Below are 56018 nucleotides of genomic sequence, written 5' to 3' on the forward strand. Positions count from 1 at the left end.
ACCCCCCGTTTTCCCGATCCCGCCCCGGCGTGGCGTCCCCCCGCGCGGGGGGGTTCGGGGGGGGCCCCTTGTTAACGCTGGGCGTTAACAAGGGGCCCCTCCTTACGCGAGGCCGAGGCGGTCCAGCGTCCACGCGTTGACGAACGCCTCCTCGCGCCAGGAGTCGTACCGGCCGCTGGGCCCGCCGTGGCCGGCGCCCATCTCGGTCTTGAGCAGGTAGTCGCCCTGCGGGGCGAGCGCGCGCAGCCGGGCGATCCACTTGGCCGGCTCGTGGTACAGCACCCGGGTGTCGTTGAGGCTGGTCACCGCCAGGATCGCCGGGTAGTCGGCCGAGGTCACGTTCTCGTACGGGGTGTACGACTTCATGTACGCGTAGACCTCGGGGTCGTCCAGCGGGTTGCCCCACTCCTCCCACTCGGTGACCGTCAGCGGCAGCGACGGGTCGAGGATCGAGGAGAGCGCGTCCACGAACGGCACCTGCGCGACGATCCCGGCGAACGCGTCCGGGGCCAGGTTGGCCACCGCGCCCATCAGCAGGCCGCCGGCCGAGGCGCCCCGGGCGACCAGCCGGTCGCTGGCCGTCCAGCCGGCCTTGACCAGGTGCCGGGCGCAGGCCACGAAGTCGGTGAACGTGTTCTTCTTGGCCAGCAGCTTGCCCTCGTCGTACCAGCGACGGCCCAGCTCGCCGCCGCCGCGGATGTGCGCGACCGCGAAGATGACGCCGCGGTCGAGCAGGCTCAGCCGGGGGATCGAGAACCACGGGTCCATGCTGGCCTCGTACGAGCCGTAGCCGTAGATGACCGCCGGCGCGGAACCGTCGCGCGGGGTGTCCCGGCGGCAGACCAGGGAGATCGGCACCCGGGTGCCGTCGTCGGCCAGCGCCCAGTCCCGGTGCTGCTCGTAGTCGGCCGGGTCGTACGCCCGCCCGTCCGGGCCGGGGCGTACCGGCTTGCGTCGCAGCAGCGTCAGCTCGCGGCCGGTCAGGTCGTAGTCGTAGATCGACTCGGGCGTGACCAGCGAGGCGTAGCGCAGTCGGATCGCGCCGGTGCGGTATTCCGGGTTCGCGTCCAGCCCGACGCTGTAGATCGGCTCGGGGAAGTCGATGTCCCAGCTGTCGTCGCTGCCGACCGGCACCACCCGCAGCCCGGTGAGCCCGTTGCTGCGCAGCGAGACCACGAGATGGTTCTCGAACGCGTCGACCGACTCCAGCCGGGTGCCCGGCGTGTGCGGGATCAACGGCGTCCAGTCGCCCGGCGCGTCGGCCGAGGTGTACGCCAGCGCGAAGTCCTCCGCGCCGTCGTTGTGCAGGATCAGGAAGCGGTGGCCGTGGTGTTCGACCGCGTACTCGACGCCCTGCCGCCGCGGGGCCACGATCGCCGGCTCGCCGGTGGGGTTGGCCGCCGGGATGACCCGGACCTCGCTGGTGATCTTGCTGTGGATGTCGATGACCACGAAGCGCTCGGAGCGGGTCAGTTCGACGCCCACCCAGAACCGCTCGTCGTCCTCCTGGTGGACCACCACGTCCTCGCCCGGGCCGGTGCCGACGGTGTGCCGCCACACCCGGTTCGGCCGCCACGCGTCGTCCACGGTGACGTAGAACAGCGTGGAGGCGTCGCCGGACCACGCCGTGCCGTAGAACGTGTCGGGCACCTCGTCGGGCAGCAGCTCACCGGTGGACAGGTCCTTGATCCGCAGCGTGAACCGCTCGTCGCCGGAGAAGTCGGTGGAGTAGGCCAGCCAGCGACCGTCCGGGCTCACGTCGAACGCGCCGAGCGAGAAGAAGTCGTGCCCCTCGGCGAGCTGGTTGCCGTCGAGCAGCACCTCCTCGCCGTCGAGCGGGGCGCCGTCCGCGCTGACCGGGGGCGTGGTCTCACCGGGGCGGACGGCGCGCCGGCAGCGCACGCCGTACTGCTGCCCCTCGACCGTGCGGGTGTAGTACCAGTGGCCGTCCTTGCGGGTCGGCACCGACAGGTCGGTCTCCTGGGTGCGTCGGCGCGTCTCCTCGAACAGCTCGGCCCGCAGCTCGGCCAGGTGCGCGGTGCGCGCCTCGGTGTAGGCGTTCTCGGCCTCCAGGTAGGCGATCGTCTCCGGGTCGTCCTTGGCGGCGAGCCAGGCGTACTCGTCGACGACGGTGTCACCGTGGTGGGTCCGCTCGGCCGGAACGCGCTTCGCCGTGGGCTGTGGGGTCGTGGTCACGGCGTCACGTTACCGGTCGGCGGACCACCGCCGGGCTCCGCGCCGCGCGAAGCCCGCGACGCGCCGCCAGCATTTCGAACATGTGTACGATTGCCGCCATGGCGGCTGCTGCGCGTTCCACCGACCGACCCGGAGCCCTTGAGATCACCCGGAAGCTGGCCGAGATCTGCGGCCGTCCGTTCGCCCGTTTCGCCGGCCCGGCCGACGAGGTGGCCGGCCGCACCGCCCGCTGGGTGGCCGTGCCGGGCGGCCCGCGTGCCGCTGCCGAGGTGCTCCGGCTGGCGGCGGCGCACGACCTGACCGTGGTGCCGCGCGGCGCCGGCACGAAGATCGACTGGGGTGCCGCCCCGGGCCGGGTCGACATCATGCTCGACACCGGCCGGCTGGCCGGCGTCTGGCACGAGCCGAGGGACGCCGCGGTGGCCGAGATCGGCGCCGGCACGCCGCTGCGGGCCGTCCAGGCCACGCTGGGCCGCACCGGCCGGCGGCTCCCGGTCGACGCGCCCTCGCCGGGGGCGACGCTGGGCGGGGTGCTCGCCGCCGACGAGGCCGGCCCGTTGCGCCACCGGCACGGCAGCCCGTGCGCGCAACTCGTCGGCGTGCGTTACCTCGACGCCGACGGCGAGCTGGTCAGCGTCGGCGAGTCCGGCACGGCACGCCTCGAACGCGCGGCCCCGACGGGCGGCTTCGACCTCGGTGGCCTCGTCGCCGTCGGTACGGCCGGTGGTGGCCTCGGTGCCGGCGGCCCGGTTGCCGGTGGTGGTGACGCGGTCCTCGGGTCCGGTGGCCTGCCGGGGCTGGACGTGGCCCGGCTGCTCTGCGGCTCGCAGGGCGGCCTCGGCGTGCTGGTCTCGGCCACCATGCGGGTGCACGCGGCGCCGGCCGGCCGGGTCTGGGTGTCCCGCCCGCTCTGGTCGCCGCTGGAGTTGCCCGACCTGGTCCGCGCGGTGCAGGCCGCCGGGGTCGATCCGGCCGCCGTCGAGCTGGACCTGCCGGTCCCGATTCCCCTGCCCCGCCGCCGGATCCCCGCCAGCCATCCCTCGGTGGTCGGCCGCCCCGACCATCCGGCGGTCACCGGGCGGCCGGCGGTGGGCAGCCTGGTGGTGCTGCTGGAGGGCGGCCCGTCCGACGTGGCGGGACGCGCCGAGCGACTGACCGCCGTGCTCGGCGGTGACGCCGTGGTCAACCACCACGCGCCCGAGTGGTGGGGCCGTTATCCGTTCGCCCCGGGCGACACCGCGCTGCGCATCGACCTGCCCGCCACCGACCTGCACGCCGCGGTCTACGCGTTGCGCGACGCCGCCGGCACCCCGATGCCGGTGCGCGGCTCCGCCGGGATCGGCTCCGCGTACGCCACCCTGCCCGGGTCGCTGGCACCCGAGCGGGTCGCCTCGATCCTCAGCGCGGTCCGCAGCGTGCTGATCGCCCGGCAGGGCCGGTGCGTGGTGGTGGCGGCGCCGGCCCCGGTGCGCCGCAGCGTCGACCTCTGGGGCGAGCTGCCCGCGCTGCCGCGACTGCGCAGCGCCAAGGCGCACCTGGATCCGCACCGTCGGCTGGCCCCCGGCCGCCTCCCCGGCGGCCTCTGACCCGAGCCCGGTGGACGATCAGGGGATGTCGTTGCGGAGCACCAGGACGGCGATGTCGTCGCGCGGCGGCTCGGCGGAGAACGCGATGGTGGCGGCGCGCAGGCGGGCGGCGACCACGTCGGCGGAGTAGCCGGCCAGCGGCGCCGCGGACTCACGCAGCCGCTCGGTGCCGAACAGCTCCCGGCCGCGCCGCCGCTCGGTCACCCCGTCGGTGTAGAAGATGAGCGCGTCGCCCGGCTTGAGCGCCAGCTCGGCCGTCGGGGTGGTGATGGCGTCGAGCAGGCCGAGCGCGGTGCCGCTGGCGCCGACGAACGTCGCGCCGCCACCGCCGTGCAGCAGCACCGGCCGGTCGTGGCCGGCCAGGTGCAGGGCGACGTCGAGCTGGTCGCCGTCGCCGGGCGCGACCGCCGCCAGCGCGAGCGTGCAGTAGCGCCCGCCGCCCCGCTCGACAAGCGTCTCGTTGAGTCGGCCGAGCACCTCCGGCAGCGGCTTGCCGTCGCCCACCAGCACCCGGATCACGTCGCGGACCAGGCCGGTCACGGCAGCGGCCTGCACGCCCTTGCCGGAGACGTCCCCGACCACCACCAGCCAGCGACCGTCCGGCAGCGGCACCACGTCGTAGAAGTCGCCGCCGACCTCGGCGTCGTCGCCGGTCGGGACGTACTCGGCGGCGAAGCCGATGCCCTCGACCACCGGCAGCACCGGCGGCAGCAGCGACTGCTGGAGCGTCTGCGCGACCCGGCGACGCTCGGCGTGGATGCGGGCGTTCTCGATGGCGAGCGCGGCCCGCCGGGCCACGTCCTCCAGCACCGAGACCTCGTCGGGGTCGTGCCGGTGCCGCTGGTGGCGGCCCACGGCGAGCGTGCCGAGCCGCTGCCCGCGGGCGATCAACGGGACGGCGAAGCCTTCCATCGGCCCGCCCAGCGGCACCTGCGTCTGGCTGCGGGACGCCTCGCGCAGCCGGGACTGGATCGAGTCCGGGCCGGTCTCGGCGAGGACCCGGTGCAGATGGGGCAGCATCGCCTCGTCGGCGTGGCTGGACGCGGCGAGGCGCAGCCGCCCCCACTCGTCGGCGGTGTGCACCGCGCACCACTGACCGAGCCGGGGCACCACGAGCTGCGGCACGAGCGCCATGGTCAGCTCGACGTCGAGCGACTGGGCGAGCAGCTCGCTCGCCTCGGCGAGGAAGGTCAGCCAGGCGGACCGGCGGACGTCGGCGCGACGCAGCCGGTCGTTCTCCAGGTGCAGCGACAGCCGCTCGGCGGCCAGCACCGCGAGCGGCCGGGCGTACGCCGAGGGCGCCGCGTCCAGCTCCAGCTCGCCGGCGTACGGGCGGTGCACGGCGAGCGGGACGCGCAGCAACTCGTTGCCCTCCCGGGGGGCCCGGCCGTAGCGGGCGAACACCTGGGTGCCCAGCCCGTCCCCGCGGTCCAGTCGGACCGTGCCGCCGGCCGCGCCGACCATCTCGCCCACCCGGGTCAGCAGCCCGGCGGCGAACTCGGGCAGCGGATCGTCGGCGTACGCGTCGGGGGTGGTCTGCATCAGCTCGCTCATCGCCGCGGCGCTCGGCGTGCCCTGGTCCGGGCGTTCCGTGTCGGCCCGGGCCGGTGCGGCGGACAGCCGGGCGGGCCCGCCCCGACCGGGCCGGTCCAGGCGGAACCAGACGCCCTTGCCGGTCGGGAGGTACGTGGTGCCCCACCGGCTGGCGAAGTGGTCGACGAGCAGCAGGCCACGACCGCGCGCGGCCACCTCGGTGATGTCGGCGGTGGTGTTGCGCACGCCGACGACCAGTTCGTCGACCGGGCCGGAGGCGAAGTCGGTGACGGTGACCGTGAACCCGGCGGGGTCGGCCTCGACCTCGATGTCCAGTTCGGTGCGGGCGTGCTCGACCGCGTTGGTGGTCAGCTCGGTGGTGAGCAGCAGCGCCTCGTTGAGCAGTTCGGGCAGACCGGCTTCGAGGAGCATGGCCCGCACCAGCGCCCGGGCCGCCGCGGGGGTGCGCCGGTCGGCGGGGAGGCGGACGCGGCGGACGTGCTCGTCCGCGCCGCCGCTCAGGGCCGGCCCCGCCTCCGCTGACACCTCCGTATCCTCTACCGCCGCCGCCCCGGGTGCCAAGCGCCCCGGCCGAACCCGGAAACTCGGGCGGATACCGTCCGTGACGCGCCCCCGCCCGCCGTGACCTCGACGGATCGCGCGGCAGAATGATGGGATGGCCGCGTGTCGGCACGAGCCGGTGGGCCCCGAGCTGAGCGAGGAATGATGACCACGGCGAAACAGTCGGTGAGCGCGGATCCGTCCGCCGCCGACCACGAGGTGCTCCTCGGCGAGCTGGTCGAGGCGTTGCAGCGGGTGGCTCGTGGCGACCTCCGGGTCCGCCTGCCGCGGCGGGCGGGGCGCTCCGGCGAGGTGGCCGACGCGTTCAACGACGTGGTGTCGCTCCAGGAACGGCAGCAGCTGGACCTGCGCCGGATCAGCCGGATCGTCGGCCGGGACGGCCGGCTGACCGAGCGCCTCGACGACGAGGGCCTGGAGGGCTCCTGGGCGGAGGGGCAGCGGGCGGTCAACTCGCTGATCGACGACCTGGGCCGGCCGGCCACCGAGATCGCCCGGGTCATCGTGGCGGTGGCCGACGGCGACCTGTCCCAGCACATGGCGTTGGAGATCGACGGGCGCCCGCTGCGCGGTGAGTACCTGCGGATCGGCCGGACCGTGAACACCATGGTCGACCAGCTCTCGTCGTTCGCCGACGAGGTGACGCGGGTGGCCCGTGAGGTGGGCACCGAGGGCAAGCTCGGCGGCCAGGCCGACGTGCGCGGCGTCGCCGGCACCTGGAAGGACCTCACCGACTCGGTGAACACCATGGCGTCGAACCTGACCGGCCAGGTGCGGTCGATCTCCCAGGTGGCGACCGCGGTGGCGAAGGGCGACCTGTCGCAGAAGATCACCGTCGGCGCGCGCGGCGAGGTGGCCGAGCTGGCGGACACCATGAACTCGCTCACCGACACGCTGCGCCTCTTCGCCGAGCAGGTGACCCGGGTGGCGCGTGAGGTGGGCACCGAGGGCAAGCTGGGCGGGCAGGCGCAGGTGCCGGGCGTGGCCGGCACGTGGAAGGACCTGACCGACAACGTCAACTCGATGGCGTCGAACCTGACCTCCCAGGTCCGCAACATCGCCCAGGTCTCCACGGCGGTGGCGAAGGGCGACCTCAGTCAGAAGATCACGGTGGCGGCGCAGGGCGAGATCCTGGAGCTGAAGGACACCGTCAACACGATGGTGGACCAGCTCTCGTCGTTCGCCGACGAGGTGACCCGGGTGGCCCGCGAGGTCGGCATCGAGGGCAAGCTCGGCGGCCAGGCCCAGGTACGCGGCGTCTCCGGCACCTGGCGCGACCTCACCGAGAACGTCAACCAGCTCGCCGGCAACCTGACCAGCCAGGTCCGGAACATCTCCCAGGTGTCGACCGCGGTGGCGAAGGGCGACCTGGGCCAGAAGATCACGGTGGACGCGCAGGGCGAGATCCTGGAGCTGAAGAACACCGTGAACACGATGGTGGACCAGCTCTCGTCGTTCGCCGACGAGGTGACGCGGGTGGCGCGTGAGGTGGGCACCGAGGGCAAGCTGGGTGGTCAGGCGCAGGTGAAGGGCGTCTCCGGCACCTGGCGGGATCTCACCGACAACGTGAACTCGATGGCGTCGAACCTGACCTCCCAGGTCCGCAACATCGCGTCGGTCACCACCGCCGTGGCGAAGGGCGACCTGTCGCAGAAGATCACCGTGGACGCCCGGGGCGAGATCCTGGAGTTGAAGTCCACGGTGAACACGATGGTGGACCAGCTCTCGTCGTTCGCCGACGAGGTGACGCGGGTGGCGCGTGAGGTGGGTACCGAGGGCAAGCTCGGCGGGCAGGCCCAGGTACGCGGCGTGGCCGGCACCTGGCGGGACCTCACCGACAACGTGAACTCGATGGCGTCCAACCTGACCGCCCAGGTGCGGAACATCGCCCAGGTCTCCACCGCGGTCGCCAAGGGCGACCTGTCGCAGAAGATCACCGTGGACGCGCAGGGCGAGATCCTGGAGCTGAAGTCCACGGTGAACACGATGGTGGACCAGCTCTCGTCGTTCGCCGACGAGGTGACGCGGGTGGCCCGTGAGGTGGGCACCGAGGGCAAGCTCGGTGGTCAGGCACAGGTGAAGGGCGTCTCCGGCACCTGGCGCGACCTGACCGACAACGTGAACTCGATGGGGTCGAACCTCACCTCCCAGGTCCGCAACATCGCGTCGGTCACCACGGCGGTGGCGCGGGGCGACCTGGGCCAGAAGATCACGGTGGACGCGCAGGGCGAGATCCTGGAGCTGAAGAACACCGTCAACACGATGGTGGACCAGCTCTCGTCGTTCGCCGACGAGGTGACGCGGGTGGCGCGTGAGGTGGGCACCGAGGGCAAGCTCGGCGGTCAGGCGCAGGTGAAGGGCGTCTCCGGCACCTGGCGCGACCTCACCGAGAACGTCAACCAGCTCGCCTCGACGCTGACCACGCAGCTCCGCGCCATCGCGCAGGTCTCCACGTCGGTGACCCGGGGCGACCTGACCCAGCGGATCAACGTGAAGGCGCAGGGCGAGGTCGCCGAGCTGAAGGACAACATCAACCAGATGATCGTCACCCTCCGGGAGACGACCAAGAAGAACGCCGAGCAGGGCTGGCTCGACTCCAACCTGGCCCGCATCGGTGGCCTGCTCCAGGGTCAGCGGGACCTGGGCGAGGTCTGCCGCATGATCATGATGGAGGTGACCCCGCTGGTCGACGCGCAACTCGGCGCGTTCTTCCTGGCGGACAGCTCCGAGGGCAGCATGCGGCTGCGGCTCACCGCCTCCTACGGCTACGTGGCCCGGGGCCACGACGTCACGTTCGGCCCCGGCGAGGGGCTGGTCGGGCAGGCCGCGTTGTCCCGCCGGACGATCCGGGTCAAGGCGCAGCCGGGCGGCCGGCTGGTGGTCCGCTCCGGGCTGGCCGACACGCCCCCGGCCGACCTGGTGGTGCTGCCGGTGCTGTTCGAGGGGGAGCTGCTCGGCGTGATCGAGTTCGCCGGCGTGACCACCTTCTCCGAGCTGCACCTGTCGTTCCTGGAGCGGCTGGTGCTGACCATCGGCGTCGCGGTCAACACCATTCAGGCCAACCGGCGTACGGAGGAGCTGCTGGCGCAGTCGCAGCGGCTGGCGCACGAGATGCAGGACCAGTCGGCGGAGTTGCAGCGCACCAACGCCGAGTTGGAGGACAAGGCGAAGCTGCTGTCGGAGCAGAAGGCCAACATCGAGACGCAGAACCGGGAGATCGAGCTGGCCCGGCTCGGCCTGGAGGAGAAGGCGCAGCAGCTCACCCGCGCGTCGGCGTACAAGTCGGAGTTCCTGGCCAACATGAGCCACGAGCTGCGGACGCCGCTGAACTCGCTGCTGCTGCTGGCGCGGCTGCTGGCGGAGAACCCGGAGCGGAACCTCAGCGCGAAGCAGATCGAGTTCGCCCGGACCATCCACAGCGCCGGCTCGGACCTGCTCTCGCTGATCGACGACATCCTGGACCTCTCCAAGATCGAGGCGGGCCGGATGGACGTGGAGCCGGCCGAGGTCCACTTCTCCGAGATCCGCGGCTACGTCGAGCAGGCGTTCGCGCCGCAGGCCGAGGAGAAGGGGCTCGACTTCCAGGTGCGGGTCAGCCGGGAGCTGCCGCCGGCCCTGGTCACGGACGCCCAGCGGTTGCAGCAGATCCTGCGCAACCTGCTGTCGAACGCGGTGAAGTTCACCGACAACGGGGCGGTGACGCTGCGCATCGGGCCGGCCGCCGAGAACGCGGTCTTCGACGTGCCGGCGCTGACCAACGCCCAGCGGGTCATCGCGTTCACCGTGATCGACACCGGGATCGGCGTCTCGGACGACAAGCTCTCGCTGATCTTCGAGGCGTTCCAGCAGGCCGACGGCACCACCAGCCGGCGCTACGGCGGCACCGGGCTGGGCCTGTCGATCAGCCGGGACCTGGCCCGCCTGCTCGGTGGCACGATCACCGTGTCGTCCGCGCCCGGCCAGGGCTCGACGTTCACGCTCTTCGTACCGGACGTGCTGGCGCCGGACGCGGTGGTGGCGCCGGCCCCGCCGTCGCCGAGCCGCGCGGGCCTGTCGTCGTCGCTGCTCATGCCGATGGAGCTGCCGCAGCCGCAGGAGACACCGGCGACCCGCCGGCTGGACGGCGTGACCGTCCTGATCATCGATGACGACGTCCGGAACGTGTTCGCGCTGACCTCCGCGTTGGAACTGCACGGGATGACCGTGTTGTACTCGGACAACGGGGTGGACGGGGTGCGCCAGCTCGCCGAGCATCCGGAGGTGGACATCGTGCTGATGGACGCGATGATGCCGGATCAGGACGGCTACGAGACGACCGCGCAGATCCGCCGCAACCACCGGTTCGCGGACCTGCCGGTCGTGTTCCTGACCGCGAAGGCGATGCCCGGCGACCGGGAGTCGGCGCTCGCGGCCGGCGGCAGCGACTACATCACCAAGCCGGTGGATCTGGACGAGCTGATCGGGCTGATGGCGTCCTGGATCGGCCGCAGCAGAGGCGAGGAGACCGCGTGACGCAGACGGCCAAGGCGCTGCTGGTGGACGACCGGCGGGAGAACCTGATGGCGTTGGAGGCCATCCTCCAGGGGCTCCCGGTGCAGTCGGTCGCGGTGGAGAGCGGTGAGGCCGCGCTCAAGCAGTTGCTGGTGGACGACTTCGCGGTGATCCTGCTCGACGCCCAGATGCCGGACATGGACGGCTTCGAGACCGCCACCCACATCAAGCGGCGGGAGCGCACCCGGCACGTACCGATCATCTTCCTCACCGCGGCGGACAAGGACGCCCAGCTCGCGCTGCGCGGCTACGCGGTCGGTGCGGTCGACTACCTGACCAAGCCGTTCGATCCGTGGGTGCTGCGGGCCAAGGTGACCGTCTTCGTCGAGCTGTGGGTGAAGACCCGGCAGCTCGCCGCCCAGTCGGACCTGGTGCGGGAGCGGGACCTCCAGTGGCGGCGCCTCGCCGAGGCGGTGGACGCCGCGACCGCGCTGTTGCGCGCCGACGACGACCCGGCGGCCCGGGAGCGGGCGGCGGATCTGCTGGAGCAGGCCCGCTGGGGCAACACCCGCTGAACGGTCAGCCGCCGGCCGGGCCGCCGTGCCCGGTCGCGGCACGCCGGGCCCGCCACCGGTCGCCGAGCGACTCCACCTCTTCCTGTACGAAGAGGAAGAAGTCCCGCATCTCGGCGACCCGTTCCCCGGCCGGGGTGCTCCGCCCGCGCAACGCGTCGACGCCACCCCCGGCGATGTCGATGAAGTTCTTGTAGAGGTTGGTCTTGGTGATGGTCGCCTCGTACCAGGGGTTGTCGGGCATCCGGTAGCGGTCGCGCCGGGAGCCCTTGACCGGTTCGCGGACCAGCATGGCGAACTGGGTGAGGTAGCGGACCGCGCCGCTCACGGCCGCCGCGCTGACGCCCAGCCGGTCGGCGATCTCGGCGGCGGTCAGCGGGTCGTCGGCGCTCATCACGGTGAACAGGACCCGGGCGGCCATCCGGGGGAAGCCCACGTCGGCGAAGGCCATCGCCATCCGCTCGACGAAGAGGTGGACCTCGTCCTCGTCGTACGCGGGGGGCTGGCTCATGGTCTTCTCCTCGGCGGTCATCCCGGTGATCGTCTCTCACCTCTCACTGTCTTCACAAGTTTCTGAAACGAGCGTAGCTTCCGAAGTATGGAAAACACCATTGAGGTGTCCGGCCTGGTGAAGACGTTCGGCCGGACCCGGGCGCTCGACGGACTCGACCTGAGCGTCCGCACCGGTGAGGTGCACGGCTTCCTGGGCCCCAACGGCTCCGGCAAGTCGACCACCATCCGGGTGCTGCTCGGCCTGCTGCGGGCGGACGCGGGGGCTGTCCGACTGCTCGACGGCGACCCCTGGCGGGACGCGGTGGCCCTGCACCGCCGCCTCGCGTACGTGCCCGGCGACGTCACGCTCTGGCCCAACCTCAGCGGCGGTGAGGTGATCGACCTGCTCGGCCGGATGCGCGGCGGGCTCGACCCGAGGCGCCGCGCCGAGCTGCTGGAGTCGTTCGAGCTGGACCCGCGCAAGAAGGGCCGGACCTACTCCAAGGGCAACCGGCAGAAGGTCGGCCTGGTGGCCGCGCTCGCCTCCGACGTCGAGCTGCTCATCCTCGACGAGCCGACCTCCGGGCTCGACCCGCTGATGGAGGAGGTGTTCCAGCACTGGGTCCGCCGGGCCCGCCACGACGGTCGCACCGTGCTGCTCTCCAGCCACATCCTGGCCGAGGTGGAGGCGCTCTGCGACCGGGTCACCATCATCCGGGCCGGCCGCGCGGTGGAGTCCGGCACGCTCGGCGACCTGCGTCACCTGCACCGCACCGCGATCGACGCCGAGGTCACCGCCCCGCTCGACGGGCTGGCCGACCTGCCCGGCGTGCACGACCTGCGGGTGGACGGGCACCGGGTGCGCTTCGACGTGGACGCCGCCGCGCTGGACGCCGCGCTGCGCCGCCTCACCGAGCTGGGCGTCCGCAGCCTGGTCAGCACCCCGCCGACACTTGAGGAGCTGTTCCTGCGGCACTACGAGACCGCGCCCGAGAAGGTCGCCTCATGAGCGCGCTCACCGGGACCCGTCACCTGGCCCGGCTGATCCTGCGCCGGGACCGCGTCCTGCTGCCGCTCTGGGTGCTGGTCCTCGCCGTGCTGCCGATGTCGTACGCGACCAGCTTCTTCGAGCTGTTCCCCACCGCCGCCGAGCGGGCCGCGTACACCGAGGGGACCGCCCGCAACCCGTCCATCGTCGCGCTGCTCGGCCCGGTCTACGGCGACAGCGTCGGCGCGCTGACCGCCCAGCGCAGCGGGTTCCTGCTGGTGATCGTGGCGCTGGCCAGCCTGCTCACGGTGATCCGGCACACCCGCACCGAGGAGGAGGCCGGCCGGCGGGAGCTGCTCGGCGGCAGCGTGCTCGGCCGGTACGCCGGGCTGACCGCCGCGCTGCTCGTCACGTACGCCGCCGACCTGCTGCTCGGGCTGCTCACCGCCGCCGGGCTCGCCTCGACCGGGCTGCCGGCGGCCGGCTCCTGGGCGTACGGCCTGGCCGCAGCGTCGACCGGGATGGTCTTCGCCACGCTCGGCGGGCTGGCCGCGCAGCTCACCGAGACCGCTGGCGGGGCGCGGGGCATCGGCCTCGCCGGCCTCGGCGCCGCGTTCGGGCTGCGCCTGGTCGGGGACACCGCCGGTAACGACTGGCCGAGCTGGCTGTCGCCGCTGGGCTGGGCGGCCCGGGTGCGGGCGTACGAGGGGGACCGGTGGTGGGTGCTGCTGCTGCCGCTGGCCGCCACGGTGCTGCTGGCCGCGCTCGCGTACCCGGTCTCGGTCCGCCGCGACCTCGGCGCGGGCCTGCTGCCGCCCCGCCTCGGGCCGGCCACCGCCGACCGGGCGCTGTCCGGTCCGTTCGGCCTGGCCTGGCGGCTGCACCGGGGGCAGCTCCTCTGGTGGTCGGTCGGGTTCGGCCTGCTCGGGCTGATCCTGGGCGGCGCCGCCGAGGCGGCCGGCCGCTCGGTGGAGGGGAACCCGCGGCTGGAGGAGATCATGGCCCGGATCGGCGGGGCGTCCGGGCTGGCGGACGCCTACCTGGGCGCCACGCTGAGCCTGGCCGGGCTGGCCGCCGCCGGGTACGGCATCCAGGCGGCGCTGCGGATGCGCGCGGAGGAGTCCGCCGGGCGCGCCGAACCGGTGCTCGCCACCGGTACGCGCCGCTCGACGTGGCTGCTCTCGCACGTGGCGTTCGCGCTGCTCGGCCCGGTGGTGGTGCTCGCGGTGACCGGGCTGGCCACCGGCCTCACGTACGGCTTCAGTGTGGGCGACGTGCCCCGGCAGGTGGGCCGGATGCTCGGCGCGGGGCTGGCCCAGGCGCCGGCGGCCTGGGTGCTGGCCGGGCTGGCCGTGCTGCTGCACGGGCTGCTGCCCCGGTTCGCGTCGGCCGCGTGGGCGGTGCTGGCGCTCTGCGTGCTGCTCGGTCAGCTCGGCGCGGTGCTGAACCTGAACCAGTGGCTGCTGGACCTGTCCCCGTTCACGCACACCCCCCAGGTGCTGCGCGCCACCTGGACCCCCACCCCGCTGCTCCTGCTCACCACCCTGGCCGTAATCCTCACCCTGACCGGCCTGCAAACCTTCCGCCGCCGCGACCTTCCCATCACCTGAGTCGGGTCAGCGGATCATCAGGGCGCTGCGGAGGCCGGTGATGTCGAGGACGCGGAGCAGGAAGTCGCCGACGTTGCTCAGCACCAGCACGCACTGGGCGTGGCTGGCCTTGCGGCTGAGCACCACGAGCGTGCCGAGGCCCTGTGAGTCGCAGAAGGTGACGCCGCCCAGGTCGAGCACGATGCGCGGCGGCGGATCCGCCAGCACCTCGTTGACCACCGTGGAGAGCTGGGCGGCCGTGAGCATGTCGATCTCACCGGCCAGGCGAAGCACGGCTTCGTCACCCGTCCGGTGCACGGTGATGGACAGTTCGGCACGATCCACCCGGTCAGCCTATCGCGATCCCCACCAACGGGCCCGTCGAGCGCTTCCCGCCCCACCCGCCCCACCTCCGGGCGCGGGGGTGAGGCGGGTAACGCCCGGGGCGGGGTGCTGGTCGGGGAGGGGGCGGGCGCTGACACAATGGGGGGCATCGTGACCGAGACCTTTTCCGCCGGATCCGGCCGTTACCCGGCCGACGCTCCGGCCTCCGAGGCCCTGTTCGACCGCGCCAAGGCCCTCGTGCCCGGCGGGGTCAACTCCCCTGTGCGTGCGTTCCGCGCGGTTGGCGGCACCCCACGCTTCATGGTCCGGGGGGAGGGGCCCTGGCTGTTCGACGCCGACGGGCGGCGCTACGTCGACCTGGTCTGCTCCTGGGGCCCGCTGATCCTCGGCCATGCCCACCCCGCCGTGGTGGAGGCGCTGCGCGAGGCCGCCACGCTGGGCACCAGCTTCGGCACCCCGACCCCGGGCGAGGTGGACCTCGCCGAGGAGATCGTCGCGCGGACGCCGGTCGAGCAGGTGCGTCTGGTCAACTCCGGCACCGAGGCGACCATGTCGGCGATCCGGCTGGCCCGCGGCTTCACCGGTCGCGCCAAGATCATCAAGTTCGCCGGCTGCTACCACGGCCACTCCGACGCGCTGCTCGCCGCCGCCGGCTCCGGTGTCGCCACGTTCGGGCTGCCCGACTCGCCCGGCGTGACCGGCGCGGCGGCCGGCGACACCATCGTGCTGCCCTACAACGACCTGGGCGCGGTCGAGGCCGCCTTCGCCGCCGAGGGGCCGCACCTCGCGGCGATCATCACCGAGGCGGCGGCCGGCAACATGGGCGTGATCGCGCCCCGCGACGGCTTCAACGCCGAGCTGGCCCGGATCGCCCACGCGCACGGCGCGCTGCTCATCGTCGACGAGGTGATGACCGGGTTCCGGGTCTCCCGCGCCGGCTGGCACGGCCTCGACGCCTCCGACGCCGACCTGTGGACGTACGGGAAGGTCATGGGTGGCGGCCTGCCCGCGGCGGCGTTCGGCGGGCGCGCGGAGATCATGGCGAAGCTGGCCCCGGCCGGCCCGGTCTACCAGGCCGGCACGCTGTCGGGGAACCCGCTGGCCTGCGCGGCCGGCCTGGCCACGCTGCGGCTCGCCGACGACGCGCTCTACCGGCGCCTCGACGAGACGTCCGCCGCGCTGGGCAAGCTCGCCACCGAGGCGCTCTCCGAGGCCGGCGTGCCGCACCGCCTCTCCACCGCCGGCAACATGTTCTCGATCTTCTTCACCGACGCCGACGTGCGCGACTACGACAGCGCCCGCACCCAGCAGGTGCCGGCGTTCAAGGCGTTCTTCCACGCGATGCTCGCCGGTGGCGTCTACCTTCCGCCGAGCGCGTTCGAGTCGTGGTTCGTCTCGGCGGCGATCGACGACGCCGCGTGGGACCAGATCGCCGCCGCCCTGCCGGTGGCGGCGCGGGCGGCGGCAGCGGCGGGACACGGGGGGTAACTGTGAGCGCGAGGAGTGAGCCGGGTTTGCGAGCCCCGCAGTCGCGAACGAAGGGGGCCTAGCATGGCGGAGACTGTGGTGCACGTGCTGCGGCACGGTGAGGTGTACAACCCGGACGGCATCCTCTACGGCCGGCTGCCCGGTTTCCGCCTCTCCGAGCTGGGCGTGCAGATGGCCAAGGCGGCGGCCCAGGCGCTCGCCGAGCGGACCGTGGTGCACGTGGTGGCCAGCCCGCTGGAACGCGCCCAGCAGACCGCCGAGCCGATCGCGGCGCAGTTCGGCCTCTCCGTCGGCGTCGACGAGCGGCTGATCGAGAGCGCGAACTGGTTCGAGGGCAAGAAGGTCTCCCCGGGGGACGGCTCGTTCCGCGACCCGCGCAACTGGTGGGTGCTGCGCGACCCGGTCACGCCGTCCTGGGGCGAGGCGTACCAGGTGATCGCCGAGCGGATGTTCGCCGCGCTGCACGCCGCCCGCGTCGCCGCCGAGGGTCGCGAGGCGGTGCTCGTCTCGCACCAGCTCCCGATCTGGACGCTGCGCCGGTACGTCGAGCGCAAGCGGCTCTGGCACGACCCGCGCCGCCGGCAGTGCGGCCTGGCCAGCCTCACCTCGTTCCACTTCGACGGCGCCCGGATCGCCGGCATCGGCTACTCCGAGCCGGCGGCCCACCTGATCGCGATCTCGCCGACCGCCCGGACGGCCAAGGGGGCCTGATGCTCACCCGGAGGCTCGCCGCCGCCCTGCTCGCCGCCGTCACCGCCGGTACGGCGCTGGTCGGCTGCTCCTCCGGCAGCCAGGAGAGCCGGTGCGCGGCCGACGGGCTCACCGTGACCTGCGCCCCGGACCAGCGGTCCAAGACCCCGAAGGTGAGCGGTGAGCTGCTCACCGGCGGAAACTACGACGTCGCCCGTGACCGTGGGCAGGTCGTGGTGGTCAACTTCTGGGGCTCCTGGTGCGCGCCCTGCCGGGCCGAGGCGGACGACCTGGAGGCCACCTACCAGGCCACCAAGGGCGCCGGCGTGACGTTCCTCGGCATCAACGTGCAGGACAGCAAGGACAAGGCGATCGCGTTCGAGGAGGGCCGGGTCACCTACCCGAGCATCTTCGACCCGTCCAGCCGGCAGGCGCTCAACTTCGACATCCCGCCGAACAGCACCCCGGCGACGGTGGTGCTCGACCGGGACGGACGCATCGCGGTGGTGATCCGCCGCGCGGTGACCCGGGACGAGCTGCGGCCGATCGTGGAGAAGGTCGCCGCCGAGCGGCCGGCACCGAACGGCTCCCGCTGATGGGCGAGACGTTCCGCCAGCTCGCCGCGTCCGGCCCGTTGCTGCTCGCGGTGGGCGCGGCGGCGCTGGCCGGCCTGGTCAGCTTCCTGTCCCCGTGTGTGCTCCCCCTGATGCCCGGCTACCTGTCGTACGTCACCGGCCTCGCCGGCGCCGACCTGGAGGGTGTAAGGAAGGGCCCCCTGTTAACGCCTGCGGTAGAGCAGGGGCCCCCTCTTAACAGCGCCGGTGGCGGCGTCGGCGTCGTGGAGCGGGCGCCGGCGCGGAGCGCCGCAGCCGTCAAGGGGCGGGTGCTCGCCGGCACGCTGCTGTTCATCGCCGGCTTCACCGCCGTGTTCGTCTCCACCGCCATCCTCTTCTCCGGCGTCGGCAAGCTCTTCTTCCGGTACGAGCGCACGCTGGAGATCGTCATCGGCGCGCTGGTGGTGGTGCTCGGGCTCGGCTACCTCGGGGTGATCCCCGGCATGCAGCGCGAGTTCCGCATCCGCGCGCTGCCCGCCGCCGGCCTGCTCGGGGCGCCGGTCCTCGGCGCGGTCTTCGCGTTGAGCTGGCTGCCCTGCACCGGGCCGACGCTCGGCGCGGTGCTGGGCCTGGCGACCACCGAGGGAAGCGCCGACCGGGCCGTGGTGCTCGCCGTGGCGTACTGCCTCGGGCTGGGGGTACCGTTCGTCGTCTTCGGGCTGGGCTTCCAACGCCTGCTCGGGGTGTTCCGCGCCGTCCGGCGCAACAGCCGCTGGGTCACCCGCGTCGGCGGGGCCCTGCTGATCGTGATCGGTCTGGCGCTTGTCACCGGCGGCTGGACGAACGTGGTGATCTGGTTGCAGACGCACGTGGGCGTGGGTGAGGTGAGCATCTGATGACGTCCGTGGACGACCGACCGGCCACCCCGCCGGCGCAGGCGCCCCGGCGGCGGGTCAACCCGGTGCTGGCCCTGCTGCGCAACTCGTGGCGGCAGCTCACCAGCATGCGTACCGCGCTGATCCTGCTGTTCCTGCTCGCGGTCGCCGCCATCCCCGGCTCGGTGCTGCCGCAGCGCGGGGTCAACCCGGAGAAGGTCGATCAGTGGTTCGTCGACCACCCCGACCTGGCACCCCGGCTCGATCAGATCGGCATGTTCGGCGTCTTCGGCTCGGTCTGGTTCTCCGCGATCTACGTGCTGCTGTTCACCTCGTTGATCGGCTGCATCCTGCCGCGTACCCGTGACCACGTACGGGCGTTGCGGATGCGTCCGCCGGCCGCGCCGAAACGGCTGGAGCGGTTGCCACAGCACGCGGTGCTGGAGGCCCCGGCCGCCGCCGACGCGGCGGCGATCGCGGCGGTGCTGCGCCGCCGCCGGTGGCGGGTCACCGTCCGTGGCAACGAGGTCTCCGCCGAGAAGGGCTACCTCAAGGAGACCGGCAACCTGCTGTTCCACACGTCGCTGATCGCCGTCCTGCTCGGGGTCGCGGTCGGTTCCTGGTACGGCTGGCACGGCAACCGCATCCTGGTCGCCGGCGCGGACAACGCGTTCTGCAACACCCGTCAGCAGTACGCCGAGGCGTCGCTCGGCCCGCGGGTGGACAGCGCCGACCTGCCGCCGTTCTGCCTCACGCTGGAGAAGTTCGAGGCCGACTACCTGGACTCCGGGCAGGCGTCCCGCTTCTGGGCCACGGTCAGCGTGGACTCCCCCGGTGATGCGCCCCGCACCGCCGGCTTCTCGGTCAACTCACCGCTGCGGCTCGACGCGGCGAACGTCTACCTGCTCGGCAACGGCTACGCGCCGGTGCTGAAGTACACCGACCGGTTCGGCACCAGCCAGACCAGCGACGACCCGTTCCTGCGCACCGGTGACCCGAACGCCACCGAGGAGGGCGTGGCCGTCTTCCCGGACGCGAACGTCGACCCGAAGACCGGCACGCGCGCTCCGGACCAGCAGGTCGCCTTCGACGGGCTCTACCTGCCCACCGCCGGGGACCGCGCGCCGTACGTGGCGTCGCAGTTCCCGGCCGAGCGGAACCCGGCGCTGAACCTGACCGCCTACCGGGGCAACCTCGGGCTGGACGCCGGCATCCCCGGCTCGGTCTACCAACTCGACAAGCGGCAGGTCGACAACGGCAAGCTGAAGCAGATCGGCACGAAGCTGCTGCGGCCGGGCGAGACGTGGACCCTGGACGACGGCAGCACGCTGGAGTTCGTCGGCACCCGGCCGTACGTGACGCTGGCGATCCGGCACGCGCCCGGCCAGACGCTGCTGCTGGTGGCCAGTGGCACGCTGCTGCTCGGGCTGATGGGTTCGCTGTTCGCCAGGCGGCGGCGGGTCTGGTTCCGGGTGTCGCCCCCCGACGGTGGATCTCCGACGGGCGGTAGTAGTTTGGTGGAGGCCGGTGGGCTGCCGCGCACCGAGCACCCAGGGTTCGCCGACGAGTTCGCGCAACTCGTCGCCGCGGTGAGCGGCGGCGGGCCGGAGCAGCGGCGGGCGCGAGAAGGAGACGAGTGATGTCCGCACTCTCGGATCAGCTGGTCACGTTCGCGATCCTGACGTACCTGATCGCGATGATCAGCCACGCCGTGGAGTTCGCGCTGGGCAACGCGCGGAAGGTGGCCGTGGCCGCCCCGGCCCGCGAGCTGGTCGGCGCGGGCGTCGGGAGCACCGGGGGGACCGTCGACGCGCCGGTCGCGCCGCCGCGTCCCGACCGCTCGGCCGCGCGGGCCGCGCTCGCCGGGCGGATCGCCGCCTGGCTCACCGCGCTCGCCGCCGCGCTGCACCTGGGCGCGGTGGTCACGCGGGGCATCGCCGCCGAGCGGATGCCCTGGGGCAACATGTACGAGTTCGTGCTGACGGTCACCTGGATCGGGGTGGCCGCGTGGCTCGTGGTGCTCTGGAAGCAGCCGTCGTTGCGCCGGCTCGGGCTGTTCCTGACGCTGGTGTTGGTGCTGCTGCTGGCGTTCGCCGAGCTGAAGCTCTACGTCCAGGTCGTGCCGCTGATGCCGGCGCTCCAGTCGTACTGGTTCATCATCCACGTGTCGACGATCATCTTCGCCTCGGGCATCTTCCTGCTGGGCGTGGTGCCGGCTGCCGCGTACCTGATGCGGGCCGGTTGGGAGCAGGGGCGGCGCAGCTTCCCGTACACCCTGGCCCGCCGGCTGCCGGCGGCGGCCGGGCTGGAGCGGCTGACCTTCACGACGCACGCCTTCGCGTTCCCGATCTTCACGTTCGCAGTCATCGCGGGCGCGATCTGGGCCGAGGCGGCCTGGGGTCGCGCCTGGGGCTGGGACCCGAAGGAGACCTGGGCGTTCATCTCGTGGGTGGTGTACGCCGGTTACCTGCACGCGCGGGCCACGCCGAGCGTGAAGCGCAACGTGGCCACCTGGATCGCCGTGGTGGGCTTCCTGACCATGCTGATGAACCTGTTCGGGGTCAACTTCTTCTTCACCGGCCTGCACTCGTACGCCGGGGTCAACTGACGCTGGGCCGCGGCCTGGCGCGGCGCCGACCGCCGGGAGTCGCCCGACTCCCGGCGGTCGCGTCGTCGCCCGCTCAGCCGATGACGACCGGGGCGGTGTCGTTCGTCGGGTCGTCGTCGGGCCGGGGGTAGCCGTAGGGCAGGGCGACCGTGCCGGGCGCGCCCAGCGGGCCGTCGATCCGCAGGTCGACGTCGACCAGGAAAGTGTCACCGGCCGGGAAGACGGCGTCCGGCACCGTGCAGTACCAGGTGATCGGCGCGCCCGGGTCCTCCTCGTCGCCGTTGCCCGAACAGTGCTCCGGTGCGTTCGTCACCACCGTCCCGGCCGGTGGGGCGAACGTGAAGCGGGCGGCGTCGCCGCCGGAGACGGTGCCGTCCGGCACGCCCGGCCCGTCGTTGCGCAGGCCGACCCGGACCCGCACCGTGTCGCCGGGCACCCCGGCGGCGGTCGCGCCGAGCGCGACCACGTCGAACGCGCCACGGACGGCGCGGAGATAATACTGACCGGAGGCGGACTGCTGATCCGGGCCGAGCACGTCGACCGGGTCGCCGACCGGGCGCAGCCGCAGCGCCGCGTCCGCCGGGCGACGCCGCAGCACCACGCCCTCGGGAAGCGGGCCGGCGGTCGCCTCGGGCGCCACGGTCTGCACGATCCGCTTGTCACCGATGGCGGCGGGGCCGACGGTGGTCGGGAAGCCGCCGGGCACCTGGTAGCGCACGCCCGGCGTCAGCTCGCGGCCGAAGTGGCAGACCACCACGGTGCTGAGCTGGCCACCCGTGCCGTACCGGCAGTTGCGGAACGCCGCCGGCTCCAGCCCGACCGGGAAGCGGAACGTGGCCCGCAGGCCGGTCACCGGTTGGTCGCCGGCGCTGACCAGGGTCACCGGCACGGCCAGCCGGTCGCCGGTGCCGGTGCCTGCCACGTACGCGTCGACCAGGTCGACGGCGTCGGGCCCGGTGCGCACCGTGACGGCCGCCTGCTGGGCCTCGCCGTCGACGCCGTCGGCCAGCGTCGCCCAGCCGATCGTGCCGGCGGCGCCGTCGACCGCACCGGCCACCGTGCGGAGCACGATCGGAACGGTGCCGGTGACACCGCCGAACTCGTCGGTGGTGGGGTCAGCGGGCATCGGGCAGGTCGCCACCGCGCCCACGAGGTCGCAGCCGGCCGGAAACGTGGCGGTGGCGACGCCGTCGAGGCCGCCCACGTCGAAGCGGACGCGCGGATGCACCGCGTCGGCGTCGCTGCTGAGCGAGAAGGCGGCGGTGCGGGCGGGTGCGGCCGGACCGCCGAGGGTGGTGTCGCCGAGCCAGCCGCCGACCCAGCCGGGACCGGGGTCGGCGGTGGCCGGGGCCGGCAGTGCCACGACCACCCCGAGCGTGGCCAGCGCCGCCGCGCCGACCGAAACGCGCAGACGTCTCATCGAACTCCTTGCGAACGGGGACGCCGGCCCGAGCGGCCGGCGTCCGCGATCCTATGAGGAGGGTGTGACGGTGGGTCAGTGGCAGGTGCCGCTGCCGGAGTCGGTGAACGTCGCGCCGGCCACCGGTAGGAACTGCCACGTGTAGGCGTTCGGCGAGAGCGTCAGCTTGAGCACCCCGAACGTGGTCCCGTTCCTGGCCTGGCTGTTCGCCGCCGGCTCGGGGAACGTCTTCATCAGCGGCCGGCCCCCGGTGCCGACCACGAACTCCCGGATGCCCCGGGTCGGGTCGGCGACGCCGGAGGGGTTCTGCGGGGCGAACCGCTCGTACTGGTGGTTGTGGCCGTTGATGACGATCTCGGCGCCCGCGTCGTAGAGCGCCTGGAAGAGTGGGCGGACGGCCGCCGTCGTCCGGCCGCCGGAGCTGAACAGCGGGTGGTGGTACTGGGCCAGCGTGCATTGGTTCGGATGCGCGGCCAGGTCGGCGCGCAGCCATTTCTCCTGGGGCGAGCCGGCCTGGCAGCCGCCGACGTGCGAGCAGTTGGAGTTCAGCACCACGATGTGCCAGCCGGCCTTGTCGAAGGAGTAGTAGCCCTTGCCCGGCGGCAGGACCGCGCCGAAGTAGTTGAACGTGGGGACCGCGCCGGCGGTGAGGTAGTCGTGGTTGCCGAGGATGGGCTTCGTGCGGCTCTTGAACTGTCCCCAGGTCGGGCCGTAGCAGTTGGCGAGCTGTGCCGCCGTACCGCTGTCGGTCAGGTCGCCGCCGGCCATCACGGTGCCGGGCTCGCGGGCGATGATCTGCGCGGTCTGGTTGGCGCCGGTGGTGCTGCACGCGGAGATGTCACCGCCGTTGAGCAGCACGTTGTCCCCGGTCTGCGGCGGCCCGGTGGTGACGATCAGCATCGGCGCGTACGTGCCGGACTCCCGGCTGTCGTAGAACGCGCCGTCCGGGTTGGTGGAGGAGAGCGAGAACGCGACCACGCCGTTGCCGGTGACCGCGCTGGTGACGTCCAGCTCGTACCAGGTGTTGCTCCGGACCGTGCCGAGCGAGCCGAGCGGGGCGCCGACGGACGCCGGCCGGTTGGCGTAGGTCAGCGTGCTCTCCGACCAGGACGTGCCGACCTCCTGCGCGGTGCCGCCGTTGGGGCTGGGGGCGTTGGCGGTGTTCTGCACGTGCAGCCGCAGTCGGGCGGTGGAGACCGGGTCGGTCAGCCGGGTGAGGTTGAACTGGAGGTAGGAGATGCGGACCGGGGCGGCGCCGACCACGAGCGAGTTGGTGTTGTTGAAGTTCGCGTTCGGGCTGGACGAGCTGACGTAGCTGTCCTGGCTCGCGGCGAACGGGACGGTGGTGGTGGCGGCCGAGGCCGGGGGCGCGCCGGCGAGCAGCGCGGCGGTGAGGGCCAACGCGGCCAGCCCGGCCTGGAGAGCGAGCCTTTTCATGGGATCTCCGATTTCCACGGCCGTTCGCCCGTGCCCGTCCGGGCGGACCGGCCGCCTCGTTGCGGGAACCCAGTTGACGTGGGGGCGCGTGACATGACTGTCACCGACGACGAGAGGGCCGTGACGGCGGCGGGTCGGAGGTGAGGACGTCCAGCATGACGGAGGGTGGCCCTTGCCTTGACATCGATAGCTGTCTATGGTTTATCTGAAAGCGCTTTCTAACACAGGGTACACACGCTTGAAAGGTGAAACCGGATGAGACACAAAGTCGCCACTCGGTGGCTGACCGGCGGTGCCGCTGCGGTCGCGGGCGCCGTCGTCGCGCTGGCGTTGCAGGTCCCCAGCGCATCGGCCGCCACGAACCTGAGCCTCGGCGCCGGCGCCGACGGCTCCAGCAAGGCCAGTGGCACCAGCTACGGCAACGTCATCGACGGCAACGCCGGCACCTACTGGTCGCCGAGCGGCTCGACCGGCACGGTCTCGGTGAAGTGGGGCAGCGCCACCACGGTGTCCTCGGCCGTCATCGTGCAGGCCTCGGGCGGCGGCTCGATCAGCGGCTGGCAACTCAAGAACTACGACACGGGCTCCGTCCTGGCCAGCGGCGGCAGCGCCCCGAGCGTCATCAACTTCTCCTCGACGTCGCTGAAGAAGATCTCCTTCGTCATCACCAGCGCGTCCGGCACCCCGCGAATCGCCGAGTTCGAGACGTACTCCAGCGGCGGGTCGACCCCGACCACCAGCCCGACCAGTGGCCCCACCAGCGGTCCGACGTCCGGCCCGACAGGCAACCCGGGCACGCCGACGGGTGCGTGGCCGTCGTCGGCCGGCTCGGTGAACATCTCGAGCACGGTCAACGTCTCCGGCACCTTCGACGGCGGAATGAAGACCTACTGCTGCATGGGTGACGGTGGGCAGGGCGAGTCGCAGGACCCGATGTTCAAGATCGCCAACGGGGGCACGCTCCAGAACGTCATCCTCGGTTCGCCCGCCGGTGACGGCGTGCACTGCGAGGGCACCTGCACGTTGCGCAACGTGTGGTGGAACGACATCGGTGAGGACGCCGCCACCTTCAAGCAGACCAACGGCGGTACGTCCTACGTCATCGGTGGCGGCGCGCGCAGCGGCAGCGACAAGACCTTCCAGCACAACGGCAACGGCACCGTCAGCATCTCCGGCTTCTACCTCAAGGGGTCCGGCAAGCTGTACCGCGCCTGCGGCAACTGCTCCACCTCGTACACCCGCCACGTGCGTGTCGACAACGTCCTCGTCAACGACATCGACATGCTCGCCGGCATCAACAGCAACTGGAACGACACCGCGACGATCACCCGCGTGGTCGTGATCGGCTCGGCGGTCATCTGCGGCAAGTACAAGGGCGTGGCCAAGGGCAGCGAACCCAGCTACCTCGGCGAGGGCTGGAACGACGCCAACTGCAAGGTCAACAGAAGTGACGTCATCTTCCGGTAGTGGTGTTCAGAATGGGGCACCCGGCCTCCGGTCGGGTGCCCCTCTCGCGCTCCGCCGCCACTGAGGTTCACGCGCCGAACCAGCCGGGGACGTCGAGGCGGAACACGTCGGCGGGGACCATCCGGCGCAGGTCGTCCTCGATGGCCGCGACCCGCTCCGCGCCGAGCGTGGCCGCCCAGCGGTCGCGCAGCGCGTCGAAGACGACCGCCGAGCGACGTAGCCCGTCGTGGCCCCGGGCGGTCATCCGGACCAGTTTCCGGCGCGCGTCGGCGGGGTCGTCCACGCGTTCCAGGTAGCCGAGCGCGACCAGCCGGTCGACCGTCTTGCCGGCGGCCTGCTTGGAGACGCCGAGGCGTTGCCCGAGGTCCGAGGCGGTGGTGCCGGCTGGTCCGACGGCCTGGAGGACGAAGCCGTGCGCCGGTCGCAGCTCGGGGTGCCCGTGCCTCGCCAGCTCGGCGTGCAGGTCGTCGACGAGCGTACGGAAGCCGGCCAGCAGGAGCAGCGGCAGCGCGAAGCCGGGGCGGTCAGGCGTTGCCATGTTCGACAACCTGGTTTACGGTTTGGTCAACCACGTTGACTATCTTACGAGAGGGGACCGCGGATGTCCCGCTTCACCGCGTACGAACCCGACACCGCACCGGCCGCCGCCCGCCCGGTCATGGCCGGCGTCCACCGCAAGCTGGGCCACCTGCCCGCCGCCGTCGGCCTGATGGCCGGCTCACCGGAGCTGCTCAAGGGCTTCCTCGCCGCCAACGCCGCCTTCGAGGCCACCGACCTCGACCCGGTCGCCCGGGAGGTGGTCGTGCTGACGGTCGCCACCCGCAACGAATGCCACCTCTGCGTGGCCATGCACACCGCCACGCTCGCCGGGCAGGACGCCGCGCCCGAGCTGATCGACGCGCTGCGGGCCGGCGGCGTGCTGCCCGAGCCCCGGCTGGAGGCGCTGCGCCGGTTCACCGTCGCCGTGCTCGACCACCGGGGCGCGGTCCCCGACGCCGAACTGGGCGCGTTCCTGGCCGCCGGCTGGCAGCCACGGCACGCGCTGGACGTCGTGCTCGGCGTCGGGACCTACACCATCTCGACGTTCGCGAACCGGCTCACCGCCGCGCCGCTCGACGCGCCCCTGCACCGGTACGCCTGGGAGCCGGCCGCCTGAAGCGGGCGGCGGGCGAAAAGGCGGCGGGCGTCAAGCGGGGGCCCCGCCTCTACCGGAGGCGTTAACCGGGGCCCCCTCCTTCGCGTCGGGGGCGGCGCGGGGCGGCCCAGCCGAGGAAGCGCTCGTGCAGCGCGGCGGGCTTCGGCGCGTCCTGCGGGGCGAGCCGGCACAGATCCTCCACGGCGGTGTAGAGCATCCCGGCGAGATAGACGCAGAGAGTGACGCGGCTGTCCCCGTACTCGGCCAGCAGGGTGAGTCGGGCGGTGCCGCACGGCCACGGGCCGCCACAGGCCCGGCAGAGCCACAGTGGCCGGTGCGGGTCGTGCCGTCGTGTCATCGCACGGTCCTCTCCTCGATCGCCGGGCTGGAGGGAGGGGCCGTCCGCCGCCGACGAACCGGACGGCCCCTCCGCGGTTTCGTCCGTCCTTTCGGGTCGGATCCGAACGATTCCGCTGCGCCCAGTTTCGGGACGGCGGGACTACTGGCGGAAGGCGTATGGTCACCCAGTGTGTCGGGCCGGGTGGTCGGTGAGGTCGGTGAGACACCCGGAACGCGGCCGTGAGGAGGGCGTGCGGATGGACGAGCGCTTACAGGTGCTGATCGAGGAGCTGCGGCACATGCGCGCGGCCCGGAAGATGACCCAGGAGGACCTGGCGAAGGCGATCAGCTATTCGCCGTCGACCGTGGCGATGGTCGAGACCGGGGCGCGCAAGCCGCCGCCGGATTTCTGGGAGCGGGCCGACGTGGCGCTCGACACCGGTGGCGCGTTCGGCCGCATGCTGACCCGGTTCGGGTCGCCGCAGTGGATGCGGGCGTGGGAGGCCAACGAGCGGCAGGCCACCGTGCTCCGGTCGTACCAGAGCACGGTGGTGCCGGGGCTGTTGCAGACCTCGGCGTACGCCCGCGCGTTGTTCCGCAGCGTCGGCCTGTTCCAGGAGGCGGAGGTAGAGCAGCGGGTGGAGGCCCGGCTGGCGCGGCAGGCGGTGCTGACCGGGGAGAAGCCGCCGCAGCTCGTCGCGGTGCTGGACGAGCACGTGCTGCGCCGGCCGGTCGGCGGCCCGTTGGTGATGCGCGAGCAGGTGCTGCGGCTGATGAAGCTCGCCACCGAGCGGTCCCGGGTCCGGCTCCAGGTGGTGCCCGCCTCGGTCGGCGCATATCCGGGTGTCGCCGGGGCCTTCGTGCTGGCTACGCTCCCCACCGGGGAGGACGTCGTCTATCTCGACGATCAACTCAAGGGCCAGGTGATCGACCACACCGAGGACGTGCTGGCGGTCCGGTCGTCCTGGGAGTCGATCGAGGGGGAGGCGCTGCCGCCCCGGCAGTCGATGGAGTTGCTAGCGGAGGTGGCGGAGACATGGCGGACCTGACCGGCGCCCGGTGGCGCACCAGCACCCGGAGCAGCACCAACGGCGGTGACTGCGTCGAGGTGGCCGACAACCTGCCGCGCGTGGTCGCCGTCCGCGACAGCAAGGACCGCGCCGGGGCAGTGCTGACGTTCCGTCCGGCCGCCTGGCGCGCGTTCGTCGAGTCGGCCCGCCGGGGCTGACCCGCCCGCCCGTCAACCCTTGAGGAACGGCAGCAGCAGGGCGGTTAGCTTCGCCGGCTGCTCCTCGAACAGCCAGTGGCCGCAGTCCTCGACCACCTCGCCGGTGACCCGGTCGGCGTACCGGCGCACCTGCTCGGCCACCTGGGCGCCGAGGCTGGCCTGCGCGCCGACGGCCAGCACCGGCATCGGCAGCTTCGTGCCCCGGTAGGCCGTGTTGTCCGCGACGTCCTGTCCGAACGCCCGGAAGTAGGCGAAGCTGGCCCGAAGGTGCGCCTCGTCGCTGAGGTGACCGGCGTACTCCTCGATGTCGTCCGGGCCGAGGCTGCCCTTGTTCACCATGATCGAGTCGGTGAACCGGTCGACCCAGAGCGCCTCCCGGCCGGCGACGAGCTGCTCGGGCAGGCCGTTGGGCACGGTGAAGAAGCCGAAGTTCCACACCGCCGGGCCGGCCGCGGTGAGCGCGGGCATGGCATAGACGCTCTCGTCCGGGATCGGCGCCTCGCTGAGCACCAGCCGGGCGACCGAGTCGGGATGGGCGGCGGCATAGGCGTACGCGACCATGGTGCCGAGATCGTGGCCGACCAGCCGGATGTCCCCGGCCAGGTCGAGCGCGGTGAGCAGCCCGTGCAGGTCGGCGGCGACCGTCTTCTTGTCGTACCCGCCGGGCGGGGCGTCGCTGTCGCCGAAGCCGCGCAGGTCGGGGGCGATCACCTCGAAGGAGCGCGCCAGCTCCGGCAGCACGTGCCGCCACATGCGCCAGCACTGCGGGTAGCCGTGCAGCAGTACCAGCGTCGGCCCCTGACCGCCCCGGACGTAGTTGATCTCCACGTCGCCGACCTGAACCCGCTGCTCGCTGAATCCCGCCGGCACCCGTTCGTCGCCCATGCCGCCGACTACCCGCCCGACGGGGCGTTAAAAGGGGGCCCCGCCTCTACCGAATGCGTTAACAAGGGGCCCTTCCTTGCACCTCAGGGGGGTGGGGGAGGATGGAGGCATGGGGCGTGGCTTTCCGTACGACGATCTCAAGGACTTCCTCGCGGCACTGGAGCGCGCCGGTGAGCTGCGGCGGGTCGACGTCCCGGTCGACCCCACGCTGGAGATCAGCGAGGTGGTCACCCGGACCGTCCGCGCCGGTGGGCCGGCGCTGCTGTTCGAGCGGCCCACCCGGGGCGAGATGCCGGTGGCGGTCAACCTGTTCGGCACCGAGAAGCGGATGGCCATGGCGCTCGGCGTCGAGTCGCTGGACGAGATCGGCGCGCGGATCGGCGAGCTGCTCAAGCCGGAACTGCCGCAGGGTTTCACCGGCATGATGGGTGGGCTCGGCAAGGTCATGCAGCTCAAGTCCATGCCGCCGAAGAAGGTCCGGACCGCCCCCTGCCAGCAGGTGGTCTACCGGGGCGACGACGTCGACCTGAACCGGCTGCCCGGGTTGCAGGTGTGGCCGGGCGACGGCGGCATCTTCCACAACTTCGGGCTGACCCACACCAAGCACCCGGAGACCGGCAAGCGCAACCTCGGGTTGTACCGGCTCCAGCAGCACGGTCGGAACACGCTCGGCATGCACTGGCAGATCCACAAGAACTCCACCGCGCACCACGCGGTCGCCGAGCGGCTCGGGCAGCGCCTGCCGGTGGCGGTCGCCATCGGCGCGGACCCGGCGGTCGCGTACGCGGCCAGCGCGCCGCTCCCCGCCGACATCGACGAGTACCTGTTCGCCGGCTTCCTGCGCGGGGAGCGGGTCGAGATGGTCGACTGCCTGAGCGTCCCGTTGCAGGTGCCGGCGCACGCGCAGGTCGTGCTGGAGGGGTACCTCGAACCGGGCGAGCGGCTGCCCGAGGGGCCGTTCGGCGACCACACCGGCTTCTACACGCCGGTGGAGCCGTTCCCGGTGCTGCACATCGAGACCATGACCATGCAGCGCGACCCGGTCTATCACTCGATCGTCACGTCCCAGCCGCCGCAGGAGGACCACGGCCTCGGCAAGGCCACCGAGCGGATCTTCGCGCCGTTGCTGCGGTTCCTGATCCCGGACATCGTCGACTACGACCTGCCCGCCGCCGGCGTGTTCCACAACTGCGCGATCGTGTCGATCCGCAAGCGCTACCCGAAGCACGCGCAGAAGGTGATGAACGCGATCTGGGGCGCGCACATGATGTCGCTGACCAAGCTGATCGTGATCGTCGACGAGGACTGCGACGTGCACGACTACAACGAGGTCGCGTTCCGTGCCTTCGGCAACGTCGACTACGCCCGCGACCTGCTCCTCACCGAGGGCCCGGTGGACCACCTGGACCACGCCTCGTACCAGCAGTTCTGGGGCGGCAAGGCCGGCGTGGACGCCACCCGCAAGCTGCCCACCGAGGGGTACACGCGAGGCTGGCCGGAGGAGATGCGGATGTCCCCCGAGGTGACGTCCCTGGTCGACAAGCGCTGGCAGGAGTACGGAATCTGATGACCGCGGTGGCGGAACGGCCCGGCCGGGTCACGTCCTTCCTGAAGCTCGTCGCGATCGAGCACTCGGTGTTCGCGTTGCCGTTCGCGTACCTGTCGGCGCTGACCGCGATGCGGGTCGACGGCGGACGGGTGCGCTGGCTCGACCTGCTGCTGATCACTGTGGCGATGGTCGGCGCGCGGACGTTCGCGATGGCCGCCAACCGGATCCTGGACCGGCGGATCGACGCGCGGAACCCGCGTACCGCGAACCGGGAACTGGTCACCGGGGCGGTGAGCGTGCGGACGGCCTGGACCGGCGCGGCCGTCGCGCTCGTGGTCTTCCTGGCCGCCGCCGCGCTGCTCAACCCGCTCTGCCTGATGCTCGCGCCGCTGGCCGTGGTGCCGCTGGTGGTCTACCCGTACGGCAAGCGCTTCACCAACTGGCCGCACGCCATCCTCGCGGTCGCCCAGGCGGTCGGCCCGGTCGGCGCGTGGCTGGCGGTCACCGGCACGCTCGACGGGTCCGGCCCGGCCTGGCTGCTCGGCGCCGCGGTCGGGCTCTGGATCGGCGGCTTCGACCTGATCTACGCCTGCCAGGACTCGGAGATCGACCGGGAGATCGGGGTGCACAGCGTCCCCGCCCGGTACGGCCGGCGCTTCGCGCTGCACGCCTCCACGGTCGCGCACGTGGTGACGTTCGCGCTGTTCATCTGGTTCGGCGCGCTTGTCGGCTTCGGCTGGCTGTGGTGGATCGGGCTGGCGCTGACCGCGGTCGCCTTCGCCTACCAGCACCTGGTGGTCAGCCCCACCGACCTGAGCAGGGTCAACCGGGCGTTCTTCACCGCCAACGGGTTCGTCGGCATCGCGTTGTTCGTGCTCGCGCTGCTCGACCTGGTGGTCCGGCTCGGCCTGCGCCCCTGACCTCCCGGGTCACCGGTTCCCGGTCAGCCGGTCAGGGCGTCGCGGCGACCGGGTAGCGGGCGCTCTCCATCGTCCAGTCGACAGTGCCGCGCACGGCGGCGGCCACCCCGTCGAGATGGATGGTGACGGCCTCGTCCAACGCCGGGCCGAACGACGGCACCGCCGCGCGCAGCGCCATGAAGCGGCTCATCTCGGCGCGCCAGTGCGCGGCCACCAGGTCGACCGCGGCCGGCAACGGCACGCCCCGCTCGGCGGCCACCGCGAGCACCAGATTGTGCCCCCCGCCGGTGACCCGGTCCCGCTCCAGCGAGGCGATGTCGTTGAACCAGGAGAGCAGGTCGTTGGCGAGGTCCGCGTGACGGCGCAGCGCGGGATGGTGGTAGACCGCGTCGGGCAGCGGGCGACCGGCGGCGAACTCGATCAGCGGGTACGACACGTACGCCGCCGAGGTGGCCCGGCGCAACCGGACGTACTCCGCGACACCGGGCGTCCGGCCGGCCGACGTGGCAGCCGTCTCCCGCGACACGCCGTCGAGGTGGTCGGCCACCGCGTCGGCGAAGCGCAGCCGCCAGCGCGCCGGCATCCGGTGCCGTGGCTCCCGCCACGCCTGCACGAGCAGCCGGCGCAGCGGACCGGTGAACCCCGGGTGGCGGGCCCGCGGGCCCTCGCGGAGCAGCGCGAGCGCGCCGTCGCGCAGCGCGCGGATCTGCGCCGGGGCCAGCCCGTCCGGCCCGTCACAGGCGTCGTCGACCAGGAAGAACCAGGTGAACAGCGCGGCCAGCACCCGCAGGTCGGGCTCGGTGGCGTCCGGATAGAGCCGGCCGGCGTACCGGGCGAAGCCGGCGCGGGCCAGCCGTCGGCGGGTGCCCGGATCCAGCGGCAGGCCGAGCTGGTCGAGGTGGTCGACGAGCCAGCCCTGCACCTCGTCGGCGTAGGGGGAGAACCGGGGCGCGACGGGGCAGTCCGAACGCAGCGCCCGCAGCACCGCCGCCGTCATCACCGGCCCTTCCATGGAGGTGGATCGCCGAATCAGAGAATCCCATGCGGCGGGAAGCCCCGTCGACCCACCGGACATTTGGCCTGGCAGGCTTACGGCATGCGCGAACCATGGGTGGTGGGCGTCTCCGGTGCCTCCGGGACCCCGTACGCGGCGGCGGTCGTCCGGGGACTGCTGGACGCCGGTGCGGCGGTCGACCTGGTCGTGTCCCGGGCCGCCCGACTGACTGTGCTCGACGAGACCGGCCGGCCCTTCCGGGACGCGCACTGGGCCGCGGACCTGGCCGCGTGGCTCGACCGCGACCTCACCGGCGCGGACCTCCGGTACTGGCCCGCCGGTGACCTGGCCGCCGGCCCGAGCAGCGGCTCCTACCGGGTACGCGGCATGGCGGTCGTGCCGGCCAGCACCGCGGCCTGCGCCGGCATCGCGATCGGTCTCTCCAAGGACCTGCTCCAACGGGCCGCCGAGGTGAACCTCAAGGAGCGCCGCCCGGTCGTGGTGGTGCCCCGGGAGACCCCGGTGACCCGCAGCCACCTGGAACACCTCATCGCGCTGCACGACGCCGGCGCGGTGGTGCTGCCGGCCAGTCCGGGCTTCTACGGCGCCGGCGCGTCGGCCTCCGCGCAGCAGTTGGTCGACTTCGTGGCCGGGAAGGTGCTCGACGCGCTCGGCGTCGAACACACGCTGTTCCGGCGCTGGTCGGGCACGCTCGCCGCGGACCGTCGGGACGTGAAGGGCTGGGACGTGGACCGGGCCTGACCGGCTCACCATCGGAGCGGCCGGCACCGGCGCACACCACCGGCCTGGGCGCGGCCCGCCTCACCGGCCGGACCGCGCCCGCTCGCTCAGTACATGCCGGCGTTTGCCGGGCCGGGGCCGGTCGAAGCGGTCGGGCCCATGTTGCGGGCCTTGCCCATGTCCTCCGCCTCGTCCAGCATGCCCTCCCCCTCAAGCAGGGCTCGCACCTCGGATTCCCGAAACCGGCGATGCCCGCCTGGAGTCCGGATGCTGCCGATCCGGCCGGCCGCTGCCCATCGGGTCACGGTTTTCGGGTCCACCCGAAACAGCGCAGCGACCTCACCCGGTGTCAGCAGGCGATCTCCAGTGTCCACAGCCCCCTCCTCGCGTCGACGAAGCCCCCGGCTGAACACACTGCCCCCGGCCGGTGCGAGCCCAGAGCCGTCATGAGGGACGTATGGCAATTACAGCACCAGGGACCGGGCGTGTCCGCCAAACGCGAAATACGCACACACTGCGAAGTTAGGAAATGGTACCGGCGTAGAACCTCCGTGACGGGACGTTTGTGAATGGCAACGTACCGTCATGTTCAACGGGTGCCGTCCGCCTCCGGTCACGGCCCAGAGGATAGGGTCACTCTCCGTGGACACGATCGACCTGGCCCTCGTGGAGCTGCTACGGGGCAACGCCCGCCTGTCGTACGCCGAGCTGGCCCGGCAGGTCGGCCTCTCCGCCCCGGCCGTGCACGAGCGGGTCGGCAAACTGGAGTCCGGAGGGGTGATCCGGGCGTACCGCGCCGAGGTCGAGCCGGAGGCGATCGGGCTCGGGGTCACCGCGCTGATCGGCATCGTGGAGAACTCCGACGCGGACACCGACGACGTGCTGGAGGCGTTCCGCCAGATCCCCGAGATCGAGTCCTGCTACTTCATGGCCGGCGTCGAATCCTTCCTGCTCAAGGCGCGGGTCGGCACCATCGCCGAGCTGGAACAGCTGATCGTCCGGCTGAACCGGACGCCCGGGGTCGCCTCCACCCGCACCGGGATCGCGCTGTCGACCAAGTGGGAGAACCGTCCCCAGCCGCTCGAACCACCCACCTCCTGACGGACGTCCGCCGGCCTCGCCCGGCGACGTTGGTGCCGTCACGCCGCTACCAACTTGATGGCACGAACGACTCAGGCGCGCCGCCGCCCGTCCCCAGGGCTGCCCACCAGGTTGCCGACCACCGGCCCGACGTCGACCGGGATCTTGGAGGTACGGGCCTGAGCCATCTGTGCCATCAAGTTGGCAGGCGGATCGCGGGGACACCTCTGCCGCCCGTCGGCCTCCAGCTGCGGCGCGGCTCTGCCGCCCCGACGTCGTCCCTGAAGAACCGGGGCATCCCCGCGCCGGCACAGGTCTGGTCCGCGCCCGGTGCGGGCGGATAGCGTGCGGCGATGACGACCTCGGGGCGGGGTGCCGCCGTGGTGACCGGCGCGGCCGGCGGACTGGGCCGCGCGCTCGCCGCCGCGCTGCACGCCGACGGCTGGCGGGTGCTGCTGACCGACGTCGACGCCGAGGCGGTGGGCGCCGTCGCCGGGCCGCTGGGCGGCTGGTCCCGCCCGCTCGACGTCCGCGACGAGGCCGCCTGCGCGGCGGTCGCCGCCGAGGCGGCCGGCGGGCCGGGCGGGCTCGGGCTGTGGGTGAACAACGCCGGCATTTTGGTCACCGGCCCCGCCTGGGAGCAGGACGCCGAAACCCGGCAGCGGGTGATCGAGGTCAACGCGCTCGGCGCGGTCAACGGCACGCTGGCCGCCGTGGCGGTCATGCGGGAGCAGGGCCACGGCCACGTGCTCAACGTCGTCTCGCTGGCCGGGCTGATCGCCGCGCCCGGCGAGACGGTGTACGCGGCCAGCAAGCACGCCCTGCTGGCGTTCAGCCTCGGCACGCTGACCGACCTGCGGATGGCCGGCGTCCGGGGCGTACACGTGTCGTGTCTGTGCCCGGACGGGATCTGGACGCCGATGCTGCACGACAGGCTCGACGACCCCGGGGCGCTGGCGTCCTTCACCGGCTCGCTGCTGACGCCGGAGCGGGTGGCCGCGCGGGCGGTCCGGCTGGCCCGCCGGCCGCGCCCGGTGGTCAGCCTGCCGCGCTGGCGCGGCGCGCAGGTCCGGCTGCTCGACGCGTTCCCCCGGCTCGCGCTGGCGCTCACGCCGGTGGTGCGCGCCGCCGGCCGGGCCGGGCAGCGCCGGCAGGCGCGCCGGGTCCGGACGGACGCGAGCCGGCCTCGCTTGTAACGTTGCCGGCGTGACTCATCTCGACCGGTGTGACGAGGCCGCCCGGCGCTGGCTCACCGAGGCGATCGCCACGGTCGAGGCGGACGCCAATCGGTCCGCCGACACCCACCTCCTGCCGTTCCCGCTGCCCCGGGCGTGGGGGATCGACCTCTACCTCAAGGACGAGTCGGTGCACCCGACCGGCTCGCTCAAGCACCGGCTGGCCCGCTCGCTGTTCCTCTACGGGCTGTGCAACGGCTGGATCCGCCGGGACACCACGATCGTCGAGGCGTCGTCCGGGTCGACGGCGGTCTCCGAGGCGTACTTCGCGCGGATGCTCGGGTTGCCGTTCATCGCGGTCATGCCGGCCTCCACCTCGCCGGAGAAGATCGCCCAGATCGAGTTCCAGGGCGGGCGCTGCCACCTGGTCCGCGACCCGGCCAAGGTGGTGATCGAGGCGCGTTGGCTGGCCGAGGACACCGGCGGTCACTACATGGACCAGTTCACCTACGCCGAGCGGGCCACCGACTGGCGGGGCAACAACAACATCGCCGAGTCGATCTACGCGCAGCTCGCGCTGGAGCGGCACCCGGTGCCGGCCTGGATCGTGGTGGGCGCCGGCACCGGCGGCACCAGCGCCACCATCGGCCGGTACGCCCGCTACCGCCGGCTGCCCACGAAGCTGTGCGTGGTGGACCCGGAGAACTCCGCGTTCTACCCGGCGTGGCAGGCCGGCGACTGGTCGGTCCACACCGGTCGTGGCTCCCGGATCGAGGGCATCGGCCGGCCCGGCGTCGAGCCGTCCTTCCTGCCCAGCGTGGTGGACCGGATGGTGCAGGTGCCGGACGCCGCGTCGCTGGCCGCCATGCGCGCCGGCTCGGCGGTGCTCGGCCGCCGGGTCGGCGGCTCCACCGGCACCAACCTCTGGGGCGCGTTCGGGCTGATCGCCGAGATGCGCGCCGCCGGCCTGACCGGCTCGGTGGTGACGCTGATCTGCGACCCCGGCGACCGCTACGTCGACACGTACTACTCCGACCGGTGGGTGGCCGGGCAGGGCCTCGACCTCGCCCCGTACCTCACCGCCGTCGACCGGTTCCTGGACGACGGCACCTGGCCGGCCTGACCGGCGTCGGTCGTCATCGCAGGTCCGGCGGGTACTCGACAGCGGACCAGGTGCGGGCCCGGTCCCACAGTCGGCCGGCCAGAGCCGGGTCGTTCGCGGGCGCGGCGACCGGGTCGAGGTGCACCCGGTCGTCCGACTTCCGGTTGCCGGGGCCGATGAAGACCCCGCCCCGCGCTCCGGGGGCGGTGGCGGCGAACAGCAGCGGAACCGCCGCGCGTTCGGCCGGCCGGCCGATCAGCGCCTGGAGGACCGCCATCGTCGCGCGCAGGGCCGGGCGGCGGATGTCGTCGTTCAACGCGGTTCTCGCCAGCCCGGGATGGGCGACCAGGCTCTGCACCGGCCGGCCGGCGCGCCGCAACCGGCGGTCGAGTTCCAGGCCGAGGAGCAGGTTCGCGAGCTTGGACGTCACGTACGCCCGCGAGGGCGAGTAGGACCGCTCGGCGGCCGGGTCGTCGAAGGGCGGCGCCACCCGGAAGATCCGGTAGAGGCCGGACCCGACGTGCACGACGCGCCCGCCGTCGCGGATCAGGTCGAGCAGGCGACCGGTGAGCGCGAAGTGGCCGAGGAAGTTGGTGGCGAACTGCATCTCGATGCCCTGCGGGCTGAGCCGGCGGCCCTGGTGGCCGCCGATGCCGGCGTTGTTGACCAGCAGGTCGAGGGACCGCCCCTGTGCGTGCAGGCCGCTGGCGAAGGCGGCGACCGAGTCCAGGTCGGCGACGTCGAGCCGCCGCGCCTCGACCCCGGGCAGGACGCGTGCCGCCTTGTCCACGTCGCGGACCGCCGCGATCACGGTCGCGCCGTGCGCCGTCAACTGCCGCGCGACGACCAGGCCGAGCCCACTGGTCGCGCCGGTCACCACGGCCGTGCGGCCGGTCAGGTCGGGGATGTCGGCGAAGGTCCAGCTCACAGCCATGACAGCTCCTCAACGGATGCGCGATCCGATCGGATCATCTATCCGATCTGTGTCCAGCGTAGCAGGCGAGCGGATGAGTTATCCTTTCGCCATGTCGACAGGCCCGGGCGGACGGCTGCGGGCGGACTCCGCCCGGGTCCGCGAGCAGATGCTCACCGTGGCCGGTGCCCGGCTACGCGGCGGCGACCGCGACCTGCCGCTGAACGCGATCGCCAAGGCCGCCGGCGTCGGCGTGGGCACCGCCTACCGGCACTTCCCCAGCCGGCAGGTGCTGATCGAGGCGCTGGCGGCACAGAGCTTCACCCGGCTGGCGGCGGACGCGCGGGTGAGCGCCGCAGCCGCCGATCCCGTCGCCGGATTCGAGCGGCTGATGTCGACCGGGCTGCGGCTGCTCCGCGAGGAACCGGCGCTGGCCGAGGTGCTGGCCGCCCGCGACGACCTCACCGCCGACGCCGTCGCCCCGGCAGCCGATTTCTTCGACGCGCTCGACCACCTGCTCCACCGGGCCCGGCAGGCCGGCGCCGTCCGATCCGACATCACGACCGACGACCTGCGCAGCCTGATGTGCGGCGTGCAACACGCCGTGGCGATCAGCGACGCGGACGCCGCCGACCGCTACCTCGGCGTCCTGCTGCGCGGACTACGCGCCTGACCGGCCGGCCCGACGGTCAGCGCGGGTCGACCCGCTCCGCGAGCCCGGGATAGCGCACCACGAAGCCCTCCGGGTCGACCTCCAGGTCGGCCGTGAACCCGTCCCCGGCGTACCGCACCCGGCCCGGTCCCAGCGAGGTGTAGACCTGCTCGGCGGGGAGCACCGTCAGGCCGGGCAGCAGCACCCACACCACCGTCACGCTCGTCGCCAGGTCGGCGGGGAGCCGGCCCAGCCCGATCCGGCGGATCGGCAGCGTGTTGGTAAGCGGGGAACCGCCCAGGTCGACGTCGAGCGCCTCGGCCAGCCGGTCCGGGTCATCCGTACCCGGCAGACCCACGGGCGGATGCCCGGCCGCCCGCAGCGCCGCGTCCAGGTCCCCCTCCTCGCCGGTACGCACTCGCCACCCGTCGCCGCCCCGCTCCAGGCGTACGCTCCGCGCCCAGCCGGCGCCGTCCGCGTCGACCTCCAGACGGCTGGTCGACCAGTCCGGCGCGACCGTCAGGCGGTAACGGCAGGTGTACGGGATCGGGTCCACGGCCAGCGCCACGCCCTGCGCGGTCAGCCCCTGGCGGTCGTCGAGCACGACGTGCTCGGATCCGGCGGTGTCGGTCCGGGCCCAGAAGAGCGACTTCGGCATGGACCGGACGTTACGCGACCCGCCGGGTACCGGCAGCGGATGCGCGAACGCCGCCGCCGAGCGGGTGCTCGACGACGGCGTTCGAAGTGATCTCCCGGAGGCTCGGGATCAGTGGGTACGGGCCGGCGGGCGCCCGCCGAAACCGCGCCGGTCGTCGCGCGGCCGGTCGTCCCGGCCCCGGCCCTCGGGACGGAAGCCGCCCCGACGCTCGGCCGGCCGGGCCTCGCCCCGGTCCCCGAAGCGCCGCTCGGTGCTGCCGTCGCGGTCCCCGAAGCGCCGCTCGGTGCCGCCGTCCCGGTCCCCGAAGCGCCGCTGGGCGCTGCCGTCGCGGTCCCCGAAGCGCCGCTCGCCCTGCGGGCGGTCCCCGTGGCGGCGCTCGCCGAAGTCGCGCCCGCCGGTGGGGCGGTCGTCGCGTCCCCGGTCGTCCCGGTCGAAGCCGCGCCCGCCGGTCGGCCGGTGCCGGTCCCCGAACGGCCGGTCGCCGCCGGTCCGGTCGCGCTGCGCCCGCTCGCCGAAGCGCCGGTCGTCGGACTGCCGGCCCTCGAAGCGGTCACCGCGGTCGTCGGACCGCCGGTCGCCGAAGCGCCGGTCGGTCCGGTCGCTACCGAACCGGTCCCCGAAGCCGCGCTCGCCGGTCGGCCGGTCGCCGTAGCGGCGCTCACCGCTGGGTCGGTCGCCGTATCCGCGTCCGCCGGTGGGCCGGTCGCCGAAGCTGCGCTCACCGCTGGGCCGGTCGCCGTAGCGGCGCTCGCCGCTGGGCCGGTCGCCGTAGCGGCGCTCGCCGCTGGGCCGGTCGCCGTAGCGGCGCTCGCCGCTGGGCCGGTCGCCGTATCCGCGTCCGCCGGTGGGCCGGTCGCCGAAGCTGCGTCCGCCGGTGGGCCGGTCGCCGTAGCCGCGTCCGTCCCGGTCGCCGAAGCGGCGGGGGCCGCCGCCACGGCGGGGCTCCGGCTCCTCGCGGACCGGTACGCCGCTGGGCTCGCGCGCGCCGGTCAGCTCGGCCAGCGCCTCGTCGCCGGCGCGGACCCGAGCCTGGGACGGCTCGACGCCCGCCTTCTCCAGCATGGCCAACGTGGTCCGGCGCTGCTTCGGCAGCACCAGGGTCGCCACCGCGCCGGACTCGCCGGCCCGGGCGGTGCGGCCGGCCCGGTGCAGGTAGTCCTTCGGGTCCTTCGGCGGGTCCACGTGCAGCACCAGCGAGACCCCGTCGACATGGATGCCCCGGGCCGCCACGTCGGTGGCGACCAGCACGTTCATCCGGCCCTCGCGGAACTCGGCAAGCGTCCTGGTGCGCATCCGCTGGGTCTTTCCGCCGTGCAGGCCACCGGCCCGTACGCCGACCGCGGTGAGCTGCTCGACCAGCCGGTCGACGCCGAGCTGCGTACGGGCGAAGACCATGGTGCGCCCCTCACGGGCGGCGATGGACGCCGTCACCGCGAACTTGTCGTGCGGCGGGATCAGCAGCATGTGGTGATCCATGGTGGACACCGCCGCGGTGGCCGGCGCGGTCGAGTGGGTGACCGGGTCGGTCATGAACCGCTTGACCAGCGAGTCGACGTCGTTGTCCAGAGTGGCCGAGAAGAGCAGCCGCTGGGCGTCCGCAGGCGTCTTCGCCAGCAGCTCGGTGACCTCGGGCAGGAAGCCCATGTCGGCCATCTGGTCGGCCTCGTCCAGCACGGTGACCTCGACGTCGTCGAGCCGGCAGACACCGCGCGCGATCAGGTCGCCGAGCCGCCCCGGCGTGGCCACCACGATCTCCACGCCCCGGCGGAGCGCGTCGATCTGCCGGTCGTACGGCACGCCGCCGACCGCGGTCTTCAGGAAGATGCCCACCGCCTTGCCGAGCGGCACCAGCGCGTCGTTGACCTGCATGGCCAGCTCGCGGGTGGGAACCAGGACCAGCGCGCGGGGGTGCAGCGGCCGGGCCCGGTTGCGGTCGGCGAGCCGGGCGATCACCGGCAGGCCGAAGGCGAGCGTCTTGCCGGAGCCGGTCTGGCCCCGGCCGAGCACGTCGCGGCCGGCGAGCGCGTCCGGCACGGTGGCCCGCTGGATCTCGAACGGGGTGGTGATGCCCTGCCGGGCGAGCGCGTCGACCACCTGCGCCGGAAGGCCGAGCGAGGCGAAGTCGGGGGCGTCGGTGATCGGGTCGGTGGACGGGGACATGCTGGATTCAGCGAAGGTGGTCAAGAAATACCTTTCGAGCGGGGCGCATCTTCGCGATGGCCTGCCGCGGCACCGTCACGCCGCCGAATCGCCCGCAAGATCGCCCATGGGCGCGCAGTCGGGCGCGCCGGGTCAGTGATCCCGACAAGTGTACGGCGCTTCACCGACACGGCCACCGCATCGCGCGGCCGTAGTGGGCGGGCTCACCCCGTCAGCGCGTCAGCACGGTGCCGGTCAGGCCGCTCAGCGCGTCGTTGGCCAGGAACACCACGAGCAGACTGATGGCGATCAGCGCCGTCAGTGCGACGGCCAACACGATGATGACCTTGGTGTTGCTGGCCCGGCTGGCCGGGGTGTCCTCGGCCCAGCCCTGGGCCAGGATGTGCCCGGTCAGCGAACCGGTGTTCTCCGACGGACTGCTCTGCGGGAGCGCGACCGTGGCGAAGCCCGGGCCCTCCGTGCCGCCGTACGCGGTTCCGGCCAGGTCCTGACTGCCGAGCTGCGGGCGTACCGGAGGGGCGGTTTCGGTCTGCCGTGCGGAAGCGGCCGGCGGCGGCCAGGTCGGCGGCGCCGGCGCCGGGACGGCCGGGGCCGGCGGCGCGGACGTGGGGGGCCAGACCGGCTGCGCTCCGGGCACGCCGGCCATCGCCGGCGGCGGCGGGAACGGGGGCGCGGGCATCGGGCCGGGCGGCGGTGGTGGCGGAGGCACCGCCGGCCCCGGGGGCGGCACGGGTGGCCCGGGCATCGGCGGAACCGGCCCCGGCGGAACCGGCCCCGGCGGATTCGGTCCGGGCGGATTCGGGGACGGAGCCGGCACGGGGGCGGGCACCGGGGGCGTCGGGCGGAGCGGGGGCTCCGGCTCGGGTACGGGCGGAGCCGGTGACGGGGGCGTCGGCCCGGGCACCGGGGTCGGAGCCGGCTCGGGCTCGGGGCCCGGCGGGGACGGCGGCTGCGCCGGCTCCGGCGGCTGGGCGGGCTCCGGCGGTTCCGGGTTGACCGGGGCGGCCCGGTAGAGCTTCGCGGCGGTGGGCGCGGCCGCCACCGACACGGCGACCTCGTCGGCCGAGACCCGGCTCAGGCCGGGTACCGAAGCGCTGGCCCGGGCGGGCGCTGCCGGGGAGTCGGTGCGTGGCGCGGGCGTGACCCGGCCGGCGACCCGGTCGGCCGGCTGCTGCCCGGCGTCGCCGACGGGGCGGGCGTACCGGCTCGCGTCCGGGGACTCCGCGCGCGGCGCGGGCACCTGAGCGGCCCCGGAGACCTGAGCGGCCCCGGAGACCTGGGCAGAGCCGGGCACCTGGGTTGAGCCGGGCACCTGGGCGGAGCCGGAGATCCGGGCGGCGCTGGGGGCCGGGGCGGCACCGGAGGCCGGGGTGGCCGGGGAGTCGCCGTCGGTCGGGCCCGCCGCGGCGTCGTCGGGAGCCGGCCCGGAATGGTCGGCGGCGTCCACGGTCGGAACGGGTGCCGGCGTCGCGGCGGCCGGAAGCGGGGTCGGGGCCGCCGGAGTTGGGGCCGCCGGAGTTGGGGCCGCCGGGGTCGGGGCCGCCGGAGTTGGGGCCGCCGGGGTTGGGGCGGCCGGGATCGGGGCGGCCAGGGCCGGGGCGGCCGGCGATGGCGGGATCGGGGCCACCGGAACCGGCGTCGGCGGCGTCGAGGCGGCCGGCGAACCGGCGTCGTCGTCGGTCGAGGCCGGCCGGTCGGCCGCCGCGAAGGCGGACCAACTGGACGGCGGCGAGACGGTCGCCCCGGGGCGGCGGCGGTCCAGCGGCGGGACGCTCTCCGCCGGGGCACCCGCCCGGTAGGTGGTGGCGGTGGCCGGCGGACCGGGCCGTTCCCCGCCCGACGGCGGCGCTACGGCCGAGCCGGCCACGCTGACCCGGGCCCGCGCGACGGCGACCGGCGCCGGCTGCGCCGGGCGCTCGTCGGCGTTCCCGCCGGGGTCGGGCGTGGATCCCGGTTGGACCGTCTCCGCCGGAACCTCGTGCTCGCCCATCTCGCCCCTCCGCACCCACGCTCGCCCCCGACCGTGGCGCCGGCCGGAAGTGCCTGGATCTCACCGTGCCACATTCCGGCCCGGGAACACAGTCGGAGCGGACGGTTGGGTCAGCCGGTGCTGGTCGGGCTGGCGGACTTGCTGCCGGCCGTGCTCTCCGTCGGCTTCGCCGTGCTGCTCGACGGCGCGGCGGCGCTCTCGGTCGGTTCCGCCGAGGTCGACGACGGCGCGACGGTGGCGGTGCGGCTCGGCGACGGGCTCGGCGTGTCCGACGGGGTGGGCGTCGGGCTGGTGCTCGTCGACGGGGTGGGCGTCGGACTGGACGTGGTCGGCGTGGGCTTCGGCGTGGCGGTCTTCGTCGGCTTCGGCGTGGGCTTCGGCGTGGCGGTCTTCGTCGGCTTCGGCGTCGGCTTCGGCGTGGTGCCGGGCTTCGGCGGGTTGACCGGCACGGTCGGGAGCGGCACCGGCGTGGCGGGCCCGGGGACGGCGCCGACCACCCGGGTCGCCGCGTAGAGCCGGGACCACCGGACCACCGAGATCTTGACCACGTCGCCGGTCCGCGGCGCCTCCACCATCTTGCCGTTACCGATGTACATGGCGACGTGGTGGATGCTGCTCCAGCTACCGCCGGAGGCGAAGAAGAGTAGGTCACCTGGGAGGAGGGCGGTCGGGCTGACGGTGCGGGAGCGGGTCGCGTAGTACTGGTCCCGGGAGACGCGGGGCAGGCCCCGGTAGCCGGCCGACTGGTAGGCGGCGAGCATCAGACCGGAGCAGTCGAACCGGTCCGGGCCCTCCGCCGCCCAGAGGTAGGGGTCGCCCAACTGGGCCAGGGCGTAGCGCACGGCGGTCAGCGCCCGCGGGTCGGCGACCAGGCCGTTGATGCTCTGGTTGACGACGTACGGGTTGCCGAGCCGCTGCTCGGCGGCGTCCTCGCGGCGCTCGATGTCGAGCAGTTTGGCGGCGTTGTCGCGGCGGAGCTTGAGCAGCGCGGCTTCCTGCTTGTGCAGGTCGGTCTCGACCCGGGTGAACTCCGCGGTCTTCTCGGTGACCCGGCGCTGGACCGAGGCGTGCGCCTCGCGCGCGACCCGCTCGTCGGTGGTGGCGCGCAGCAGCTCGCCGGTCACCGACGTGGTGGCCCCCTCGGCCTTGTCGCCCCGGGTGATCCGCTGGAGATCGGAGAACTGGCGCAGGCTGGCGCCGAACTCGCCGGGCGGCAGCGCGGCGTCGGCCTTGACCGCGTCGGCGGCGGCGCTCTTGGCGTTCTCCTGGGCCCGGGCCAGCGCGGCCTGGGCCTCCTTGAGCCGGGCGGCGGCGGTGGTCAGCTCGGCCTGGGCCGCGTCCCGCTCACCCTTGACCCGCAGGAGGTTGTCGCCGAGCTGGGCGACCTGACCGTCGACCTGGTTGATCTGCGCGATCAGCGGCCCGTCGGCCGGGTTCGTGACGCCGGTCGTGGCACCCGGCAGGACCGGTGCGCCGCCGGGCACGGTGGCCCCGGGCAGGCCGGGCACCGGGACGCCGGGCTGGCCGGGGACGGTGGCGCCGGGTCGGCCGGGGACGGTGGCGCCCGGCACGGTGGGAAGCTGGAGCGGGCCGGTCACCTGCGGCCGGGACCCGGTGCTGGGAATGGTGTCGGGCAGCGGATCGGCCCAGGCCGGGGTCGCGAGCGCCGCAGCCGCGACCGCCCCGAGCAGGGCGGACCAGAGCGCCGGGCGCAGCACCGGTGAGATCACCGGTGAGCGTCGCCGTCGCCTTCGGGCCTTGGTGCTGTCGACCATTCCGCTCCCCGTCCGGTCTGGTGCGCGCCACGCGTCGTGGGCGTGATGAGACAGGGCGACCCCTGGTGTGTGTTCCGCCCCACCCTGTCTTACCTCACCGACGCAACGATGTCGATGTGCGGAGCGTGACGACCGGTGAACTGGGTCGCTGCGGTCGACCGCGCGGGCGGCGCTCCGGACCCGCGACGTACGCTCGATCGGGACCCCAGGTGGAAGGACGTGGCTTTCGGATGGACGCCGGACTCAAGCGCGAGCTCGAAGCGAAGGTCTACGCGGGGGAGCGGCTGACCCGCGAGGACGGCATCGCGCTCTACGCGAGCGACGACCTGACCTGGTTGGGCCGGCTGGCCCACCACAGGCGTACGGAGCTCAACGGCGACCGGGTGATGTTCAACGTCAACCGGCACCTCAACCTGACCAACGTCTGTTCCGCGTCGTGCGCGTACTGCTCGTTCCAGCGCAAGCCGGGCGAGAAGGACGCCTACACGATGCGGATCGACGAGGCGGTCCGCAAGGCCAAGGAGATGGAGGACGAGCAGCTCACCGAGCTGCACATCGTCAACGGCCTGCATCCGACGCTGCCCTGGCGCTACTACCCCAAGGTGCTGCGTGAGCTGAAGGCCGCGCTGCCGAAGGTCAACCTCAAGGCGTTCACCGCGACCGAGGTGCAGTGGTTCGAGAAGATCAGCGGGCTGACCGCCGACGCGATCCTCGACGAGCTGATGGACGCCGGGCTGGAGTCGCTGACCGGCGGCGGCGCGGAGATCTTCGACTGGGAGGTCCGGCAGCACATCGTCGACCACGCCTGCCACTGGGAGGACTGGTCGCGGATCCACCGGTTGGCCCACTCGAAGGGCATGAAGACGCCGTCGACCATGCTCTACGGCCACATCGAGGAGCCCCGGCACCGGGTCGACCACGTGCTGCGGCTGCGCGAGTTGCAGGACGAGACCGGGGGCTTCCAGGTCTTCATCCCGCTGCGCTACCAGCACGACTTCGTCGACTCGGCGGACGGCAAGGTCCGTAACCGGATTCAGGCCCGCACCACGATGGCCTCCCCGGCCGAGTCGCTCAAGACGTTCGCGGTCTCCCGCCTGCTGTTCGACAACGTCCCACACGTGAAGTGCTTCTGGGTCATGCACGGCCTCTCGGTGGCCCAGCTCTCGCTGAACTTCGGCGTGGACGACCTGGACGGTTCGGTGGTGGAATACAAGATCACGCACGACGCCGACTCGTACGGCACGCCGAACACCATGCACCGGGACGACCTGCTCCACCTGATCTGGGACGCCGGCTTCCGCCCGGTGGAGCGGAACACCCGCTACGAGACCGTCCGTGAGTACGATGCCGCGCCGTCGATGGCCGAGCGCCGCTCCGAGCCGCAGCAGGTCTGGGCCTGACCCGGCGATGAGCACCGGCAGGTCTGGGCCTGACCCGGCGACGAGCACCGGGGAGCAGCAGCGCGGCTTTCCTCGGCGGGACGCCGAGGGACGCATCCTGACGCTCGGTGACCTGCTCGGCGTGACGCTCGCCGGCCTGGTCATCGGCGTGCTGGCGCTGCTGCTCTTCGAGTGGGCGTTCGCCGCCGTCGGCGCCGGCGGGTTCGGGGGGACCAACGGCTGGCTGGCGGTGATCCTGCCGCTCTGGCTGTTCTGGGACGACTTCCGGGCCTGGGAGTTCGGCGCCGCCCGGGTGCTGGCGGCGCTGGTCGGGCTCGGGGTCGGCGTGCTGGCCGGGTTGCTGGCGGCCGGGCTGGCCGCGGGGCTGCCGGCGCTGTTCACCGGCGCGCTGGCCGCGGCGGTTTTCACCGTGGTCTACGCGGTGATCTGGTTTCATGGCGTGCACTGGCTGGCCCGGCGGACGGGCTGAGGCGGCGGAGAGAGTGGGAATGCGGGCATGAGCGCGGCGGTCAAGTACACGCTGGGCCGGATCGGGCTGTTCGTCGCGGTGCTGGCGGCCCTCTGGTTCGTCGAGATGAACATGTTCCTGCGGCTGATGCTGGCGTTGGTCTTCTCCGCCACGCTGTCGTTCTTCCTGCTGAAGGGGTGGCGGGACGAGATGGCCGGGGAGATGGCCGACGCGGCGGAGCGCCGTCGCGCCGAGAAGGACCGGCTGCGCTCCGCCCTGGCCGGCGACGACCAGCCCACCGACGCGCCGGGCGAGCCCCGAGGCTGAGTGGTGAGGAGGAGCCCCTTCTCGACGCCAGGCGTCAACAAGGGGCCCCTCCTTTCAGCTCACCAGTTGGTGGAGTTGGGGACGGTGGGCCAGGGGCGGTTCAGCGGCTTGATCAGGTACGCGATGCCGCCGGAGCCGGAGGCCACGGTGCCGTTGGCCCGGTAGCGCTTGGTGCGCTGCCAGATCTGCTCGAACTGCTCGCGCTTGTAGACGTTGCGCACCGCCTCGTTCGACGACGACGCCGGGTCGTTGACGATCACGTCGCCGTCGGCGGTGAAGCCGACGATCACGAACAGGTGCCCGGAGGTGCCGTAGTTCGCCCCGTCCAGCTCCTCGGCCAGGAACGACTGCGACGTGACCACCGGAATGCCGGCCTTGATGAACCGTTCCGCCTCGTCCAGCGAGTGCAGGCGGGTGACGCGCGCCTCCAGACCGGGGAAGCCGGCGGCGTACGCGGTGTTGAACGGCCAGTTGCCGGCGCCGTCGTACTCGTGGTCGTAGGTCATCCGGGCGGCGTGGTCGACGGTCGGGTCGGCGTAGGCGGGGTCGACCCAGGAGGTGTCCTCGGCCGAGGGTTTACGTCCCCAGTACTCGACCACCATCTCGGTGGAGGTGGGCGAGCACCACGCCTCGCCGCCACCGTCGTACTCCGGGTACTCGCCGATGTGGACGTTCTGCGAGTAGCGGGGCACGGCCAGCTCGGTCCCCCAGGCGATGCCACCCCGGCTCGGCGTGACAGTGAACCGGTCCGGCACGTTCGAGGCCATCGCGCCGACCATCCGGACCTGCGGCGCGGCGGCCTGTCCGGGCGCGCGGTAGAGCGTGAGCCGGAGCTGGTACGAGCGCAGCAGCACCCCGGCCGAGGCGTCGTCGACGGCGAACGTGTCGGTCCAGATGCTCGACCAGGGGTCACCCTGACCGTCCAGCGTGGCCCGCTTGATGTCCTGGTCGCCGGAGGCCCACCGGCCCATCACGTACCACGGGGTCTGGGCCCCGGTGTTGTAGGTGCCGTGCAGCTCGACCTGGATCCAGGTGCCGGCGGGGGTGCTGGCGTTCCAGGACGCGACGAGTTCGGTGGCGTCGAAACCGATCCGCCGCTCGGGTGAGGTCCAGGTGGCGTACTCCCAGGTGCGGGTGGTGCCGGTGTGTTCGTCGGTGAACTCGCCTGTGCCGGCGGGCCGGGCGATGGTGAGTGCCGGCTGGCGGCCGGGCACGGCCCGGGTGCCCTGGTGCGTGCCGGTACGCCAGTCGGGGTAGCGGGAGAACTCCTGGAACGTGATCTGTTCGTCGTGGGTGACGCCCGGCCGGGGGCCGTGGGCCTGGGCGGGTGCGGTGGTGCCGAGCAGGGTGAGCGCGGTCAGGCCGGCGAGGGCGACCGCGCGCAGGGGTCTTCCGAACATGGCAGCTCCACGGGGAAACGGCATCGTTGCCGTTCACTGTCGTCCTTGGCGGGAAGTTTCGCCAGATGTTCAGCCATGGAAAATCATTGCCGACGTGAGGATCAGGTCGGGATGGTTCATGACAACGACGGATGTTGATATGACCATGTGACTGCTGGTGGAGTGTGCGGACAACGGGATCTCCCCGTACCCCGAGGAGGTTGTCCATGGCCCTCCGCACGTCCCCGCTGCGCCGCCGGCTCGCGTTCGTCGCCGCCGTCGGCCTGATCCTGGTCACCGCCGCCGCCGGGCCGGCCGCCGCCCGCCCCGACCCGGACCGGGCCGGCGAGTCGGCCGCCGTCGCCTACCGGGTGCTCGGCCCGCGCACCGTCGCCGACCGCACCGCGGTCGCCCGCACCGGCGCCGCCATCGACTACTCCGAACACGGCGTGCTGCACGTCACGGCCACCACCGCCGAGGCGAACGCGATCACCCGGCTCGGCTTCCGGCTGGAGAAGGATGTCGCCCCGGCGCCGGCCGGCGGCGCGACCGCGTACGCGTTCCCGCCCGCCGACTCGAACTACCACGACTACGCCGAGCTGACCGCGGTGGTGAACCAGGTGGTCGCCGACCACCCGAGCATCGCCCGCAAACTCAGCATCGGCACGTCCTACCAGGGCCGGGACCTGATGGCCGTGAAGATCTCCGACAACGTCGGCACCGACGAGAGCGAGCCGGAGATCCTGTTCAACGCCCAGCAGCACGCCCGCGAGCACCTGACCGTCGAGATGGCGATCTACCTGCTCAACCTGTTCACCGACAACTACGGCACCGACTCCCGGATCACCAACATCGTGAACTCCCGGGAGATCTGGATCGTGCCCACCGTCAACCCGGACGGCAGCGAGTACGACATCGCCACCGGCTCCTACCGCTCCTGGCGGAAGAACCGGCAGCCCAACAGCGGCTCCACGTACGTCGGCACCGACCTGAACCGCAACTGGGGCTACCAGTGGGGCTGCTGCGGCGGCTCGTCCGGCACGAAGTCGTCGGACACCTACCGCGGCCCGTCCGCCTTCTCCGCCCCGGAGACCGCCGCGCTGCGCAACTTCGTCAACAGCCGGGTCGTCGGCGGGGTGCAGCAGATCAAGGCGAACATCGACTTCCACACCTATTCCCAGCTGGTGCTCTGGCCGTACGGCTACACGTACAGCAACACCGCCACCGGGATGACCGCCGACCAGTACAACACGTTCGCCACCATCGGCCAGCAGATGGCGGCCAGCAACGGCTACACCCCGGAGCAGTCCAGCGACCTCTACATCGCGGACGGCACCAGCATCGACTGGATGTGGGGCACCCACAAGATCTGGGCGTACACGTTCGAGATGTACCCCGGCTCGGCCTCCGGCGGGGGCTTCTACCCGCCCGACGAGGTGATCCCGGCGCAGACCTCGCGCAACCGGGACGCCGTGCTGACGCTCTCCGAGTACGCCGACTGCCCGTACCGGGCGATCGGCAAGCAGAGCCAGTACTGCTGACCTCACCCGGCGGCGGGGACCCCGGCTCCACCCCCACCGGGGTCCCCGCCCACCCCGCCCGTCCCGGTGATCTTCGCTGGTCGTGCGCTACGGTGGCACCGACCGTGCCACAGCGAAGCCGGTGCGAAACCGGCGCTGTCCCGCAACTGTGATGCCCCGTACGGTCGGCGTCGGCCTCCCGCCGGCGCCGACGGACGTGGGACGAGCCAGGTCGCCTGCCGCCCGGTCGCGACACGCGCCTTCGAGGAAGGGCGCCTCGCGGACGGGCCCTCCCACCCTGTCGGCGAAGCACCACGCTCCTCGACCGACAGGAGGACCTGTGACCCGACGTACCCCTCGGCTCTTCGCCACCGCGCTCGCGGCCGGCGTGCTGCTGCTCGGCGGCTGCGCCGAGAAGACCTCGACCGACACCCCCGCCACCGGCGCGTCCGGCGGCTCGTTCCCCGCCAGCGTGGGCAACCTGACGCTGGAGAAGCGCCCCGAGAAGATCGTCTCGCTGTCGCCGACCTCGACCGAGATGCTCTTCGCCATCGGCGCCGGCAAGCAGGTCACCGCCGTCGACGACCAGTCGAACTACCCGGCGGACGCGCCGAAGACCGACCTCTCCGGCTACCAGCCGAACGCCGAGGCGATCGCCGCGAAGAGCCCCGACCTGGTGGTGATCACCAATGACACCAACAAGATCGCCAGCCAGCTCGTCGCGCTGAAGATCCCGGTCCTGCTCACCCCGGCCGCGACCACGCTCGACGACACGTACCGGCAGCTCACCGACCTGGGCAAGCTCACCGGCCACCCGGCCGAGGCGAACGCCGTGGTGCGGAAGATGAAGGACGACATCACCGCGCTCACCAAGGACCTGCCCAAGCGCGCCGAGAAGCTGACCTACTACCACGAGCTGGGCCCGGAGCTGTACACCGCGACCAGCAAGACGTTCATCGGCACCATCTACGCGCTCGCCGGGCTGGAGAACATCGCCGACCCGGCCGACGCCGGCGGCAAGAGCGGCGGCTACCCGCAGCTCTCCCAGGAGGTCATCGTCAAGGCGAACCCCGATTTCGTCTTCCTGGCCGACACCAAGTGCTGCCAGCAGAGCGCCGACACGGTCAAGGCGCGCAGCGGGTGGGCCGGCCTCACCGCGGTCAAGAACAACCAGGTCGTGGCGCTTGACGACGACATCGCCTCGCGTTGGGGCCCGCGCGTCGTCGAGCTGCTGAAGGCGATCGTCGACGCCACCGCCAAGGTTCCGGCCTGACCGTGGCCGTACGACCGGCGGACCCCGTGCCGGCCGGGACGCCCGACGCGTCCCGGCCGGCCGGCCGGCTGCCGCACCCCCGCCGGGGCGCGGCACACGCCGACGCTCCGGCCCGGCCGGCCGGGCTGCGCACACGTTGGCTGCTCGCCGGGCTGGTGGCGGTGCTCGTCGCGCTGGTGGCCGGCGTCTCGTTCGGCCCGGTCAGCCTGCCGCCCGGCAGCGTCGCGGCGGAACTGCTCAACCTGCTGCCCGGCGTACACCTCGACAGCGGGCTCACCGAGCAGGAGGTCGCCATCGTCACCGAGCTGCGCCTGCCCCGGGTCGTGCTCGGTCTGCTCGTCGGCGCGCTGCTCGCCCTTGCCGGCGGCTGCTACCAGGGTGTCTTCCGCAACCCGCTGGCCGACCCGTACCTGCTGGGCGTGGCCGCCGGGGCCGGGCTCGCGGTCACCGCGGCGATCGTGCTCGGCGCCGGGGCCGGCGGGGCGCTCACCGGTCTGCCGGTCACCGTCCCGCTCGCCGCGTTCGTCGGCTCGCTCGGCGCGGTGGCGATGACGTACCTGCTCGGCGCCGCCGGTGGCCGGGACCGCTCCCCGGCCACGCTGATCCTGGCCGGGGTGGCCGTGTCGGCGTTCCTCGCCGCCGGGCAGACCTACCTGCTGCAAGCGCACTCGGACAGCCTCCAGCAGGTGTACTCCTGGCTGCTCGGGCGGCTCTCCACCGCCGGCTGGCACGACGTGCTGCTGGTCCTTCCGTACTTCCTGCTCACCGCCGTGGTGGTGCTGGCGCACCGGCGGGAGCTGGACGTGCTCGCCCTCGGCGACGACGAGGCCACCAGCCTCGGGCTGCACCCGCAGCGGTCCCGCTACCTGCTGATCGCCGCCGCCTCGCTGGGCACCGCCGCCGCGGTCTCCGCCTCCGGCCTGATCGGTTTCGTCGGCATCATCGTGCCGCACACCGTCCGGCTGCTCGCCGGTTCCAGCCACCGGGTGATCCTGCCGCTGTCGATGCTCTTCGGCGGCGCGTTCCTGGCGCTGACCGACGTGGTCGCGCGGACCGCCGCGGCACCCGCCGAGATCCCCATCGGCGTGGTGACCGCGCTGCTCGGCGGCCCGTTCTTCGTCCTGATCCTGCGCACCGCCCGCGGGGTGCGCGCGTGAGCGCGAGGAGTGAGCCGGGTTTGCGAGCCCCGCAGTCGCACGCCGGGGGACCAGCGTGAGCGCGAGGAGTGAGCCGGGTTTGCGAGCCCCGCAGTCGCACGCCGGGGGACCAGCGTGAGCGCGAGGAGTGAGCCGGGTTTGCGGGCCCCGCAGTCGCACGCCGGGGGACCAGCGTGACCGCCGCGGTCGAGGTCCGGGACCTGCGGGTCGAGTTGGGCGGCAGTCCGGTCCTGGCCGGCGTAGACCTGACCGTCGCGGTGGGCGAGTGGGTCACCGTCATCGGCCCCAACGGCGCCGGCAAGTCGACGCTGCTGCGCGCCGTCGGCGGCCTGCTGCCCGCGCCGGACGCCGTCTCCCTCTTCGGTACGCCGATCCGCGCGATGCGCCGCCGAGACCGGGCCCGGGTGGTGGCCACCGTGGCGCAGTCACCGGCGGTGCCGGCCGGCATGGCGGTCGTCGACTACGTGCTGCTCGGGCGCACGCCCCACATGCCGCCGCTGGGTCGGGAGTCCGCCGCCGACCTGGCCGCCGTGCGCCAGGTGCTGGACCGGCTCGACCTGGCCGGGTTCGGCAGCCGCGAGCTGGCCACGCTCTCCGGCGGCGAGCGGCAGCGGGTCTTCCTGGCCCGGGCGCTGGCCCAGGGCGCCACCCTGCTGCTGCTCGACGAGCCGACCAGCGCGTTGGACATCGGGCACCAGCAGGAGGTGCTGGAACTGGTCGACCAGCTCCGCCGCGAGCACGACCTGACCGTGCTCGCCACCATGCACGACCTCTCCATCGCCGGCGAGTACGCCGACCGTCTGGTGCTGCTCGCCGACGGCCGGGTGGCCGCCGCCGGCCCACCCGCCGAGGTGCTCACCGAGGACCTGCTGGCCCGCCACTACCGGGCCCACGTCCGGGTGATCCCCGGCCCGCACGGCCCACACGTCGTCCCGCTCCGCCGCCGGCGCGAAGGAGGGGCCCCCGCTTAACGCATTCGGTAGAGAAGGGGCCCCCTCTCAACGCCACCTGTTAAAAGGGGGCCCCTCCTTACAACCGGGCGGGACGGTCAGCGGAGGGTGGAGATGGAGAAGAGCGCGCCGTGGGGGTCGCGGAGGGCGGCGGAGCGACCGGCCGGATTGTCCCGGGGCGGGACGAGGATGGTGCCGCCCAGTTCGGCGGCGCGGGCCGCGGTGGCGTCGGTGTCCTCCACCCCGAAGTAGACCGTCCAGTACGCCGGCAGGTCGGCGGGGAGCGGCTCGGCCGGCGTCAGCATCCCGGCGACGATGCGGGCGCCGCAGCGCCATCCGATGTAGGGGGCCGGCCCGGTCGACCGTTCCTCGGGATGCCAGCCGAAGACCAGCGCGTAGAACTCCCGGGCTCCCTCCGGATCGGGGGTGACCAGCTCGTTCCAGCACATCGCGCCGGGCGCGTTGAACAACTCCGCGCCGCGCATCGCCATCGGCTGCCAGACGCTGAACACCGCGCCGGCCGGGTCGGCGAGCACCGCCATCCGACCCTGCGCGGCGACGTCGAACGGGGCGACGACCACCTGCCCGCCGGCTGCCGCGACCCGGGTGGCGACCAGGTCGGCATCGTCCGTGGCCACGTACGTCGACCAGACCGGCACCTGGTCCGGGGTGGCCGGCGGGCCGACCCCGGCGACCGCCTTGCCGTCCTTGAGGAAGACGGTGTAGCCGCCGGCGTCCGGCACGGTGGAGATCCGCCCGGTCCAGCCGAACAGTTGCGGGTAGAACCGTCTCGCGTCGTCCAGTCCGGGGGTGGCCAGGTCGGTCCAGCAGGGTGTGCCGGGCTCGACGCCGTTCACGGTGACCCCTTCCGCCGGGGGCGGTCCCGCTGGCCCGCCCTGCCGGCATCGTGGCACCACCGGGCCGGCCGCCGGGCCGGAACCGGACAAAACGTCAGCGGAAGCGGCGTCCCTCGTCCCGCCGGTACGCCCAGCCGGCGACCGCGGCGAGCGCCACCACCCAGACCACCAGCATCACCAGCGCCCGGGGATCGGGTCGCCAGTCGGTGACCGCCGCCCACATCAACTCCACCGCGCCCCGGGTCGGCAGGTAGGGGGCGACCGCCTGGACGAAACCGGGGGCCTGGTCCGGTGCGGAGAGCAGGCCCCCGCCGAACGCCAGCGGGAAGAAGAGCACCTGCGCCACCACGATCGCCGCCTTGCTCGGCAACGAGTAGCCGATCGCGAGGCCGAGCAGCGTGAACGGCACCGAGATCACGGCGACCGCGGCGAGCCCGATCAGGAACTGCGCCACGGTGACCCGGGCCGCGGTGGCCACCGCCGCGATCACCACCACCGGCACCATCGACAGGTAGGTCAGCACCAGGCCGGCCAGGATCCGCCCGGCCAGGCGCGGCGCCGGCCCGGCCGGCAGGGTCCGGGTGTACGGGTTCCAGGGCTGGTCGCGGTCCTCGGCGACGCCCACGCCGTACTGGAAGATGTTGGCGCTCATGGTCGCGAAGGTGACCATGGCGGCGGTGGCGTAGGTGGCGCCGGTGGGGTCGTCGCCGGCGAACGGCACCACGAAGAAGAGCATCGCGGCGGCGGGGAAGAACGCGCTGCCCACCACCGCCACCGGGATCCGGATGATCTCCAGGAGCTGGTAGCGGGCGTGGACCAGGGCGAGCGGCACGGCGGTCTCCTAGGCGGGGATGGGCGCGGGCCGGGCGTCGGCCGTGATGGCGAGGAACGCCTCCTCCAGCGAGGTGGGGCGAACCTCCAGGTCGCGGAACGCCACGCCGGCGGTGACCAGGTCGCGGACGAGCTGGTCGGCGTCGGTGGTGAGCAGGTGGACCCGCCCGTCGACGCGTTCGGTGGCGACCACCCCGGGCAGCGCCGGCAGGTCGTCGGCGACCAGGCTGACCCGGCGTACGCCGACGATGCCCCGGATCGCCGCCACCGAGTCGTCGGCGAGCACCCGACCGTTGCCGATCACCACCACCCGCTGGGCGAGCGCCTCCACCTCCTCCAGGTAGTGGCTGCTCAGCAGCACCGTGCCGCCGTCGGCGTGGAAGCCGCGGATCGCGTCCCAGAGCGCGTGCCGCGCTTCCACGTCGAGCCCGGTGGTGGGCTCGTCCAGCACCACCAGCCGGGGCCGGCCGACGAACGCCAGCGCCACGGCCAGCCGCCGGCGTTGCCCGCCGGAGAGGCCGCCGGTCTGCCGCCGCACCTGGTCGGTGAGGCCGAACCGGTCGAGCAGCTCGCCCCGGGGCACCGGGTCGGGGAAGTGCGCGGAGACGAAGTCGACCACCTCGCCGACCCGCAGCGTGCCGGGTAGGCCGGTCTCCTGCGGGGTCACCCCGAGCTGTCGCCGGCTCGCCGGGTCGCGCGGGTCACCGCCGAGCAGCTCGACCCGGCCGGTGGTCGGGCGGCGCAGCCCCACCAGCAGGTTGATCAGGGTGCTCTTGCCGGCGCCGTTCGGGCCGAGCAGGCCGACCAACTCCCCGGCCCGGACGGTCAGGTCGACCCGGTCCAGCGCCAGCACCTCGCCGTAGCGGCGGCTGACCTGTTCGGCGCGGGCCAGGATCATCGCGGGCTCCTCGGGCGGGGGACGGTCCTCCCCTGTGTACCGGGTGCCCGCCAGTCGCCCCGCCCGGGGGCCACCGGTTCCGTCAGCCGACCAGCGGGGCGGGCAGCGGGGCGCGGTGCAGCACCGCCAGCCCGGAGACCGCCCGGGTCAGCACCACGTAGAGGCGGTGCAGGCCGCGCGGCTCGGCGGCCACGATCGCGGCCGGTTCGACGACCACCACGTGGTCGTACTCCAGGCCCTTGACCAGCGTCGCCGGGACGACGGTGACGCGCGCCGCGGCCTCGACGTCGTCGGCGGTCGCGGTCTCGACGCCGGCGGCGTCGAGCGCCGCGCGGAGCCGGTCCACCGTGTCGTCGGCGGCGATCACGCCGACCGAGCCGTCGTGTGCCAGCGCCGCCCGCACCTCGGCCACCGTCGCGGCCGTCAGGTCCTCGACGGTACGCACATCGAGCGCCCCGTCGTGGCGCAGCGACCGGGCCGGGGGTACGTCGACGGCGAGCGCGGGCAGCAGCCGGTTCGCGAACGCGACCACGGCGGCCGGCACCCGGAAGCCGACGCTCAGCGGCACCACCGCGGCGTCCGGCTTGCCCAGGTGGGCCAGGGACTCCCGCCAGTCGGTCGCGGCCCAGGGCGCGGTGCCCTGGGCCAGGTCGCCGAGGAGCGTGATCGAGCCGTGTTCGCTGCGGCGGGCGATGGCCCGGCACTGCATCGGCGAGAGGTCCTGCGCCTCGTCGACCACCACGTGACCGAATCCGGCGGGTCGCTCCAGCAG

At 73.2% G+C, this 56018-nt stretch carries 49 protein-coding genes, 1 pseudogene and 1 riboswitch (1 of these 51 running past the window's edge); of the genes and pseudogenes, 29 read left to right on the forward strand and 21 right to left on the reverse strand.

The genetic code is table 11. From position 1 onward, the window contains the following. Positions 1-102: 102 nt before the first annotated feature. Complete coding sequence (locus AB0B02_RS26750) at positions 103-2196, reverse strand: S9 family peptidase (RefSeq protein WP_357304751.1); 2094 nt, start codon at positions 2194-2196, stop codon at positions 103-105. Positions 2197-2294: 98 nt separating this feature from the next. Here AB0B02_RS26750 and AB0B02_RS26755 point away from each other — a divergent pair, with 98 nt between their 5' ends. Continuing rightward, complete coding sequence (locus AB0B02_RS26755) at positions 2295-3782, forward strand: FAD-binding oxidoreductase (protein WP_357304755.1); 1488 nt, start codon at positions 2295-2297, stop codon at positions 3780-3782. An 18-nt stretch (positions 3783-3800) separates the two neighbouring features. On the opposite strand, the gene AB0B02_RS26760 is transcribed toward AB0B02_RS26755, so the two are convergent. Beyond that, positions 3801-5861 (reverse strand): SpoIIE family protein phosphatase, encoded by a 2061-nt coding sequence (locus AB0B02_RS26760; protein WP_357304758.1) that lies wholly within the window; start codon positions 5859-5861, stop codon positions 3801-3803. Positions 5862-6041: 180 nt separating this feature from the next. Here AB0B02_RS26760 and AB0B02_RS26765 point away from each other — a divergent pair, with 180 nt between their 5' ends. Then, positions 6042-10406: a HAMP domain-containing protein gene (locus tag AB0B02_RS26765; protein ID WP_357304761.1), complete on the forward strand. Its 4365-nt coding sequence runs from the start codon at positions 6042-6044 to the stop codon at positions 10404-10406. Beyond that, entirely contained in the window at positions 10403-10960 is a 558-nt protein-coding gene (locus AB0B02_RS26770; protein WP_281943698.1) for a response regulator, read from the forward strand. Before AB0B02_RS26765 ends, AB0B02_RS26770 begins: the two co-directional genes overlap by 4 nt. Positions 10961-10964: 4 nt before the next feature. On the opposite strand, the gene AB0B02_RS26775 is transcribed toward AB0B02_RS26770, so the two are convergent. Beyond that, complete coding sequence (locus AB0B02_RS26775) at positions 10965-11468, reverse strand: MarR family transcriptional regulator (protein WP_357304765.1); 504 nt, start codon at positions 11466-11468, stop codon at positions 10965-10967. 87 nt (positions 11469-11555) lie between these two features. Between AB0B02_RS26775 and AB0B02_RS26780 the strand changes: the two genes are divergently transcribed. Continuing rightward, positions 11556-12458, forward strand: coding sequence for an ABC transporter ATP-binding protein (locus tag AB0B02_RS26780; RefSeq protein ID WP_281943694.1), 903 nt, complete (start codon positions 11556-11558; stop codon positions 12456-12458). Beyond that, positions 12455-14047, forward strand: a complete 1593-nt coding sequence (locus AB0B02_RS26785; RefSeq protein ID WP_357304769.1) for an ABC transporter permease — start codon at positions 12455-12457, stop codon at positions 14045-14047. The genes AB0B02_RS26780 and AB0B02_RS26785 overlap by 4 nt, the downstream gene beginning before the upstream one ends. Positions 14048-14053: 6 nt before the next feature. On the opposite strand, the gene AB0B02_RS26790 is transcribed toward AB0B02_RS26785, so the two are convergent. Next, complete coding sequence (locus tag AB0B02_RS26790; protein ID WP_281943690.1) at positions 14054-14371, reverse strand: STAS domain-containing protein; 318 nt, start codon at positions 14369-14371, stop codon at positions 14054-14056. A 150-nt stretch (positions 14372-14521) separates the two neighbouring features. On the opposite strand from AB0B02_RS26790, the gene hemL reads away from it, so the two are divergent. The 6 genes from hemL to ccsB all read left to right on the forward strand — a co-directional run bounded on the left by hemL (position 14522) and on the right by ccsB (position 20586). Continuing rightward, positions 14522-15859 (forward strand): glutamate-1-semialdehyde 2,1-aminomutase, encoded by a 1338-nt coding sequence (hemL, locus tag AB0B02_RS26795; protein ID WP_281943689.1) that lies wholly within the window; start codon positions 14522-14524, stop codon positions 15857-15859. A 63-nt stretch (positions 15860-15922) separates the two neighbouring features. Continuing rightward, positions 15923-16570, forward strand: a complete 648-nt coding sequence (locus tag AB0B02_RS26800) for a histidine phosphatase family protein (RefSeq protein WP_281943686.1) — start codon at positions 15923-15925, stop codon at positions 16568-16570. Beyond that, positions 16570-17145 (forward strand): TlpA disulfide reductase family protein, encoded by a 576-nt coding sequence (locus AB0B02_RS26805; protein WP_281943684.1) that lies wholly within the window; start codon positions 16570-16572, stop codon positions 17143-17145. Before AB0B02_RS26800 ends, AB0B02_RS26805 begins: the two co-directional genes overlap by 1 nt. Further along, positions 17145-17999 carry a cytochrome c biogenesis protein CcdA gene (locus AB0B02_RS26810; protein WP_281943683.1) on the forward strand — a complete coding sequence of 285 codons (855 nt, stop codon included), beginning with the start codon at positions 17145-17147 and terminating at the stop codon, positions 17997-17999. Before AB0B02_RS26805 ends, AB0B02_RS26810 begins: the two co-directional genes overlap by 1 nt. Then, positions 17999-19618: a cytochrome c biogenesis protein ResB gene (locus AB0B02_RS26815; RefSeq protein ID WP_357304776.1), complete on the forward strand. Its 1620-nt coding sequence runs from the start codon at positions 17999-18001 to the stop codon at positions 19616-19618. Before AB0B02_RS26810 ends, AB0B02_RS26815 begins: the two co-directional genes overlap by 1 nt. Continuing rightward, positions 19618-20586: a c-type cytochrome biogenesis protein CcsB gene (gene ccsB, locus AB0B02_RS26820; protein ID WP_357304779.1), complete on the forward strand. Its 969-nt coding sequence runs from the start codon at positions 19618-19620 to the stop codon at positions 20584-20586. Before AB0B02_RS26815 ends, ccsB begins: the two co-directional genes overlap by 1 nt. A gap of 73 nt (positions 20587-20659) precedes the next feature. Here the strand turns inward: ccsB and AB0B02_RS26825 are convergent, their stop codons facing one another. Together AB0B02_RS26825 and AB0B02_RS26830 are read right to left on the reverse strand one after the other, a co-directional pair. Continuing rightward, on the reverse strand, positions 20660-22006 hold the full coding sequence (locus tag AB0B02_RS26825; protein ID WP_357304782.1) for a hypothetical protein: 1347 nt from the start codon (positions 22004-22006) through the stop codon (positions 20660-20662). Positions 22007-22081: 75 nt separating this feature from the next. Further along, the gene (locus AB0B02_RS26830; RefSeq protein WP_357304785.1) at positions 22082-23443 is read right to left on the reverse strand and encodes a DNRLRE domain-containing protein; all 1362 of its coding nucleotides are present in this window, start codon (positions 23441-23443) and stop codon (positions 22082-22084) included. 255 nt (positions 23444-23698) lie between these two features. On the opposite strand from AB0B02_RS26830, the gene AB0B02_RS26835 reads away from it, so the two are divergent. Beyond that, positions 23699-24910: a pectate lyase gene (locus AB0B02_RS26835; protein ID WP_357304788.1), complete on the forward strand. Its 1212-nt coding sequence runs from the start codon at positions 23699-23701 to the stop codon at positions 24908-24910. A gap of 67 nt (positions 24911-24977) precedes the next feature. Here the strand turns inward: AB0B02_RS26835 and AB0B02_RS26840 are convergent, their stop codons facing one another. Then, positions 24978-25448 (reverse strand): MarR family winged helix-turn-helix transcriptional regulator, encoded by a 471-nt coding sequence (locus tag AB0B02_RS26840; protein ID WP_357304791.1) that lies wholly within the window; start codon positions 25446-25448, stop codon positions 24978-24980. Between the two features lie 63 nt (positions 25449-25511). Here AB0B02_RS26840 and AB0B02_RS26845 point away from each other — a divergent pair, with 63 nt between their 5' ends. Further along, entirely contained in the window at positions 25512-26066 is a 555-nt protein-coding gene (locus AB0B02_RS26845; protein WP_357304794.1) for a carboxymuconolactone decarboxylase family protein, read from the forward strand. Positions 26067-26127: 61 nt separating this feature from the next. Here AB0B02_RS26845 and AB0B02_RS26850 read toward each other — a convergent pair whose 3' ends face one another. After that, on the reverse strand, positions 26128-26403 hold the full coding sequence (locus tag AB0B02_RS26850; RefSeq protein ID WP_357304797.1) for a hypothetical protein: 276 nt from the start codon (positions 26401-26403) through the stop codon (positions 26128-26130). Positions 26404-26641: 238 nt separating this feature from the next. Here AB0B02_RS26850 and AB0B02_RS26855 point away from each other — a divergent pair, with 238 nt between their 5' ends. Both AB0B02_RS26855 and AB0B02_RS26860 read left to right on the forward strand, forming a co-directional pair. Further along, positions 26642-27433: a helix-turn-helix transcriptional regulator gene (locus AB0B02_RS26855; protein WP_357304800.1), complete on the forward strand. Its 792-nt coding sequence runs from the start codon at positions 26642-26644 to the stop codon at positions 27431-27433. Next, complete coding sequence (locus AB0B02_RS26860) at positions 27421-27612, forward strand: DUF397 domain-containing protein (protein ID WP_107154631.1); 192 nt, start codon at positions 27421-27423, stop codon at positions 27610-27612. Before AB0B02_RS26855 ends, AB0B02_RS26860 begins: the two co-directional genes overlap by 13 nt. 12 nt (positions 27613-27624) lie before the next feature. Here the strand turns inward: AB0B02_RS26860 and AB0B02_RS26865 are convergent, their stop codons facing one another. Continuing rightward, positions 27625-28497 carry an alpha/beta hydrolase gene (locus AB0B02_RS26865; RefSeq protein WP_357304803.1) on the reverse strand — a complete coding sequence of 291 codons (873 nt, stop codon included), beginning with the start codon at positions 28495-28497 and terminating at the stop codon, positions 27625-27627. 109 nt (positions 28498-28606) lie between these two features. Here AB0B02_RS26865 and AB0B02_RS26870 point away from each other — a divergent pair, with 109 nt between their 5' ends. Both AB0B02_RS26870 and mqnP read left to right on the forward strand, forming a co-directional pair. Continuing rightward, on the forward strand, positions 28607-30064 hold the full coding sequence (locus tag AB0B02_RS26870) for a menaquinone biosynthesis decarboxylase (RefSeq protein ID WP_281943664.1): 1458 nt from the start codon (positions 28607-28609) through the stop codon (positions 30062-30064). After that, the gene (gene mqnP / locus AB0B02_RS26875) at positions 30064-30966 is read left to right on the forward strand and encodes a menaquinone biosynthesis prenyltransferase MqnP (protein ID WP_357304807.1); all 903 of its coding nucleotides are present in this window, start codon (positions 30064-30066) and stop codon (positions 30964-30966) included. The genes AB0B02_RS26870 and mqnP overlap by 1 nt, the downstream gene beginning before the upstream one ends. Before the next feature lie 31 nt (positions 30967-30997). Here the strand turns inward: mqnP and AB0B02_RS26880 are convergent, their stop codons facing one another. Further along, on the reverse strand, positions 30998-31963 hold the full coding sequence (locus AB0B02_RS26880; RefSeq protein ID WP_281943824.1) for a terpene synthase: 966 nt from the start codon (positions 31961-31963) through the stop codon (positions 30998-31000). A gap of 99 nt (positions 31964-32062) precedes the next feature. Between AB0B02_RS26880 and AB0B02_RS26885 the strand changes: the two genes are divergently transcribed. Next, entirely contained in the window at positions 32063-32722 is a 660-nt protein-coding gene (locus AB0B02_RS26885) for a UbiX family flavin prenyltransferase (RefSeq protein ID WP_357304810.1), read from the forward strand. An 86-nt stretch (positions 32723-32808) separates the two neighbouring features. Here the strand turns inward: AB0B02_RS26885 and AB0B02_RS26890 are convergent, their stop codons facing one another. Beyond that, positions 32809-33075, reverse strand: coding sequence for a BldC family transcriptional regulator (locus AB0B02_RS26890; protein ID WP_013473529.1), 267 nt, complete (start codon positions 33073-33075; stop codon positions 32809-32811). 268 nt (positions 33076-33343) lie between these two features. Here AB0B02_RS26890 and AB0B02_RS26895 point away from each other — a divergent pair, with 268 nt between their 5' ends. From AB0B02_RS26895 to AB0B02_RS26905, 3 genes are all read left to right on the forward strand, one after another. Next, positions 33344-33802 (forward strand): Lrp/AsnC family transcriptional regulator, encoded by a 459-nt coding sequence (locus AB0B02_RS26895; RefSeq protein WP_281943661.1) that lies wholly within the window; start codon positions 33344-33346, stop codon positions 33800-33802. A 332-nt stretch (positions 33803-34134) separates the two neighbouring features. Then, a complete protein-coding gene (locus tag AB0B02_RS26900) occupies positions 34135-34977 on the forward strand; it encodes an SDR family oxidoreductase (protein WP_357304815.1) in 843 nt (280 codons plus the stop codon). 10 nt (positions 34978-34987) lie between these two features. Further along, positions 34988-36079 carry a PLP-dependent cysteine synthase family protein gene (locus AB0B02_RS26905; RefSeq protein ID WP_281943659.1) on the forward strand — a complete coding sequence of 364 codons (1092 nt, stop codon included), beginning with the start codon at positions 34988-34990 and terminating at the stop codon, positions 36077-36079. Between the two features lie 13 nt (positions 36080-36092). Here the strand turns inward: AB0B02_RS26905 and AB0B02_RS26910 are convergent, their stop codons facing one another. Then, on the reverse strand, positions 36093-36992 hold the full coding sequence (locus tag AB0B02_RS26910; RefSeq protein WP_357304818.1) for an SDR family NAD(P)-dependent oxidoreductase: 900 nt from the start codon (positions 36990-36992) through the stop codon (positions 36093-36095). Between the two features lie 91 nt (positions 36993-37083). Here AB0B02_RS26910 and AB0B02_RS26915 point away from each other — a divergent pair, with 91 nt between their 5' ends. Further along, positions 37084-37644, forward strand: coding sequence for a helix-turn-helix domain-containing protein (locus tag AB0B02_RS26915; RefSeq protein ID WP_357304821.1), 561 nt, complete (start codon positions 37084-37086; stop codon positions 37642-37644). A 16-nt stretch (positions 37645-37660) separates the two neighbouring features. Here the strand turns inward: AB0B02_RS26915 and AB0B02_RS26920 are convergent, their stop codons facing one another. From AB0B02_RS26920 to AB0B02_RS26935, 4 genes are all read right to left on the reverse strand, one after another. Beyond that, positions 37661-38281, reverse strand: a complete 621-nt coding sequence (locus AB0B02_RS26920; protein WP_357304824.1) for a putative glycolipid-binding domain-containing protein — start codon at positions 38279-38281, stop codon at positions 37661-37663. A 108-nt stretch (positions 38282-38389) separates the two neighbouring features. Then, positions 38390-40465: a DEAD/DEAH box helicase gene (locus tag AB0B02_RS26925; protein WP_357304827.1), complete on the reverse strand. Its 2076-nt coding sequence runs from the start codon at positions 40463-40465 to the stop codon at positions 38390-38392. A gap of 187 nt (positions 40466-40652) precedes the next feature. Beyond that, the gene (locus AB0B02_RS26930; RefSeq protein ID WP_357304830.1) at positions 40653-42431 is read right to left on the reverse strand and encodes a hypothetical protein; all 1779 of its coding nucleotides are present in this window, start codon (positions 42429-42431) and stop codon (positions 40653-40655) included. A 110-nt stretch (positions 42432-42541) separates the two neighbouring features. Continuing rightward, entirely contained in the window at positions 42542-44206 is a 1665-nt protein-coding gene (locus tag AB0B02_RS26935; RefSeq protein ID WP_281943653.1) for a C40 family peptidase, read from the reverse strand. Positions 44207-44436: 230 nt separating this feature from the next. On the opposite strand from AB0B02_RS26935, the gene mqnE reads away from it, so the two are divergent. The 3 genes from mqnE to AB0B02_RS26950 are packed head-to-tail and all read left to right on the forward strand — an operon-like array spanning position 44437 to position 46381. Then, a complete protein-coding gene (gene mqnE / locus AB0B02_RS26940) occupies positions 44437-45606 on the forward strand; it encodes an aminofutalosine synthase MqnE (RefSeq protein ID WP_281943652.1) in 1170 nt (389 codons plus the stop codon). A 7-nt stretch (positions 45607-45613) separates the two neighbouring features. After that, entirely contained in the window at positions 45614-46075 is a 462-nt protein-coding gene (locus tag AB0B02_RS26945) for a hypothetical protein (protein WP_357304835.1), read from the forward strand. 27 nt (positions 46076-46102) lie between these two features. Continuing rightward, positions 46103-46381: a DUF4229 domain-containing protein gene (locus AB0B02_RS26950; RefSeq protein WP_281943650.1), complete on the forward strand. Its 279-nt coding sequence runs from the start codon at positions 46103-46105 to the stop codon at positions 46379-46381. Between the two features lie 59 nt (positions 46382-46440). On the opposite strand, the gene AB0B02_RS26955 is transcribed toward AB0B02_RS26950, so the two are convergent. Next, the gene (locus AB0B02_RS26955; protein ID WP_357304838.1) at positions 46441-47781 is read right to left on the reverse strand and encodes a C39 family peptidase; all 1341 of its coding nucleotides are present in this window, start codon (positions 47779-47781) and stop codon (positions 46441-46443) included. A 206-nt stretch (positions 47782-47987) separates the two neighbouring features. Here AB0B02_RS26955 and AB0B02_RS26960 point away from each other — a divergent pair. The 4 genes and pseudogenes from AB0B02_RS26960 to AB0B02_RS26975 form a co-directional block, all read left to right on the forward strand. Then, positions 47988-49298, forward strand: a pseudogene (locus AB0B02_RS26960) (M14 family metallopeptidase); the annotation flags it as partial. A gap of 120 nt (positions 49299-49418) precedes the next feature. Beyond that, positions 49419-49512: riboswitch (cobalamin riboswitch) on the forward strand. A gap of 108 nt (positions 49513-49620) precedes the next feature. After that, positions 49621-50553, forward strand: a complete 933-nt coding sequence (locus AB0B02_RS26965) for an ABC transporter substrate-binding protein (RefSeq protein ID WP_357304841.1) — start codon at positions 49621-49623, stop codon at positions 50551-50553. A 68-nt stretch (positions 50554-50621) separates the two neighbouring features. Continuing rightward, the gene (locus AB0B02_RS26970) at positions 50622-51710 is read left to right on the forward strand and encodes an iron ABC transporter permease (RefSeq protein WP_281943823.1); all 1089 of its coding nucleotides are present in this window, start codon (positions 50622-50624) and stop codon (positions 51708-51710) included. A 173-nt stretch (positions 51711-51883) separates the two neighbouring features. Next, positions 51884-52681 carry an ABC transporter ATP-binding protein gene (locus tag AB0B02_RS26975; RefSeq protein ID WP_357304844.1) on the forward strand — a complete coding sequence of 266 codons (798 nt, stop codon included), beginning with the start codon at positions 51884-51886 and terminating at the stop codon, positions 52679-52681. Between the two features lie 77 nt (positions 52682-52758). On the opposite strand, the gene AB0B02_RS26980 is transcribed toward AB0B02_RS26975, so the two are convergent. The 4 genes from AB0B02_RS26980 to AB0B02_RS26995 form a co-directional block, all read right to left on the reverse strand. Further along, complete coding sequence (locus AB0B02_RS26980) at positions 52759-53517, reverse strand: VOC family protein (protein WP_357304847.1); 759 nt, start codon at positions 53515-53517, stop codon at positions 52759-52761. Positions 53518-53611: 94 nt separating this feature from the next. Next, positions 53612-54349, reverse strand: coding sequence for an ABC transporter permease (locus tag AB0B02_RS26985; RefSeq protein ID WP_281943642.1), 738 nt, complete (start codon positions 54347-54349; stop codon positions 53612-53614). A 9-nt stretch (positions 54350-54358) separates the two neighbouring features. After that, positions 54359-55246, reverse strand: coding sequence for an ABC transporter ATP-binding protein (locus AB0B02_RS26990; protein ID WP_357304850.1), 888 nt, complete (start codon positions 55244-55246; stop codon positions 54359-54361). Between the two features lie 82 nt (positions 55247-55328). Further along, positions 55329-56018, reverse strand: the 3' end of a protein-coding gene (locus tag AB0B02_RS26995) for an AAA family ATPase (protein WP_357304853.1). The gene runs 1239 nt beyond the window's last position; only the last 690 of its 1929 coding nucleotides appear in the window; the start codon falls outside the window, past its right edge — the gene reads right to left on this strand; it ends in the stop codon at positions 55329-55331.

Origin of the sequence: Micromonospora sp. NPDC049240, assembly GCF_040647835.1 — a bacterium.
Classification (GTDB): domain Bacteria; phylum Actinomycetota; class Actinomycetes; order Mycobacteriales; family Micromonosporaceae; genus Micromonospora.

What these genes read in the sequence shown, in the direction of transcription:
- AB0B02_RS26755 (WP_357304755.1), top strand. Translation starts at nt 2,295, where the DNA reads ATGGCGGCTGCTGCGCGTTCCACCGACCGACCCGGAGCCCTTGAGATC.
- AB0B02_RS26765 (WP_357304761.1), top strand. Translation starts at nt 6,042, where the DNA reads ATGACCACGGCGAAACAGTCGGTGAGCGCGGATCCGTCCGCCGCCGAC.
- AB0B02_RS26775 (WP_357304765.1), bottom strand. Translation starts at nt 11,468, where the DNA reads ATGAGCCAGCCCCCCGCGTACGACGAGGACGAGGTCCACCTCTTCGTC.
- AB0B02_RS26780 (WP_281943694.1), top strand. Translation starts at nt 11,556, where the DNA reads ATGGAAAACACCATTGAGGTGTCCGGCCTGGTGAAGACGTTCGGCCGG.
- AB0B02_RS26785 (WP_357304769.1), top strand. Translation starts at nt 12,455, where the DNA reads ATGAGCGCGCTCACCGGGACCCGTCACCTGGCCCGGCTGATCCTGCGC.
- AB0B02_RS26800 (WP_281943686.1), top strand. Translation starts at nt 15,923, where the DNA reads ATGGCGGAGACTGTGGTGCACGTGCTGCGGCACGGTGAGGTGTACAAC.
- AB0B02_RS26805 (WP_281943684.1), top strand. Translation starts at nt 16,570, where the DNA reads ATGCTCACCCGGAGGCTCGCCGCCGCCCTGCTCGCCGCCGTCACCGCC.
- AB0B02_RS26810 (WP_281943683.1), top strand. Translation starts at nt 17,145, where the DNA reads ATGGGCGAGACGTTCCGCCAGCTCGCCGCGTCCGGCCCGTTGCTGCTC.
- AB0B02_RS26815 (WP_357304776.1), top strand. Translation starts at nt 17,999, where the DNA reads ATGACGTCCGTGGACGACCGACCGGCCACCCCGCCGGCGCAGGCGCCC.
- ccsB (WP_357304779.1), top strand. Translation starts at nt 19,618, where the DNA reads ATGTCCGCACTCTCGGATCAGCTGGTCACGTTCGCGATCCTGACGTAC.
- AB0B02_RS26825 (WP_357304782.1), bottom strand. Translation starts at nt 22,006, where the DNA reads ATGAGACGTCTGCGCGTTTCGGTCGGCGCGGCGGCGCTGGCCACGCTC.
- AB0B02_RS26830 (WP_357304785.1), bottom strand. Translation starts at nt 23,443, where the DNA reads ATGAAAAGGCTCGCTCTCCAGGCCGGGCTGGCCGCGTTGGCCCTCACC.
- AB0B02_RS26835 (WP_357304788.1), top strand. Translation starts at nt 23,699, where the DNA reads ATGAGACACAAAGTCGCCACTCGGTGGCTGACCGGCGGTGCCGCTGCG.
- AB0B02_RS26840 (WP_357304791.1), bottom strand. Translation starts at nt 25,448, where the DNA reads ATGGCAACGCCTGACCGCCCCGGCTTCGCGCTGCCGCTGCTCCTGCTG.
- AB0B02_RS26845 (WP_357304794.1), top strand. Translation starts at nt 25,512, where the DNA reads ATGTCCCGCTTCACCGCGTACGAACCCGACACCGCACCGGCCGCCGCC.
- AB0B02_RS26850 (WP_357304797.1), bottom strand. Translation starts at nt 26,403, where the DNA reads ATGACACGACGGCACGACCCGCACCGGCCACTGTGGCTCTGCCGGGCC.
- AB0B02_RS26855 (WP_357304800.1), top strand. Translation starts at nt 26,642, where the DNA reads ATGGACGAGCGCTTACAGGTGCTGATCGAGGAGCTGCGGCACATGCGC.
- AB0B02_RS26860 (WP_107154631.1), top strand. Translation starts at nt 27,421, where the DNA reads ATGGCGGACCTGACCGGCGCCCGGTGGCGCACCAGCACCCGGAGCAGC.
- AB0B02_RS26865 (WP_357304803.1), bottom strand. Translation starts at nt 28,497, where the DNA reads ATGGGCGACGAACGGGTGCCGGCGGGATTCAGCGAGCAGCGGGTTCAG.
- AB0B02_RS26870 (WP_281943664.1), top strand. Translation starts at nt 28,607, where the DNA reads ATGGGGCGTGGCTTTCCGTACGACGATCTCAAGGACTTCCTCGCGGCA.
- mqnP (WP_357304807.1), top strand. Translation starts at nt 30,064, where the DNA reads ATGACCGCGGTGGCGGAACGGCCCGGCCGGGTCACGTCCTTCCTGAAG.
- AB0B02_RS26880 (WP_281943824.1), bottom strand. Translation starts at nt 31,963, where the DNA reads ATGACGGCGGCGGTGCTGCGGGCGCTGCGTTCGGACTGCCCCGTCGCG.
- AB0B02_RS26885 (WP_357304810.1), top strand. Translation starts at nt 32,063, where the DNA reads ATGCGCGAACCATGGGTGGTGGGCGTCTCCGGTGCCTCCGGGACCCCG.
- AB0B02_RS26900 (WP_357304815.1), top strand. Translation starts at nt 34,135, where the DNA reads ATGACGACCTCGGGGCGGGGTGCCGCCGTGGTGACCGGCGCGGCCGGC.
- AB0B02_RS26910 (WP_357304818.1), bottom strand. Translation starts at nt 36,992, where the DNA reads ATGGCTGTGAGCTGGACCTTCGCCGACATCCCCGACCTGACCGGCCGC.
- AB0B02_RS26915 (WP_357304821.1), top strand. Translation starts at nt 37,084, where the DNA reads ATGTCGACAGGCCCGGGCGGACGGCTGCGGGCGGACTCCGCCCGGGTC.
- AB0B02_RS26920 (WP_357304824.1), bottom strand. Translation starts at nt 38,281, where the DNA reads ATGCCGAAGTCGCTCTTCTGGGCCCGGACCGACACCGCCGGATCCGAG.
- AB0B02_RS26930 (WP_357304830.1), bottom strand. Translation starts at nt 42,431, where the DNA reads ATGGGCGAGCACGAGGTTCCGGCGGAGACGGTCCAACCGGGATCCACG.
- AB0B02_RS26935 (WP_281943653.1), bottom strand. Translation starts at nt 44,206, where the DNA reads ATGGTCGACAGCACCAAGGCCCGAAGGCGACGGCGACGCTCACCGGTG.
- mqnE (WP_281943652.1), top strand. Translation starts at nt 44,437, where the DNA reads ATGGACGCCGGACTCAAGCGCGAGCTCGAAGCGAAGGTCTACGCGGGG.
- AB0B02_RS26945 (WP_357304835.1), top strand. Translation starts at nt 45,614, where the DNA reads ATGAGCACCGGCAGGTCTGGGCCTGACCCGGCGACGAGCACCGGGGAG.
- AB0B02_RS26950 (WP_281943650.1), top strand. Translation starts at nt 46,103, where the DNA reads ATGAGCGCGGCGGTCAAGTACACGCTGGGCCGGATCGGGCTGTTCGTC.
- AB0B02_RS26955 (WP_357304838.1), bottom strand. Translation starts at nt 47,781, where the DNA reads ATGTTCGGAAGACCCCTGCGCGCGGTCGCCCTCGCCGGCCTGACCGCG.
- AB0B02_RS26990 (WP_357304850.1), bottom strand. Translation starts at nt 55,246, where the DNA reads ATGATCCTGGCCCGCGCCGAACAGGTCAGCCGCCGCTACGGCGAGGTG.